We start from the raw sequence: 57,671 nt of genomic DNA, 5'->3' as shown, positions 1-57,671 counted from the left end.
TCATAAATCCTCCAGTCCGGGGCGTATGGTACGGGGTTTTCGGTTTTTGCGCTCTTCAAAACCCTGTGCGCTTTGACTATCATCGCCGCTTTCGTAACGTTTGGATGCTAATGAACCAGAACGTCTTTCGCCTGACACTGCCGATTCTGTTCGGCTACATTCCGCTGGGAATGGCCTTCGGGGTACTGTTTACCACCCAGCTGGACTATGCCTGGTGGATTGCTCCGCTGATGGGGCTGGTGATCTATGCCGGTTCCGGGCAGATCCTTGCTGTCAGCCTGCTGGCCGCCAACGCAGGGCTGCTTGAGGTGGCAGTTGCCATGTTTGTGTTGAACGCCCGGCACCTGTTTTACGGGTTGTCCCTGCTGGGTCGGTTCCGGGGCGCCGGCTGGCGTAAAGGCTACCTGATTTTCGGCCTCACAGACGAGACGTACTCCCTGCTCACCAGCCGTCCACTGTCCTCAGACAAACACCACGAGCAGGAAGTGGACTTCCGCATTACCGCGTTCAACCAGGCTTACTGGATTGCCGGTTGCGGAATTGGCGCACTGCTGGGAGAGATGGTGGCGTTCGACAGCACCGGTATTGAATTCGCGCTGGTCGCGCTGTTTATTGTATTGACGATTGAACAGATCAAAGCACTGGGCGACAGCTTCCCGCTCTGGGCCGGTGCCTTTGCCGCCGGGATCTCAATGGTGCTGGTCGGGCCATCTCATCAGCTGATCCTCGCGATCGCAATTGTCACCGGCATTCTTCTGATCCAGTATCGCCAGCTCAAGAACCGTCTGCCGGCAGCGGAGGCCAGCCATGACTGACACTTATTACCTGGCCGCGTTCATTGCCATTTCAGCGGCGGCAACCTTTGCCACCCGGGTGGTTCCCTTCCTGTTTTTTGAACGCCACACAGAACACCCGTTGCTACAGCATATTGGCCGGTTTCTGCCGGCCGCGGTTATGGCCCTGCTAGCCATCGTATTCCTGCAGCGTTCCGCGAACTGGAGCGCAAGCCTGCCGGGGCTGGACGCCATACTGCCGGGATTGCTGGTGGTAGCTGTACACCTGTGGCGGCGTAATGCCCTGCTCTCTATTGCGGTGGGTACCGTTGCCTATATGGCGATCCAGCAATCCGGCTGGCTGGCCTGATCAGGGCGCGCCTTCAACATTGGCCACCAGTCTGGAGTCTTCCAGCGCTGCGGTACGGTGCTTCACCACACCTTTATATTCAGGGCTTTCGATCATCGCCAGGAAGGCGTTGATGGAGGGGTAACGTACCAGCAATACCTGGTCCCAGGATTCGTCGGGCGGCGCAATCAGCGAACCCACACTGCGGCCGGACCAGATTACCTCTGCGCCAACCGAGCGCACGCATTCTGCCGCTTCGTCCATATAGCGCTTATAGGCATCCCGCCCCGAGCAGTTTTCTGTGTCGTCTTTGTAGGCCGCCTGGTCACGAAACCGAAGCAGATTCAGCATTACTACCGGCTGATCTTTTGGCGTCTCTTGCAAAACTTTCCTAAGCTCTTCCTGAGAAGGGTTGACGGTCGCCATAGGTGTCCCTGCTTTTCGTTATAAAGATGTTTGCTGACTTCCGGTTTGCATCTCAGACAGTAAACGAAATTCCCGGCGCATGCATCCTCGTATTAGCCTTTCGGATAAGTCCGCTTGCATTGTTGACCTTCGTCAAGCGAGAATTGCGCGCTTTGTGCAAGCTATATCGAAATAACTTTTAGTACTAAGTGCACATATATAAGAATAGAGAGGCTACCGACCGTGAGAAAAATTCCAATTACGCTGGCTGCATTCGGGCTGGCTGCCTATGCGGGCTTTGCGCTGGCTGCAACCGAAGGTGATGCTGAACGCGGCAAAGAAGTCGCCAACCTGTGTATTGCCTGCCACCAGGCCGACGGCAGCGGCATGCACATTGAAGGTGGAGAATCCTGGCCACGGCTGGCCGGTCTGAATGCCACTTACTTCGCCAAGCAGATTCACGACATCAAGACAGGCACTCGCGTAAACGCGACCATGACGCCGTTCGTGAACATGCTGGACGACCAGAAAATTGCCGATGTTGCTGCCTATTACAGCCAACTGGAACCCACGGCTGGCCAGGGTGGCGCAAACGCCGATGAGGCCACGCTGAAGCGCGGTCAGCAGCTGGCCGAACGCGGCGACTGGTCCCAGTACATTGTTTCCTGCAAAAGCTGCCATGGCCCTGGCAACCGCGGTGCCGGCGATGTATTCCCGGGTATTGCCGGCCAGCATGCCGGTTATATCGAAGCCCAGCTGAAAGCCTGGAAAGAAGGCACCCGCAAGAACGATCCGCAGGATCTAATGGGCTCCATCGCCCGACGCATGAGCGATGAAGACATTCACGCGGTAGCCGTATGGCTTGCCAACCAGAGCGCCAGCAGCAAATAAGGGGACACCTATCATGATGCGCAAACTGCTTACTGTCGCCCTGTCTGGAACCTTTGCGTTCTCGGCTAACCTGGCGGCCAATGAAGACACAACCCAGGCTTACATCGATCAGTTGACCTCTATGGGCTTTCCGGCCCCGAAGGAAAGCCAGCTGGTCCACATTCCGCCTACCATGGCAGACCTGGAAGAAGCGGACATCCATCCGGAACTGAAAAAGGTCATCCGCAAGGGCTACGACCTGTTCACCAACACCCAGCAACTACGTGGCGAGAATGTGTTCAACAACATGAACTGCTCCAGCTGCCACCTGGGTGAAGGCCGCATGCCGTTCAGCGCGCCGATCTGGCCAGCAGCCGTTACCCTGCCCGGTTACCGTGGCAAGAATGGCCATGTAAACAACCTGGAAGAACGTATTGCCGGTTGTTTTACTTACTCCATGAATGGCAAGCCGCTGGAATACGGCAGTGACAACATGCTGGCACTGTCTGCCTACCATCAATGGCTGGCCACCGGCGTGGAAATGTACCCGAAGCAGCCCATTTACGGCCGCGGCTTCCCGGCACCAGAGCGCCCGGCGGAACTCAGCTACGCTAACGGTGAAAAGCTGTACGAGGAAAACTGTGCCGTTTGCCACCAGGAAGATGGCTCTGGCCTGCGCGTAGATGGCCACACCGTATTTCCGGCACCCTGGGGCGATATGTCCAACAACTGGGGTGCAGGCATTGTGCGCCTGTTCACCGCAGCCGGCTTTATCAAGAACAACATGCCTCTGGGCCAGCCCAACTCCCTGAGTGACCAGGAAGCCTGGGACATCGCCTTCTATATGGACAGCCAGGAGCGCCCGCAAGATCCGCGCTACACCGGCGACGTGAAAGAAACCCTGGAGCAATTCGGGCCTACCTTCCACAAGCACTCCATGTACGGCCAGGTTCGCGAGCATGACGGCAAAGTACTGGCTGACCACGACAATACCGGCGAAAAGCCATTCCTGAAGCCTGATACCATCCGCTCAAGGAACTTCGACTGAAAGAACGGTTATAATGCCGACACAAGGCCTCCCTAGCGGAGGCCTTTTTCGTTGTTTGTTCCAGAGGAGTACGTTGTCCCTTGAGCGGTCTGTTAGCAACCTTCGCCCACACCCTTGAAACCACCCTGCCGGTTTTTGCCATGGTCTTTATCGGCATCGGCCTGCGCCGGATTGGCTGGATAGACCAGAACTTTGTCGGCACCGCTTCCGCCCTGGTGTTCAAGGCCACGCTGCCAACCCTGGTATTCCTCAGCATCATCCGGGCAGATCTGACGACGGCATTCAACATCAAACTGCTGCTGTTCTACCTGGCGGCCACACTGGCCAGCTTCGGCGCTGTCTGGTTCTGGGCAATCCGGCGGGTGACCAAAGATGACCGGGGCGTCTATGTGCAGGGTGCGTTCCGGGGTAATTGCGGGATTGTCGGCCTGGCCTTGGCGGCCAACCTTTATGGCGATTACGGCTTGTCTGCCGGCGGCATATTGCTGGGGCTGGTTATTATTTCCTACAACGTGCTTTCTGTCGTGGTATTGCTGGCGTATCAGCCGGGTAAAAGCATGAGCTTCTCGAATACCGTTAAAGACGTGGTTCGCAATCCGCTGATTATTGCCGTGGTTATCGCTATTCCCTTCGCCGCCTGGGAGGTCACCCTTCCACAATGGGTGATGACCAGCGGCAATTACTTTGCCTCTCTCACCCTGCCACTGGCCCTGCTCTGCATTGGCGCCACCGTTTCCCTGAAAGCCATCAGAACGGACAGCGGCCCGGCGCTGGGAGCCTCGGTGTGGAAAATGGTGAGTTTGCCGGCCCTGTGCACACTGGCGGCCTGGTTGGCGGGATTCGAAGGCCGGGAACTGGGCCTGATGTTCCTGTTCTTCGCCAGCCCGACGGCAGCGGCGAGTTTTGTCATGGTGAAGGCTTTGGGCGGGAACGACCGCATGGCGGCCAATATCATTGCACTGACCACCTTACTGGCCAGCGTAACGGTAACGGTGGGGGTCTTCATACTGCAGTCCACCGGGCTGGCGTAATGCCCTGCCCGGTTGACTGAGGTTTCAGGCGATCAGAACTTCAGGCGGCTGCCGATCATGGCGACGTTCACATCGTCATAGCCGCCGTTGTCAGCATCCAGCGCGAAGTTGTTGTAGGCGAAGTATACGTCCAGGCGCTTGATGGGCTGGTAGACGTAGGCGGCGCCGTAGATTTCTACGTCGGAGCCTGTTATTCCAACCGGGTTAAAGTCTTGACCTTGAGCCCGGTGGAGAGTGTAGGAGTGCTTGCCGGTTTTATAACCCAGCTTCACCATGTTGAAGGTGCTTTCTTTCTTGTCGCTGTCGTAGTCCCGGTAAGAGTAGACACCGGTGGCGTTAAAACCGCTCTCATGCAGCCAGGAGATGGAACCACCAACGGTGTCCTGAGCGACTGCGCCGCCAGTTTCACCATACTGAGCCGAGTAGCCCACTGCTGCGGAAATACGGCCAAGACCATCAACATTGGTGTTATAGGAAGCCGCGAACTCTGAAGTATCTGCGTTGCCGCCACCTTGTTCTTTGTAACCATGACTGACAGACACTTTTACCGGACCGAAGTTAGGAGCATCGTAGCGAATGCGGTCATAGCGGGCTTCAAAATCCTGACTCTGGAACGATTGTTTTACCTGCACATCACCAACACCGTCTTTGCCCGCAAATGGAAGGGCACCACCTACGAGCCTCAGGTCAGGGAAAGCAGCTACTTTAGTACCGGAGAGGTCCATTTCTGTTGCACCATCAGCCGCACCGGAGCCCTGACCTACGGAGATCATACCGTAGCGGCCTTTGGCAAACAGATTCACATGACGCTCATTCCACTCACCTTTTTCACTACGGTTTTGCTCGTTAACGACATTTGAATCGTTGTGCTGATACTCAAACTCAATATGAGCACCAACAGTCATCCCAAGCTCTTCTACATCAGTTGAGATGCGTGTACCTACACGACTGGAGGCATATTTGTTATCAACAATATACTGCTCTGAACCGTAGCCCGTATCGCCATGCATCACAGCCATGTTGATATGGCCATAGGCATCCACGTTAACCTTTGACAGGTCTACATTCTGAGCCATGGCGGCGGATGTCATCAGGCTGCCCAGGGCAACTGAAAGTGCAAGTTGGTGTTTTTTCATTCTGATGCTCCAGTTTTGGAAGATATTTCATTTCCATGGCATGGAGAGAAAATTAGGAAATTCAGGGGGGTGGCGATTTGACTGATGTCAGTTTTGTGGGGGTGTTTGGTGCGGGGTAGCGGTTAATGCTTACGGCTGGAGGGATTATTCAGCCCAATAAAAAACCCCGGCATGTCTGCCGGGGTTCTTTTATTGGCGGAGAGGGAGGGATTCGAACCCTCGATACGCTATTAACGTATACACACTTTCCAGGCGTGCGCCTTCAGCCACTCGGCCACCTCTCCAATAAACTGTTTCAAATCAGCTACGTTGTCGCTCATTTGAGGGCGCAAACTTTAATAGTTTTGCTGGCGTTTGGCAACCGCAATGAAGCGATTCCTTTAAAAAAATCCTGAAAATCCGTGTTGGCGGATTTCCGGCGACTAAATTGGCTATCCTTGTCATCAAACACCCACAATATCCGGAGCCTCTTTATGTTAATGAAAGCCGAACAGTCCACCCTGCTTCTTGTCGATGTACAGGCCAGGCTGATGCCTGCAATCAGTCAGGGAATGGAGGTGGTCGACCGCTGCACCCTGCTGGCGACAATTGCGGGCTTGCTGGAGGTGCCGGTCATCGCCACGGAGCAGGTTCCGGACAAGCTGGGGCCGAATGTGGAAAGTGTTCGGGAGCTTTGCCACCACACCGTCAGCAAATACCATTTCGATGCCTGTCCGGACGGGCTGATTGATGCCCTGCCGGAGGGCCGCCAGCATATTGTCATCGGAGGCTGCGAAACCCACGTATGTATGCTGCAAACGGCCCTGAGCCTTCTGGATGCCGGTTACAAGGTCTGGGTGGTAGCGGATGCAACCGGTTCCCGAAATGATTTCGACCGGGACGTAGCGCTGGACCGCCTGCACCAGAGTGGCGCCCGGATAGTTACCACAGAGATGGTAGCGTTCGAGTGGATGGTAGACTGTCGCCACCCCAGGTTCCGGGACGTTCAGGCACTGATCAAATAGCACATATTCGAGGTTTTTCATGCTGAATATGGATTTCTCCCAGCGAGTGGTTGTTCGGACCCGAGAACAGGAATGGCAACCCAGCCCGGCGGCGGGCGTGGAGCGCAAGCCGCTGGCACGGGAAGAGGCCGAACGGGGCCATGCCACCAGCATAGTTCGCTACAAACCCGGTTCTTCCTTCAAGCGGCATGAGCACCCACTGGGAGAGGAAATCCTGGTATTGGAGGGAGTGTTCTCCGACGAGACCGGCCATTACCCGGCCGGCACCTACCTCCGGAACCCACCCGGCACTGGACACGCGCCCTTCAGCGAAGAAGGTTGCACCCTGTTGGTGAAGCTGCATCAGTTTGATCCGAGGGACACCGCGACCGTTCGTGTCGATACCAATCAGGCTGAATGGTTGCCGGGCATTGGCGGGCTGCAGGTAATGCCCCTGCACGATTTCGAGCATGAGCATGTGGCCCTGGTGAAATGGCCGGCCAATGAGGTCTTCCAGCCCCACCGGCACTTTGGTGGCGAGGAAATCCTGGTGCTGACCGGCGAGTTCTGCGATGAACACGGCCGTTACGCGGAAGGCACCTGGATGCGCAGCCCGCACCTGAGCCAGCATCACCCGTTCGTAGACCAGGAAACCGTTATCTGGGTGAAGACCGGCCACCTGCCCCTGCCGGCTGGCGCCTGAGCAGCCAGGCTGCCATCAACAAAGCGTGCAGCACCAGCAGCGGCACGGCAACCATTAACAGCGAAGCCCAGCCCAGGGCAGTCAGCACGGCTCCGGCACTCAGCGCCGCCGTGGCCTGGGCGCTGAATACCATGATGTCATTGAGGCCCTGTACCCGGAATCGCTCTGAATCCCGATAGCCCTGAGGCAACAGGGTGGTGCCGCCAACAAACAGGAAGTTCCAGCCCACCCCGAGCAGGATCAGGGCCCATAAATAATGGTGGAAGCTGATGCCTGCCGCGGCCAACAGAATACACCCCAGATAGGCCAGCAAGCCGACAGTCATCATCAAGGGGATGCCCACCACCCGGATCAGCCATCCGGAGATAAGAGACGGCAGGTACATGGCCATGATGTGCAGCTGGATTACCCGCTTGGCGTCGTCAAAATCGTGCCCGGCCATTTCCGTCATACTCAGGGGCGTTGCAGTCATGATATAGCTCATCACCGCATAACCAATGGCTGCACCACTGATGGCGGTCCAGACCAAGGGATTGGCGAGAATCTCACGCATGGGGCGACCACCACCCACGACAATCTCGGCCACCCGTTCCCCGGAAGGCCGATAACCGACCGCCACCACAACCAGGGCCATGGCTTGCACCACCGCCAGTCCGGCCCAGCTTAGAAGAAATGGAAAACGTTCGTCTGTGCCACTACCCAGTCCGGCAACTTCCGGCCCGAGCCAGGCAGCTACCAGGCCACCAAGCAATACCCTGGCGGCCGCTGTACCCGCCATGTCCGAAGCTACCGACTCCATGGCCGCAAACCGGTATTGATGCACTACCGCCAACCCGGAGCCACCGATAACGGAGGCAAGGCACATGGTGACAAAGTCCGATTGCCAGGAGGCAAACATACCCAGACCGCCAGCGATCATGCCGGCCAGCGTGCCCAGCAACATCACCTGCTTGCGCCCTACCCGCTCCATCAGCCAGGTAGCCGGCTTGATAGCCAGAACTGTGCCGACCACCACCAGTCCTACCGGCAAGGTGGCCAGTTCCGGTGCCGGCGCCAGCAGCCGCCCCTGAATACTTCCGATAAATACGATAAAAGGAGCCGTGCACATGGCCAGCGCCTGAGCCGCTACCAGCACCCATACATTCAAAGGCATGAAACTGTCCCGTCAGAAATGCGAAAACGGCACTCTATCACTAAATGACAAGCTGGCAATTGCTGCTCAAAGCCGCAATGACGGCTAATGCAGGTGAATCGTCATCCGGGAATCCGAATGGAAACGGATATCCTGAATGCTGATATTGCCAATAGGCGGTGTCTGACTGTTGGTGACACGAATATTGTCGAGACGAACTTCCTCGATGCGCTCCGGCAGCAGCAACTGAAGTGCGCCGTCATCGCGGATACGGTATTGGGGTTCGCCTTCCCGGTAATGGACGCCGGAAATACTGAGGTCCGAATCGACGAAGCTCAACACCGGAGAGAATATGTGGGAGGCCAGTTTCAGGGTGTTAACCGGGTCCCGGGCGGTTTCCGGATCAGCGACGGTTTCAATACGCTCCAGAAGCCCAATCTCGCTCCCGGCAGTTACGCTGGCCATTTCCTCTTCGGTCATGGGCGCAAAGCCACCATACATCTCACCCGCCACCACCGGAGCGAGGGCGGCATTGGAGTTGCCTGAGGCAAAGGTGACCAGGGGCTGGAAAGGGACGGTGACCATGGCCACCAGTGCGGCGGCGTTGCGGTAACGGGCCTGGTGTTTGAGAACCCGGTGCAGTTCCCGCTCGGTAAGCCAACCGGCTTCTACCAGCACCTCACCCAGGCGTTGGCCGGTGTCATGCTGAATTTTCAGGCCGGCTTCCAGCTGGCCTTCCGAGATATAACCCCGGTTGATCAGCAACCGGCCAAGCCGGGACTTTTCCTCAAACCCTTTGTGTACTTTCACTGGCAAACGCTCCCGCTGGTACAGTTGCAACCGTACAACCCGGCCCGGCACGAACGAACCGCACCCGGCAGAGCATTACTCTCCCTGGATGCGGATTCTGGAATCCCGGTGAAAGCTTAGATCATAGAGGTTGATATCGCCTAGTGGCGGGCCGTCTCCGCCGCCTACGTTAAGATTTTCGATGGCGACCAGGTCCACGGTTTCCGGGAAGGCAACATGGATTGCGCCATCGCTGCCCAGCGTGACGACCTCTTCGCCCGGCCGGTATTTAATGCCGACAATCTTGAAGTCCATGTCCAGCAAATCGGGCAGCGACGCCAGCAGGTCTTCAAGGACATTGGCCACATCTGCACCGGCAGTGCCCAAGTCCGCAAGGCTGTCTCCGCTAACCTCACCGGATGGCGCATTCACACGGGTGACATAATCCGGGCTCTCAAGGTGGGCCGGCTGGGTGCCACCACCCGCTCGCAGCAACTCCTGCAAACGCACACTGCCGTGAGCGGAAACCGCAGACATACCGGCTTCTGATACCGGCAGAAACGCCGGTGTGTAGCTCCAGTTTTGCTGCTCGGAAGCCAAGGCCATTGGCGCGGAACCGGTAAAGACGGCGAAGGCAGACGCCACCGCACCAGCCTGCGTTAATAAACGGAATCTCACCAGACTTCTCCTGTATTCAAAGTGATTACCGTACAACCCGAATCGGCAACATGACTTTCAAGTCGACACATTTCAAGGATAACCCAGCTTATTCAACTGTCTACCATCGCGGGCATTCAATGGTTAAGTATCTGTTAGAATTGTGCACAGGTTACGATTTCAGACATTATGTCAGCCAAGCGATCCATTCCTGAAACCGCGAGTACTGTTGAAATGACAAATACCGTAAAAAGCCTGTTTAATGTGAAGCCCGTCCTGCTTGCCCTCGCACTGCCCCTGATGGCTGCCGCTCCGGTACAGGCAGAAGAGCCTGTAAACGAGCGTCCGGAAGTGCGGTTTGAAACCTCTCACGGTGCTTTTTCCCTGGAACTGCGCCCGGATGTCGCCCCGAAAACGGTCGAAAACTTCCTGGGCTATGTCGATAAAGGCTTCTACAACGGCACAATTTTCCACCGCGTAATCGCCGACTTCATGATTCAGGGCGGCGGATTTACTGAAGACATGTCCCGCAAGTCTACCGAAGAGACCATTGTTAACGAGGCCTCCGCCGAGCTGCCTAACGAGCGCGGCACCATTGCCATGGCCCGCACCAGCGCACCGGATTCCGCCACCTCCCAGTTCTTCATCAACCTGGTCGACAACCCCTACCTGAACAAGGGTGCTAACGGTGCCGGATATGCGGTATTTGGCAAAGTAACAGAAGGCATGGATGTGGTGGATGCCATTGCCGGCGTTAAAACGGCCCGTGTTCGTGGCATGGCCGATGTGCCCGTGCGCTCTGTGATCATCGAGCAGGTAACCCGGGCTGCTGCCGAAGACTGACTCTATGACCAACCCTGTTCTGCCGCCGGCCATGGAGCCGGCGGATCTTGTCTGGCGCGATGGTGTGCCGGAATCTGCACGCTTTGGTGATGTGTACTTCAGTCGCGACAACGGGCTGGAAGAAACCCGCTATGTATTCATCGGCCGCAACCGGCTCCGGGAGCGTTTTGCTGAGCTGGCCGATAACCGTCATTTTGTGGTTGCGGAAACCGGCTTTGGTACCGGGCTGAACTTCCTGGCCGCCTGGGCCGAGTGGCTCGACTGCCGGCCGAAAGATGATTCTGCCATTCTGCACTTTGTGTCTGTGGAGCGGTTTCCCCTGACCCGGAGTGACCTGGAAAAAGCCCTGTCTTTCTGGCCGGAGCTTGCCCCCCAGGCTGCCGAACTCATCGCCCATTACCCACCACTGATTCAGGGAACTCACCGGCTGGTACTGGCGGGCGGGCGAATCCGGCTGACGTTGTATTTCGGTGATGTTCTGGATGCCTGGCGAGACCTCTCCTTCCAGGCGGATGCCTGGTTCCTGGACGGCTTTGCCCCGTCGCTGAATCCGGAGATGTGGTTGGAAGACGCCATCGGCCAGATTCGCAACCACAGCAAACCCGGCACCACGCTGGCCACCTTCACCTCTGTGGGTCGGGTGCGCCGGGCACTGATCGATGCCGGGTTTTCCATGCAAAAGGTACCGGGCTTCGGTCGCAAGCGGGAAATGCTGACCGGCCAGCTTGAGGTTTTCGGGGCCGACTCCGGTGCATCAAACCGGTTACCGGTGGCGATCATCGGTGCCGGAATTGCCGGCACCACCCTCGCCCGCAACCTTGCGGAACGGGGGGTTCCCGTTGTGCTGATTGACCGGGCCGATCAGCCCGGCGCCGGTGCCTCCGGTAATGCTCAGGGCGCGCTCTATGTGAAGCTGGGCGTGGAATACAATGCCCAGACCGAACTGGCCGCAACCGCGTTGAGTTTCAGCCAGCGCTATTACCGGCGCTGGGCCGGACAGTTCTGGCACCCCACTGGCCTGCTGCAGTTGGCCTCCAACGAGCAGGAGCAGCATCGTCAGCAGAAGTTCCTTGAACGCTGCCAGTACCCGCCCGAACTGCTGGAACCGGTGGATGAAGAGCTAGGTTCGAAGCGCGCCGGCCTGAAGGTAACGGCCAGCGGCCTGTGGTTTCCCGGTTCTGGCTGGCTTGAGCCGGCAAAGGCCTGCGCTGCCCTTGCCGACCACCCGGGAATCCAACAGGTATTTGGTTTCAATGTACGCACGGTGAGGTCTGACGGCAAAGGCTGGACGATTGAAAGTCAGGAAGGCCAGCGGCTGAGCGCAGCGAGGCTGGTGATTGCAGGGGGTCACGAGTCCGCCAGCCTGAACCCGGCCAACGGTAAACTGCGGCTGAAGCCCATCCGGGGACAGGTCACCTGCTTGCCCGCAGAAAAATACAACCTGCCAGAGGCGGTCATCTGTGGAACCAAGTACCTGAACCCGGCCATGAGTGGAATCGCAGTAACCGGTGCGACCTTTGACCTGAGAGACAACAACCCGGACGTTACACTGGAAAGCCACCAGGAAAATATCGATCAACTGGCAGAGCTGCTGCCTGCCGTCATGGGCGACCATGGGCCTGATGCCAGCGAGCTTGCAGGTCGGGTTTCTTTCCGTTGCGCCAGCCATGATTATCAGCCGGTGGCGGACGAACTCAAGGATGAAAACGGGCAGGAAGTGCCGGGCGCCTACCTGCTGACCGGATACGGCAGCAAGGGCCTGACCTGGGCACCACTGATGGCAGAGTACCTGGCAGACCGGATAACCGGCCAGCCATTGAGCTTGCCGGAGCCGCTGATCCGCCGGGTGGAAAGCTCGAGGTTATACCCCAAGCCGGACTAAGTGCCGGCTCAGGGTCATTCCGGCACCCTTCAGGGATTGTCCGTTGTAGCGGGTGTCAGCAACCGGCCTTCCGGGCTGAACAGAAGAACCTGGTGTCCGGCATTGGAATCCACCAGCGCCACAATCTCATAATCCCGGTAGTTGCCGAGGCCCAGGAACTGCACACCCGGCTCCGCCAGTGCTTTTTGCCAGCTCTGATAAAGCTCCGGATCCTCCTGGGTGGTCACCCGTGCCAACAGGCCCTGACCTCCATCCAGCGTTCCGGCAGCAATCACATCACTTGCCAGTGCGACGCCCTTGTCCAGGGAGTTCACAGCAGCATCTGCAACGGAGGCAATGGTGAACGCAGCCTTGGGCACACCGGTGCTGGTAAAGCCCAGCACAAACCCGGCCGTTGCACCTGTTGTACGCTCCAGCTCGTTATCGCCCTCTTCCACTTCAACCAGACTGTAGCTCCAGGGGCCGTCACCGATCAGCCATGCGGTACTGTTTGCATACAAGCCGTGGCGGAGTTGTTCCGAGGCATCACCACCAATACCGTATACCGCGCCGTCTGCCGTGCCCGAATAGAAGAACGGACCCACAGCACCGTTGCCATCAACCACGCCGGGCGCATAGCCAAACAGCATAGGAGTTGAGAACTCGGTGCTGGCGCCGGCTACCCTGTCATTGCCGGTTGAGCCTTCCTGGTGGACTTCCTTAAGCTTGAGTTCCTCACCGATGGTTTCAACCACTGCCAGGAAGGTGTCGATGCCACCGGAATTGCTCTGTCCACCCCAGGCGCCGTCGGATTCACCGGCAACCACCAGGTCGCCATTGGTGCCCTGATAGCCCACTCGTTTGACGGCATCGTTACCGGAGGAGCCAAACGCCAGCCTGTATTTGTCGAATACCGGTCCGTAGGCACCGGTGTCCCCGTCTTTGCGGTATAACTCCACAACAGCCTGACCAGCGTCAGAATAAGCCACCACCAACTCTTCGTAGGTTGTACTGCGACCGTCAACCCGCTCGGTTCGCTTACCCAGGGCCAGGTACACCTCCGTGGCCGCTGCCGTTGCGCCGGCATTCAATTCAAGCGTGGAGCCCGACTGCGCGCCTTTCTGGTCGTAGATCCGCACCTGCAATACATCATCGGAGCCACGACCCGCCACATACAGTTCACCTTGCGAGCCAGTGGCCATGTCTGTGGGCACAAATCCATCCGTCCAGGTCAACGGCGTTATCTGTCGGTTAAAGCTCAGGGTCATCAGCTCGTCGCTCTCGCCCCGGGCAAAGTTCTCGAGGCCGGCCTGACCCTTAACATCAACAACCAGGATCGCGAGGCGGTCATGCAGGCTTTCGGCGGTGTCTGCGTAGTCCTTCGCGGTAATACTGAACTGCACCTCGTTCACGCCTGCCGGGAACACCAGTTCATTAGTCCCGGGCTCAGGATCCAGCGTAAGGCCCTGAAGAGTCTCGGGGGCCTGGACAATCACAAAATCTCCGGTTCCGACGGTAGAACCCTGTTCGCTAACCGTCAGTTTTACATTTACCTGCCCTTCCCGCTCGCCAGTCAGGATGGCAGCGTAAACCTGCTCCTCGTTGTAACCCGCAGAGGTTACATCGGTCACCTCCGGGTCAACATTCAGCGTGTCCCTGGTGCCGCCGTTCAGGGTTCGCAGGGCAACCATCGGTTCGTTATCGGCAATGGCCAGGTTGGTGCTGATACCGGCGTTATTATTGCCAAGAGACGCCAGGCCCTCGCGAACCTCCGTCAGGGCCAGTCGAGCCTGCTCGGTGGGTTCCGCCACCTTGTCATCAATCACTTCCAGCGGGATATAGCATTCACTGACACCAGGCTCCAGGGTAACGACACCCCGGTCGTAGAAGCCTTCGGGGCCTTCCTGGTACGTTACATAGCCCAGCTCATTGCCCTCTTCATCAACCGGGTGGTCCGAGCCGCTGCCAAGAGCCACAATGTCCTGCCCGATAATCGCGCGGCCCATATTGCTGTCGGCGGAATGGCATTCCCGGGAAATAGCTCCAACGGGATCTTCACAGGTGAAATCCGACTCCAGCTGGAAGGCAATGGAAACTCGGGTAACAGATGGCCGTTCAAGCCGGACTTTGGCATACACCCGGCGGGTTGGCTGGGCAGCCGTTTCGGAAACACTGTGGGCGCCTTCCGGCTCAAGCTCCGGCAATGCACAGTGTTCACCCCTGGGAGCACTGATCTCCGGTGATTCACCTTCGGTAAACTCCGGCGCCTCCACTGAAACCAGGTTGTGCTTCACTTCGATATCAAACGGCTGGAACCCGGCCATGCGACCATCAGTGGTCACGATATCGATATCTTCAGTTTTGCCAAGGTCGTCCAGGCCGCGCTCGCCGCCGGTCAGCCCCGGCACACCGCGCATGATGACGCCCTGCCGGGCCTTGTTGCTGGTATCTTCCAGGGCCAGCCAGGCCGGTGCATTGGTGAGGGAATAATCGAGGATGCCTTCGCCGCCGTAGGCACCCCAGTTGTAGTAGTACTCAACGCCGATGTATGCCGTGGTAGGCGGTGCGCCCAGCAATGTGGGGTCGTCCGGATCCTTTTCGGTTTTACAGCCGGCCGCGGCCAGGGCAACCAGAGCCAGGCCCGCAAGCCGGCCCGTCGAAAAAGTGCGGGAGAACAAATCGGCGCGCATGCAAAAATCCGTTTCAAGACGTTGTTGTTATGGCGGTGTCCGGTTGCGTACAGCCAACCGGTTTACACACCGTTACAGGTCAACGCCATGGTAGCCAATTTGTTCTCCGGGGGATCTGCGCGAGTTCTCAGATTCACCGGCCAGCGGTCTTCAGGCCTCTAAGCCGTGCTCCTTGAGCAGGGCCAGCAATCCATCTTCGTCCAGCACCGGCACACCCAGTTGCTCGGCTTTTGCGAGCTTGGAGCCGGCCGCTTCTCCCGCCACCACGCAAGCGGTCTTTTTCGAGACGCTGCCAGCTACCTTGGCACCCAGGCGCTCCAGCTTTTCCTTGGCCTGGTCACGGGTCATTTGCGACAAGGTGCCGGTGAGCACCCAGGTTTCACCCGCCAGCGGCTGTTCTTCAGCAGCTACTACTTGCTCTTCCTGCCAGGTAACACCGGCGTCTTTAAGCGCTTGCAGGGTTTCCTGGTTGTGGGATTGATCAAAGAAGCTGCGGATATGGCCGGCCACGATGGGGCCGACATCCTGAACCAGTTGCAGGGCGTCCTCATCTGCCCCGGCAATGGCCTCCAGGGTTCCGAAATGAGACGCCAGGGACTTGGCCGTGGCCTCCCCCACTTCCCGGATGCCCAGCGCATACAGGAAGCGCCAGAGCACCGGGTTACGGGAACGGTCGATAGCCGCCACCAGGTTGCCGGCAGACTTGTCGCCCATGCGCTCAAGGCTGGCCAGCTGGAATTTGGTCAGCCGGTACAGATCCGCCACCGTACTCACCATGCCTTCATCTACCAGCACTTCGATCAGCCGGTCGCCAAGACCTTCAATATCCATCGCCTTGCGGGACGCATAATGGCGGATGGCTTCTTTGCGCTGAGCCGGGCAATACAGGCCGCCGGAACAGCGTGCTACCGCCTCACCCTCAATCTGGACAATGTCGGAACCGCAAACCGGGCAATGCGCCGGCATTTCAACAGAAGGTGCGTTAGCCGGGCGTTTTTCCGGCACCACCTTCACCACCTGCGGAATAACATCGCCTGCCCGGCGAATGAACACGGTATCACCGATGTGCACATCCAGACGGCGGATTTCATCCATGTTGTGCAGGGTCGCGTTGGAAACCGTGACACCGCCGACAAACACCGGTTTCAGGCGTGCAACCGGAGTAACAGCGCCAGTACGGCCCACCTGGAATTCCACGTCTTCAATGACCGTCAGCTCTTCCTGGGCCGGGAACTTGTGGGCAATGGCCCAGCGCGGTGCCCTGGAGACAAACCCGAGCTGTTGCTGGAGATCCAGGCGGTTCACCTTGAACACGATGCCGTCGATTTCATAGGGCAGGCTGTCACGCTTTTCCATCAGCTCGTTGTAGGCCTGCAAGCAGGCTTCCGCACCCTCGGCCTTGCGCATTTCCGGGTTGATCCGGAAACCCCAGTCGCTCACCAGCTGAAGGCTGTCCCAGTGGGTGCCAGGAAGCACGCTTTCGTCCGTTACTGCCATGCTGTAGGCGCAGAACTCCAGCGGGCGCCTGGCGGTGACGGTAGATTTCTTCTGGCGCAGGCTGCCGGCGGCGGCATTACGCGGGTTAACAAAGGTCTTCTCGTCCTGCTCTGCCAGCCGCTGGTTCAGTTTCTCGAACCCGGCTTTGGGCATGTACACCTCGCCACGCACCTCTACCAGCTCCGGATAGCCGCTGCCCCGAAGCTTTAGCGGTACAGACGGAATTGTTCGGATGTTGGCGGTGATGTCTTCCCCGGTGTAGCCATCGCCCCGGGTGGCAGCGCGGGTCAGAAGTCCGTTCTCGTAATGCAGGCTCACCGCAAGGCCATCGAGCTTGGGTTCGCAGACGTACTCAATGGAGTCTTCGGTGTGCAGACGGTCGCGGATCCGGCGGTCGAAGTCCCGCAGTTCGTCTTCGCTGAAAGCGTTGTCCAGCGACAGCATCGGCAGCCGGTGGGTCACTTCGGCGAAGCTGGTGTCGCGGGTGCTGCCTACCCTGCGGGTGGGCGAGTCGTCAGAGGCCAGCTCCGGATGTTCCCGCTCCAGTTGCTGGAGCTCCCGGAACAGCCGGTCGTATTCCGCATCGGGGATTCTGGGCTCGTCCAGAACGTAGTAGTAGTAATTGTGGTCTTCAAGATTCGCGCGTAGCTCGGCTACGCGCTGCTGGATTTCTGCAGAAGCTTTGGTCATCAGGTCGGGAGTCCTGGCTGGGTGTTAGGCCCGATGGGAACGTTGTTTACGCTCGAATTCACGGATGCGCTGGCGGCAATGCTCGATGGTTTGCGGTGTCATCACACTGCGGCGCTCGTCTTTCAGCTCGCCACCCATGTTGCGGACCACCGTCTGGGCAGTTTCCAGCATGAATTCGAATGCCTGCATGGCATTTGACGGCCCGGGCAGGCTCATGAAAAAGCTGATACCCGGCGTTTTCATCCCGGGCATGTCCTGCGGCCGGAAGGTACCCGGCTCTACCGCGTTCGCCACACTGAACTGCACCGGCGTGGTGGTATCGGAGCCTTCGTGGCGATGGTAAATATCGATGTCGCCGTGCTCCAGGCCACAGGCTTCAAACAGCTTTTTCAGGACCGGGCCCGAAAATTCCTCGCCACTGCGGGACAACACGTTGATGACCAGTACTTCGCGGGCTTCCGGGCGGTTGGCGCCGGCCAGCGGCTGATTACCACGGGGTTTCACAGGGTCCCGGCGAGCGGTATCTTCTTCCACCTCGGAGGTGACAACCGGAGGCTCCTGCTCCTTAACCGGCCGTGACGGCTGGCGCACTTCCGGTTGTGGCTCAGGAGCGGGTTCAGGTTCGGGCTCCGGCTCAACCATCGGCTCCGGCTCCGCAAACTCCCGGGGCTGTTCCGGCCGGGACTGCACACGTGTCTGAACAGGTTCTTCGGGCTCATCATCAATGGCACCCCAGCCTGTTTCAGGTTCCACGTCATCGTCATAACCGTCCGGTTCGGAGGTGTCGCAGGTGACATAGCCCCGCTCTTCCAGGTTACCCCGGGAAACTATGCGGGCTCCGCCATTCGGCAGTTCCGGGTTGTATTCGTCATCCAGCGGGGACTCTTTAAGTTCATCGGCACCCATGCCAGAAGAAATCGCCATGGATTCCTTGCGGGCTCGATGCATGCGACGGATACCGTCGACCACGATTACAATAATTACCAGGGTACCTATGGCGATTAACCATTCCCTAAGTGACATAAGCTGCTGTCCTGTTTGCAGTTCGGAACGTTGCTACTCTAAGAAAAGCCCGTAATGAATACAACGCACACCGGGCCCAGATGGCGTTATTGTCATGGTTGGCGGCTTTTTCGCCAACCCGTCAGGCTTCGGCCAGGGCCGCTGCCTCGTCTACGTCTACCGATACCAGTCGCGAACAGCCCGGTTCGTGCATGGTCACCCCCATCAACTGGTCAGCCAGCTCCATGGCGATCTTGTTATGGGTAATGTAGATGAACTGTACCTGTTTGGACATCTCTTTGACCATATTGGCATACCGGCCAACGTTGGCATCATCCAGCGGGGCATCGACCTCATCCAGCATACAGAAAGGCGCCGGGTTGAGCTGGAAAATGGAAAATACCAGGGCAATGGCCGTCAGGGCCTTTTCACCACCGGACAACAGGTGAATGGTACTGTTCTTCTTGCCCGGGGGCCGGGCCATGATGGCGACGCCGGTTTCCAGGAGGTCTTCCCCGGTCAGCTCCAGGTAGGCATTACCTCCCCCGAACACTTTCGGGAACAACGCCTGCAAGCCACCGTTCACCTGGTCAAAAGTTTCCTTGAAACGCTGACGGGTTTCCCGGTCGATCTTGCGGATCGCATTATCCAGGGTTTCCAGCGCTTCCATCAGATCATTGTGCTGCTCATCCAGGTAGTTCTTGCGCTCACCCTGAACCTGATACTCCTCGATGGCAGCCAGGTTGATGGCCCCGAGCCGCTGGATGCGATTGCCGATCTTTTCCAGCTCTTCGGCCCAGACTTTTTCCTCGGCGTCCTCTGGCAATTGCTCAAGTACCACCTGAAGTTTAACGTCTAACTCTCTGAGTTGTTCAATATAATTTCCAGCGCGAATCTCCAGCGCCTGGGATTCCATCTTTAGCTTTTCGAGCTGTGCACGGACGTCCTGCACCACGTGTTCGGTACGGCTGCGGCCCTGCTCCCGATCCCGCACTTCCCTGTCAATATCTTCCAGGGCATCCCGGGCGGCACCCAGCTTTTCTTCTTCCGCCAGCCGCCGCTCCAGCAGGCCTTCGAGTTGCATTTGCAGGTCTTCCACAGGCTCTTCGGCGGTTTCCCGGGCCTCCCGGAGCACGTCCAGCCGCTCTTCCAGGCGCTCTTTCTGGAGCTGCATCCGGTCGATGGTCTGTTTCAGGCCGTCACGCTGGCTTTGCAGGGTCTGCAGTTGCAGCTGCAGCTGGTGGGTGTGGTCACGATCGTGGCGGGCATCCTGGCGCAGGCGGTCAAGGTTCTCCCTAAGGCTATCCCGCTGTTCCAGCAGGCGTTCTTTTTCTTCATCGGAGTCTTCGCTGGAGGCCAGCGCAATATCCCATTCCTCCCGGGCTTCCAGCAGACTTTCCTGCTGGCCTTCCAGGCTCGCGGTCACTTCTTCAATATCGTCGCGAATGCGGGACAGCCGGGCATCAATCTGCTCTGCCCGGGCTTTCAGGCCGCTGGCGCGGGATGCCAGCGCTGCCAGATCGCGCTCGGTTTCGCTGATTCTGGCCTGGGCTTCTTCCCGGGCGGTCTCTGCCCGTTCGCCCTGCTCCTGCAAAAGTTCCAGTTGTTCATTAGCAGCTTCAAGCTGTTCTTCGGCTTCCGCCAGCAAGGCTTCAAGCTCGGTGACCTTTTTCTGGCGCTCGATCACGCCCACCTGGCCGGCGTCGGAGTCCGGCATCAGTACCCAGTCCCGGGCAACCCAGATCCCTTCACGGGTAATCAGGCTGGCGGCCGGCGCCAGTTGCTCACGGCGCGCGAGTGCGTCAGCGGCAGATTCCGCCACATCAATGTTTGCCAGCATGGCATCCAGCGCCGGGACGCCAGATACCTTGGCGGCAAGCCCGGAGCTTTCCGGGCTGCCATTTCCATTTTCCGAAACGACCGCCAGGCCTCTGGGAGCCTGTTCCAGCGCGCCCGTCAGCTGATCAAAGCCGGGCAACGAAAGGCCCTGGGTGAACCGGCCTATTACCTGCTCAACCGCAAACTCCCAGCCGTCTTCGATCGCCAGGCGGGTCGCCAGCCGGGGCGCATCGGAAAGGCCGTTATCTGAAAGCCATTGTTGCAGCGCATCGTCCTGGCTGCCCATCTGTTCGTCCAGCAGGGATTGCTGGGACTCCAGGGAAGCCCGCAGGCTTTGCACCCGCTGGCGATGCTCCTGTACCTGCTGTTCGGCATCGCGGAGTTTCTGGCGGGCGTTATAAACGTCATCCTGCAGAGACTGAATACGCTCCTGCGCTTCTTCCCGCTGGAGCTCCAGGGTTTCCTGCTGTTCCAGCAGGTCTTCCAGCTCTGCCCGGTCCAGCTGGCCTTCCAGCAGTTCGTTTTCGTCGTGAAGTTTCTGTTTGCGGTTGCGCAGCTGCTCGATGGCGTCTTCCAGCGAACGGATGCGGGACTGGGCAAGTTCTGCCTGGCGGCGAGCGTCGGCGGATCGGGTACTGAATTCATCCCAGCGATGCTGCCAGTCGCTCATGGCATCCTCGGCCTGCTGGAGCTTCTCGCCGGATTCCTCGGCCCGGATGGCCAGGCTCTCCTGCTCGGGCTCCAGCATATCCAGTTCTTCCTGGATGCCCGCCAGCTTGTCTTCGTCCTGTTCCAGCTCCCGGGCCAGTTCCCGCTGGTTGGCCATGGCCTGGTCCAGCTCGGCAGCGGTCTGGCGGCTGCGTTCCCGTTGGTGTTCGATGCTCTGCTCAATACGGGCAATATCCGCGCCGGCTTCGTAGTAGCGGGCCTGGGCTCGGTTAAAGTGTTCGGTGCGTTCGTGGTGGGCTTCCCGCAGGGATTCCAGGGAGGTTTCCAGGTTCACCCGCTCGGTCAGGAGTTTTTCAAGCTCCAGCTCGGTATCGCGGATCTTGCCACGCGAGGTTTGCAGGTCGTTATCCAGGGCCTTCCAGCGCAGTACGGTAAGTTCCGCTTTTTTCTGGCGCTCTTCCTGCTTGTAGGTTTTGTACTTTTCCGCTGCAGCCGCCTGTCGCTCCAGGTGCTGCAATTGCCGGCCCAGTTCTTCCCGCAGGTCGGTCAGGCGATCAAGGTTTTCCTGGGTACGCTTGATGCGGTTTTCGGTTTCCCGGCGGCGTTCCTTGTACTTGGAAATGCCGGCCGCTTCTTCGATGTAGACACGCAATTCCTCCGGCTTGGCTTCGATCAACCGGGAAATCATACCCTGTTCGATGATGGCGTAGCTTCGCGGCCCCAGGCCGGTGCCCAGAAACAGGTCTGTAATGTCTCGACGGCGGCACTTGGAGCCATTGAGAAAGTATTCGGACTGGCCTTCCCGGGATACCCGTCGTTTTACCGAAATTTCGTTGAATTTAACGAACTCGCCCGGCGCCTTACCTTCGGTGTTATCAAACACCAGTTCGATGGAAGCCTGCCCCACCGGCTTGCGGGCGCTGGAGCCGTTGAAGATAACGTCTGTCATGGATTCGCCCCGCAGGTACTTTGCGGAGCTCTCGCCCATTACCCAGCGAACGGCGTCAATGATGTTGGATTTGCCACAACCGTTCGGCCCCACTACCGCCGTCATATTCGACGGGAACGGTACGGTGGTTGGATCAACAAAGGATTTGAAACCGGCCAGTTTAATGGACTTGAGCCGCATGTCAGGCGTTCTCCTCCGTGAGAATGCTCAGTACCTGTTGGCGCTGGTGTTCACCAAAGTCCTGGATAACCTTCTCTAGGCGCTCGGCATCGCCGGCGACGGCCGCATCGGCCAGGTTTCGGAAGAAGGTACCGGTTTCGGCAATTTCACTGCGGAAATGATCCAGCGCCACGTAGTAGGTACGGCTGATGGCGGGCCGGAAGTTTTCCAGGGTTTCTTCCAGAAACGGGTTTTCAACCAGGCTGTAGGCGTAGCGCATGACGCCAAAACCAGCCTCGATCACCCGTTCGGCGGCGTCTGGCGCCTGGGAGTTCAGGGCGTCGATGACTGCCTGCATCTCCCGCACCTGGCTCATGACGCCGCCAAGCTCGTCGCCGGACCAGCGTTCCAGTACCTTGCGCCCGAGCATGCACAGCAGGTCGATGTAGATGTCGTAGAGGGCATTCACAGAGGCCGGAGTCAGGTCAGACACCACGGCACCACGGCGCGGGTAGATTTCCACCAGGTGCCGGCGCTCGAGAATCAGCAGCGCCTCACGCACGGAGCCACGGCTGACGTTCAGCTCTCCGGCTACCTTGAGCTCCTGAATGCGCTCGCCGGGCTTGAGATCCCGGATAACGATTCTCTGGCCAATATGCTGGGCGATCTGTTCGGAAAGACTTTCCGGTGCCTGAAATCTCATAGACCTGATGCTCACCTCTGCCAACGCGGGACAATCAAACGCAGGAGTTTATCACAGGCTTTTGCCGGCCCCACCCCCTTGTCGGACATTTTGATTGCCGGCAGACAGGGGCGGGACCGTTGAGGGATCAGCTACGAGGTTTGCGTTGGGGACGGGCCGGGGCGGAATCAGAGACCTGCCAGCTGCCTTTGCGGGCACGCTGCAGCGATTTACCCGGGCTCTTGCGGCGTCTCCGATCGTGTTCAGCCTGTTCCCCAGGCGTTTTCTGGGGAATGCTCACCGGTGCCAGGTCGACCGTGCGACTCAGGGTATCGACCGCTTTCTGGTCCAGCTCTTCCCATTTGCCCAGGGTCAGACGGCTTGGCAGGAAGATCGGCCCGTAACGGACACGCTTCAGGCGGCTTACCCGCACACCCTGAGATTCCCACAGGCGGCGCACTTCCCGATTGCGTCCTTCCAGCAGGGTTACGTGGAACCAGCGGTTCATGCCGCTGCCGCCAGCGGGCGCGATATCGGAGAACTTGGCCATGCCATCTTCCAGCAACACACCTTCCCGCAAGCGCTCCAGCATGGCGTCGTCTACTTCGCCAAACACCCGCACCGCGTATTCACGGTCAATCTGGCGGGACGGATGCATCAGCCGGTTGGCCAGTTCGCCGTCGGTGGTGAACAGCACCAGTCCGGTGGTGTTGATATCCAGGCGACCAATCGAAATCCAGCGCTGATCTTTCAGCCGTGGCAGCCGGTCAAATACCGTCGGGCGGCCTTCCGGATCTTTACGGCTGGTCACTTCGCCTTCGGGCTTGTTGTAGATCAGCACACGGCGAACCACCTGGGCGGCCGAGCTTACGTCCAGAACCTTGCCGTCCAGTTCGAAGGAGTCGTCAATGGTGGCTTTCTGCCCGGGCTGCGCCGGCTGGCCGTTGACCAGCAGGCGGCCGGACTCCATCCAGCCCTCGATTTCCCGGCGTGATCCGGCACCGGCACGGGCCAGGAGTTTCTGAATGCGCTCCGGGCCTTCACTCAGGGCCTGGTCGCCGCGGGCCGGTTTCTTTGCTGCGCCTGGTTTTCCGGGGCTAGATGCCGCCATGTATTACATCCTTACTGAATAGCTGATGCCGGTGGCATCAGTGAAGTGTCTGGTCGGGCGCATCGAGTTCGATTTCGCCCTGCATATTGCGTTCTATCTCCCGACCGATCTCTTCGAGATCCCGCACTTCCGACAACGGAGGCAACTCATCGAGCCCGGTCAGGTTGAAATAATCAAGAAATTGTCGGGTGGTGGCATACATGGCCGGCCTGCCCGGCACATCGCGATGGCCCACTACCCGCACCCACTCTCGCTCAAGCAGGGTACGAATGATATTGCTGCTTACCGTAACGCCACGGATTTCTTCAATCTCGCCCCGGGTAATCGGTTGCCGGTAGGCAATCAGTGCCAGGGTTTCCAGCAACGCCCGGGAATACCGCTGCGGCTTTTCCTCGAACAGCCGGCCAACCCAGGGCGCGAACTCTTCCCTAACCTGCAACCGGTAACCGCTGGCAACTTTCTTCAACTCGAATCCGCGGCCTTCACAGGACTGTTCCAGCAGAACCAGCACGTGCTCCATAACCTGCCGGGCCGGGCGATCGCCTTCGTCGAACAGCTCCCGGAGCTGATCCAGCGACAGGGGCTTTCCGGCGGCCAGCAGGGCGGCCTCGGTGATACAACGAATGCGGTCCAACTGTTCTTCGTTCATGGCTCCAGATTTCCGTTAGCTGGCAGCACGGGCGCGCACGTGAATGGACCCGAGAACCTCTGCCTGCACAATTTCAATCAGCTGTTCCTTGACCAGTTCCAGCGTTGCCAGAAAGGTTACCACCACACCAAGCCGGCCTTCTTCGATGGTGAACAGGCTTTCGAAGGTCACGAACCGGTCTCCCTGAAGGCTGGCCAGGATATGGGACATGCGTTCCCGGGTAGACAGCCGTTCTCTCTCCACATGGTGGCTGGTAAACAGGTCGGCCCGTTGCAGTACACCACGCAGTGCCAGCAGAAGCTCCCTCATATCGACATCCGGGTGCGGCTGGGACGACGGCAGCTTCGGCAGTGCGGCAGAACCGGCAAAGGTGTCCCGCTCCATGCGGGGCATTTCGTCGATATCTTCTGCCGCCTGCTTGAACCGCTCGTATTGCTGCAGCCTGCGGATCAGCTCTGCCCTGGGATCGATATCATCCTCATCGTCAGTTTCCTGGCGAGGAAGCAGCATCCGGGACTTGATCTCCGCCAGGGTGGCGGCCATCACCAGGTACTCCGCCGCCAGTTCGAAGCGCATGGCTTCCACGGCACCGATGTAATCCATGTACTGCCGGGTGATTTCGCTGACGTCGATATCCAGAATGTTCATGTTCTGGCGGCGAATCAGGTACAACAGTAAATCCAGGGGCCCCTCAAAGGCCTCCAGGAAAACTGCCAGTGCATCCGGTGGAATGTAGAGATCTTTCGGCAGGTCGACCAGGGGCTTGCCAGACACCCGTGCAAGGGGTTCCTGCACCGGGGTATCCGCCGGGGCGTCAGCTACTTCCGTGCTTTCGTCCGTCATACCTTTTCACCTCTGGTCGGGGTTGCCCGGCCTGGCTCAGCGGTAACTGAGCCCCATGGCCGCGCGGACTTCCTCAAGGGTATCGCGGGCCGCATCACGGGCCTGCTCACGCCCTTCTTCAAGGATGGAGCGAACCAGGTCCGGGTTGCCCTCATACTCCCTGGCCCGCTCGTGCAGCGGTTTCTGCTCTTCGATAATGGAATCGATCAGCGGTTTCTTGCAATCCAGGCAGCCAATACCGGCACTGCGGCAGCCTTCCTGTACCCACTGGCAGGTCTTCTCGTCTGAGTACACCTTGTGCATGCCCCAAACCGGGCACTTCTCCGGTTCGCCAGGGTCGGTACGGCGCACCCGCTGCGGGTCGGTCTGCATGGTGCGAATTTTCTGCGCCACGCTGTCCGGCTCTTCCCGCAGGCCGATGTAGTTGTTGTAGGACTTGGACATCTTCTGTCCGTCCAGCCCCGGCATCTTGGATTCCGGGGTCAGCAGCGGCTGGGGCTCAGGCAGAATCACCTTGCCGCCGCCTTCGATGTAGCCATAAAGCCGCTCGCGATCGCCCAGGGAAATATTCTGCTGCTCTTTCAACAGTGCCCGGGCCGTTTCCAGGGCTTCCACATCGCCCTCTTCCTGGTAACGTTTCTTCAGGTTGCGGTAAAGCTTGGCGTTCTTCTTGCCCATCTTGACGATGGCCGCTTCCGAAAGCTCTTCGAAGTTGGGCTCCCGACCGTAGATATGGTTAAAGCGACGGGCGATTTCCCGGGTAATCTCCACATGGGAAACCTGGTCTGCGCCGACTGGCACTTTACCGGCACGATACATCAGGATATCCGCTGTCTGCAGCAGTGGGTAACCCAGAAAACCATAGGTGGCGAGATCCTTTTCCTTGAGCTTTTCCTGCTGGTCTTTGTAGGTTGGAATACGCTCGAGCCAGCCCAGCGGCGTGATCATCGACAACAGGAGGTGCAACTCAGCGTGTTCCGGCACCTGGGACTGAATGAACATGGTTGAGGAACCCGGGTTCACGCCGGCGGCCAGCCAGTCGATGACCATGTCCCAAACGCTTTGTTCGATGCCGGAGGTGTCGTCGTACTGGGTGGTCAAAGCATGCCAGTCTGCGACGAAGAAGAAGCACTCATACTCGTGCTGGAGCTTGACCCAGTTTTTCAGCACACCGTGGTAGTGGCCGAGGTGCAGCTTGCCGGTCGGACGCATGCCGGACAACACTCTTTGCTGGGAATCGACAGAACTCAAAGCACGAACTCCTTCTTTCTGTTTATAAAGTGCCCGTTTCGGCCAGAATACATACGGCCACGGAAAACGGGCTGACCGGGCATTATAGACGCAACACTGCCCTGCGTTAAGCAAAGCGAATCAAAAGCCTGGCAACATAACGCAAAACCCCCGGAATTCTCGCGAATCCGGGGGTTTTGTTAAAGGCTTGAAACCGGACTGATTACCAGCCAGTCACTTCCTTCAGGGCCTTGCCGATTTCGGCCAGGCTGCGCACGGTTTTAACGCCGGCGTCTTCCAGGGCGGCAAACTTCTCGTCTGCAGTACCCTTACCACCAGAGATGATGGCGCCCGCGTGACCCATACGCTTGCCTGGAGGTGCAGTAACACCGGCAATGTAGGAAACCACCGGCTTGGTTACGTTCTCTTTGATGAACGCAGCCGCTTCTTCTTCGGCAGTACCACCGATCTCACCGATCATTACGATAGCTTCGGTTTCCGGATCTTCCTGCAGCAGGGCCAGAATATCGATGAAGTTGGAGCCAGGAATCGGGTCACCACCGATACCGATACAGGTAGACTGGCCAAAGCCATAGTCAGTCGTCTGCTTCACGGCTTCGTAAGTCAGGGTGCCGGAGCGGGATACGATGCCAACCTTACCCTTCTTGTGGATATGGCCAGGCATGATGCCGATCTTGCACTCGTCCGGAGTGATTACACCCGGGCAGTTCGGACCAATCATGCGAACGCCGGCACGATCAACGTATTCCTTGGCGTACAGCATGTCGATGGTCGGGATGCCTTCAGTGATACATACGATCAGCTTGATGCCGGCATCGGCTGCTTCAATGATGGCGTCTTTACAGAACGGAGCCGGTACGTAGATAACGGTGGCTTCTGCACCGGTCTTTTCTACGGCGTCACGAACGGTGTTGAACACCGGCAGACCCAGGTGCTCGGTACCGCCCTTACCCGGGCTTACACCGCCAACCATCTTGGTGCCGTAGGCAATGGCTTGCTCAGAGTGGAAAGTACCCTGTGCGCCGGTAAAGCCCTGGCAGATAACCTTGGTGTCTTTGTTGATCAGGATGCTCATTATTTACCCCCTGCGGCTTTAACGACTTGCTCTGCGGCATCCGCCAGGCTGGTGGCGGCGATGATGTTCAGGCCACTTTCGGCCAGAACCTTGGCGCCCAGGTCAGCGTTGTTGCCTTCCAGACGAACCACAACCGGCACTTTAACGCCTACTTCTTTAACGGCACCGATGATGCCTTCAGCGATCATGTCGCAGCGAACGATACCACCGAAGATGTTAACCAGAACGGCTTGCACTGCCTCGTCAGACAGGATGATCTTGAACGCTTCAGTAACGCGCTCTTTGGTCGCGCCGCCACCTACGTCCAGGAAGTTGGCAGGCTGGCCGCCGGCGAGTTTGATGATGTCCATGGTACCCATGGCCAGGCCCGCACCGTTAACCATACAACCGATGTTGCCTTCCAGGGCTACGTAGTTCAGTTCCCACTTGGCCGCTTCGGCTTCACGGGCGTCTTCCTGGGAAGGATCGCGCATGTCGTGGATTTTCTTCTGACGGTACAGGGCGTTGCCGTCTACACCGAGCTTGGCGTCCAGGCAGTGCAGGTCGCCAGCCGGAGTGATAACCAGCGGGTTGATCTCAACCAGAGCCAGGTCACACTCTTCAAACAGCTTGGCCAGGCCCAGGAAAATCTTGGTGAACTGACCGATCTGCTTGCCTTCCAGACCCAGTTTGAATGCCAGCTCGCGGCCCTGGTAAGGCTGAGCGCCTACCAGCGGATCGATTTCGGCCTTCAGGATCTTTTCAGGAGTTTCTTCGGCAACTTTCTCGATTTCCACGCCGCCTTCAGTAGAGGCCATGAAAACGATACGACGGGTGCCACGGTCAACAACCGCGCCCAGGTACAGCTCCTGGTCGATGTCGGTGAGGGATTCAACCAGAATCTTGCTGACCGGCTGGCCGTTTTCGTCAGTCTGGTAAGTTACCAGGTTTTTGCCCAGCCAGTTCTGTGCGAAGGCACGGATTTCTTCTTTGTCTTTAACCAGCTTTACACCGCCGGCCTTACCACGGCCACCAGCGTGAACCTGTGCTTTGACAACCCATGCGTCACCGCCAATTTCAGTGGCAGCGTCAACAGCTTCTTGAGGAGTATCGCAGGCGATGCCCTGGGATACCGGCAGGCCATATTCAGCGAAAAGCTGTTTGCCCTGATATTCGTGCAAATTCATAGTTAATGTCCCGTCTTTAGATGGATGATAACCACGTACGGAGAGTAACCGGCAGCGGGGCGCCAAAAGGCGCCCCGCTCAATCCGATAACGAATTACTTCTTCTTGCGACGGTTGGCGACGTGAATCGCTCCACCGGCAACGGCCAGGGCCGCTTCATGCACTGACTCGGACAGAGTCGGGTGCGCGAAACAGGTCAGGGCCAGATCTTCGGCACTGGAACCGAATTCCATGGCGATCACGCCCTGGGCAACGATTTCAGAAGCCTGGGGGCCAACTACGTGGAAGCCCAGAATGCGGTCGGTCTTCGCGTCTGCGATGATCTTGACCATACCACCCGTGGCGTTTGCCGCCATGGCACGACCGTTGGCCGCAAACGGGAAAGTACCCACGTTGTATTCTTCACCTTCGGCTTTCAGCTGCTCTTCGGTCTTGCCAACCCAGGCAACTTCCGGCGCGGTGTAGATTACGTTGGGGATGCAGTCGTAATTGACCTGCGGCTTGTGGCCTGCGATACGCTCGGCAACCATAACGCCTTCTTCAGACGCTTTGTGTGCCAGCATCGGACCACGAACGATGTCACCTACGGCCCATACGCCCGGTGCTTCGGTTTTGCAGTTGTCGTCTACAAAGATGAAGCCGCGCTCATCCATGGTTACGCCGGAATCTTCAGCCAGCGCACCATCGGTGTACGGGCGACGGCCAACAGCGACAATCAGTTTGTCGAACTTGGCTTCCTGCTTGCCCTTGGAGTCTTCGTAGTTCACGTAAACCAGCTTGCGCTTCACTTCAGCACCGGTCATGCGGGCACCGGTGATGATGTTCAGGCCCTGCTTCTTGAACTGCTTCAGAGCATCCTTGGCAACCTGCTGGTCAACAACCGGCAGGAAAGTATCCTGGGCTTCGATCACGGTAACTTCGGCACCCAGGCGAGCCCAGACGCTACCCAGCTCCAGACCGATTACGCCAGCACCGATGATGCCCAGACGCTTGGGAACTTCGGTAAATTCCAGCGCGCCTTCGGAATCGACGATGTAATCACCGTCAAACGGAGCCGGCGGGATTTCGATCGGCTTGGAGCCGGTCGCCAGGATCACGTTGTCGGCTTCGTAGGTCTTGGTGTTGCCGTCTTTATCGGTCACTTCAACCTTGCGGCCGGCAAGCAGCTTGCCGTGGCCGTGGATCGGGGTTACACCGTTAGCCTTGAACAGACCGGCGATACCACCGGTCAGCTGCTTAACGATGCCATCCTTACGCTCCATCATCTTGGCAACGTCAATATCAACGCTCTTGGCCAGGATACCCATGGACTCGTAGTCGTGGCTTGCTTCCTCGAACTTGTGAGTCACTTCCAGCAGTGCCTTGGACGGGATACAGCCCACGTTCAGGCAGGTGCCGCCCAGAACCTGGCTTTTGCCGTCTTTGCCGGTCCAGGATTCTACACAGGCAGTCTTCAGACCCAGCTGAGCAGCCTTGATGGCGGCCACATAACCGCCGGGGCCTGCGCCAATGACAATAACGTCGAATTTATCGGACATAATCTTTCCTGTTATCGAATTCGTTGAGTGTCAGCTTACACGTCCAGCAGGATACGGGCCGGGTCTTCCAGCATTTCCTTGATCGCAACCAGGAACTGCACCGCTTCCTTACCGTCGATCATACGGTGGTCGTATGACAGCGCGAGGTACATCATCGGCAGGATTTCAACCTTGCCGTTCACCGCCATCGGGCGCTCCTGGATCTTGTGCATGCCCAGAATCGCAGTCTGCGGCGGGTTCAGGATCGGTGTGGAGATCAGGGAACCGAAAATACCACCGTTGGTGATGGTGAAGGTGCCGCCGGTCATCTCTTCGATGCCCAGCTTGCCGTCTTTCGCCTTGGTGCCGTACTCGACAATCTTCTTCTCGATGTCGGCCAGGCCCATGGCGTCGGTGTCACGCAGAACCGGTACAACCAGGCCACGGTCAGTAGATACGGCTACGCCTACGTCCTGGTAACCGTGGTAAACCATGTCGTTACCATCGATGGACGCGTTAACAGCCGGGAAGCGCTTCAGGGCTTCGGTCGCTGCCTTGGTGAAGAAAGACATGAAGCCAAGCTTGATGCCGTGGCGCTTCACAAAGCTTTCCTGGTACTGCTTGCGCAGTTCCATGATCGGAGCCATGTTCACTTCGTTGAACGTGGTCAGCATAGCGGCGGTCTGCTGGGCATCCACCAGGCGCTTGGCGATGCTGGCACGCAGGCGGGTCATCGGAACGCGCTTCTCGGCGCGCTCGCCCTGGGCAACGTCCAGCGCCGGAGCAGCGGCCGGCTTGGCAGCGGCAGCACCGGAAGATTTGTTGCTGTCTACGTGGTTCTGAACGTCTTCCTTGGTAACACGACCGTCTTTACCGGTGCCCTTTACAGCAGCCGGATCAACGTTGTTCTCTTCGGCCAGCTTGCGGGCAGCCGGGCTCAGGATAGCGTCGCCGGAGGAAGCAGCGGCTTCTTCCTTGGGCGCTTCGGCCTTGGCTTCCGGCTTGCTTTCAGCAGGCTTGGACTCGCCTGCGGCGCCTTCCTTGAATCGGCCGATCACTTCACCGCTTTCGCAGGTGTCGCCTTCGCCTTTCACAATTTCTTCAATCACACCATCAGCCGGTGCAACCACTTCAAGCACAACCTTGTCGGTTTCAATATCGACAATCAGCTCGTCACGGGAACAGGCTTCGCCGGGCTGCTTGTGCCAGGTCGCGACGGTGCCTTCGGCAACCGACTCAGGGAAAACGGGGGCTTTAATCTCAGTTGACATTACAAATCCTTAGTTCGGTAGCTCGTCAGATTCCAAACGCGTCGTTAACCAGTTTCTTCTGCTCTTCGATGTGAACAGACATGTGTCCACAGGCAGGAGCAGCAGAAGCATCACGACCGGCGTACTCAAGGTGCAGTTTCGGGTTCAGGCGCTGCAGTGCGTGCCGCATGTGGTGCTGACTGCAGTACCAGGCGCCCTGGTTCATAGGCTCTTCCTGACACCAGACCGCGCTCTTGAGCTTGGTGTACTGGCCCAGAATTTCGTCCAGATCGTCTGCCGGGAACGGATACAACTGCTCGAGGCGAACGATGGCCACATCGTCACGCTCGTCCGCTTTCTTCTTCTCCAGAAGATCATAGTAGACTTTGCCGCTACACATGATCACACGGGTGACTTTCTTCGGATCAGAAGGTTCTTTCTCGGGCAGTACTGTCTGGAAGGTACCTGAGGTCAGGTCATCCAGGCCGGAGATCGCCTCTTTGTGACGCAGCAGGCTCTTCGGTGTAATCGCAACCAGCGGCTTACGCAGCGGGCGCTTCACCTGGCGGCGCAGCATGTGGAATACCTGGGACGGCGTGGTGGGCACGCAGACCTGGATATTGTGCTCGGCACAAAGCTGCAGGAAACGCTCCAGGCGCGCAGAGCTGTGCTCCGGCCCCTGCCCTTCGTAGCCATGCGGCAGCAGCAGGGTCAGGCCACACAGACGGCCCCACTTGTGCTCGCCACTGGTCAGGAACTGGTCAATTACCACCTGGGCACCGTTGGCGAAGTCACCGAACTGGGCTTCCCAAACAATCAGTGCGTTTGGCGTGGTGGTGCTGTAGCCGTATTCGAAGGCCATAACCGCTTCTTCAGACAGCAGCGAGTCATAGATTTCGAACTTTGGCTGGTCTTCGGCCAGCTCTTTCAGCGCAACGTGGGTAGAGCCATCCTTCTGATTGTGCAGTACCGCGTGGCGGTGCGAGAAGGTACCACGGCCAACGTCCTGGCCGGTCAGACGGATCGGGTGACCTTCGTTCAGCAAAGTGGCGTAAGCCATCATCTCGCCATAGCCCCAGTTCATGGACAGGGCACCGGCAGTCATCTTTTCCCGATCGTTAACGATCTTGGAAACCTGGCGCTGGATGCTGAAGCCTTCCGGAACCTGGGTCAGCTTCTTGCCCAGTTTCTGGACGGTTTTCAGGGCAACGCTGGTCTTGCACTTGGCCGTCCACTCGTGGCCCAAGTACGGAGTCCAGTCAACGTAGAGCTCTTTGTTGGGCTCTTTGACCAGTGACTTGACCACGTGCTCACCCTTGTCGAGTGCGTCACGGTAGTCGTTCTCCATCTGCTTGGCTTCGTCTTCGCTGATCACACCGGCTTCAACCAGCTGGTCCGCATACAGGGCGCGGGTGGTTTTCAGCTTACGAATCTTGTCGTACATCAGCGGCTGGGTTGCTGCCGGCTCGTCGGCCTCGTTGTGGCCGCGACGACGGTAGCAAACCAGATCGATAACCACGTCCCGCTTGAACTCGTTGCGGTAGTCCATGGCCATCTGGGTTACAAACAGCACGGCTTCTGGGTCGTCTGCATTCACGTGCAGAATCGGCGCCTGAACCATTTTCGCCACATCGGTACAGTACTCGGTAGAACGGGCGTCTTCCTGCTTGCTGGTGGTAAAGCCAACCTGGTTGTTGATGACGATGTGGATGGTACCACCTACACCGAAGCCCCGGGTCTGGGACATCTGGAAGGTTTCCATCACAACGCCCTGCCCGGCAAAGGCCGCGTCGCCGTGCATAACGATCGGAAGCACAGTGCTGCCGTCGGTATCGCCACGACGATCCTGGCGGGCACGGACAGAACCCTCAACCACCGGAGATACGATTTCCAGGTGTGACGGGTTGAATGCCATTGCCAGGTGCACTTCGCCGCCCGGAGTCATCACGTTGGAGGAGAAGCCCTGGTGGTATTTCACGTCACCGGAGCCGGAATCCGCGAGCTTCTTGCCCTCGAACTCGTCAAACAGTTCCTTCGGATTCTTGCCCAGGGTGTTTATCAACACGTTCAGACGGCCACGGTGTGCCATGCCCAGCACGATTTCCTTGGCACCGTAAGAGCCGGCACGCTGAATCAGTTCGTCCAGGCACGGAATCAGGCTCTCGCCGCCTTCCAGGCCAAAACGCTTGACGCCCGGATAACGGGAGCCCAGATATTTTTCCAGGCCTTCGGCAGCGGTGAGACGCTCGAGCACGTGCTTGCGGGTTTCCGCTTCGTACTCAGGGCGGGAGCGTACTGGCTCCATCCGCTGCTGGAACCAACGCTTGATGCGGGTATCCACCACGTGCATATATTCGGCGCCAATGCTTTCGCAATAGGTCTGGCGCAAGCCTTGCACGATGTCTCCGAGCTTCATGGTCTCGGAGCCGAAATTCAGTGAACCTGTCTGGAACTCGAGATCCAGGTCAGACTCGCCCAGTTCGTGGAACGAGGGTTCGAGATCTTCAACAGGCTGACGCTGCCAGACTCCCAGCGGATCGAGCTTTGATTCCTGGTGACCACGGAAACGGTACGCATTAATCAGCTGCAGAACACGGATCTGCTTCTTGTCAGCATCTGACGTGGCGCTTGCAGGCACACCACTGCTGGCAAGAAAACGCTGATTGCGTGAGATATGCTCGAACTGTTCGCGGATGGTCGAGTGAACGATGTCGCGGCCTTTATAGCCATCAACACTCGGAAGCTTGTCGAAGTAGCTTCTCCACTCTTCGGGAACTGAATTGGGGTCTGTCAGGTAGGTCTCAAAAAGCTGTTCAACGTAGGCCAGATTTCCACCTTGCAGGTGGGAAGTCTGCCATAACTGCTCCATGATGCTTTCGTGCATTTTGAATAGCTCACCTTGGGCTGGTGCGGGGGAGCGAGTATGGTCGGCCAGGGGTAAATCTCAGTCAATACGGGTTATTACGGCATGACTTTTGGCCACCACACCCTGCAAGGATGTTTTCCGTCCCCAGTGATTTTTATACTCAGCTGCGCCATCAGCCAGACTGGATAAGCCCAAGCAGACAGCGCGCATAAGTTTGCACCCCGATAAGACTTTTGACTATAAGCCTTTGGTTGAAGGCCCCGCATATAGCGAGGCCTTCGAGGGTACTAACTGGTGTCAGAGCACCAGTATAGCTGATGCTGCAAATTTTGCCGGTCAGGTGGCTCGCTGCAGCAACAGGTTCCGGATATGGCCAATCGCCTTTGTGGGGTTCAGGCCTTTCGGACAAACACTTACGCAGTTCATGATGCCGCGGCAGCGGAAGACGCTGAACGGGTCATCCAGGTTCGCCAGTCGCTCTGCCTGGGCAGTGTCGCGGCTGTCCGCCAGGAAGCGGTAGGCCTGCAGCAAGCCAGACGGACCAATGAACTTGTCAGGGTTCCACCAGAACGACGGACAAGCGGTGGAGCAGCATGCACACAGAATACACTCGTACAGGCCGTCCAGCTTTTCACGATCTTCCGGCGACTGCAGGCGCTCAATGGCCGGAGCCGGGTTGTCGTTTACAAGGTACGGCATCACTTTCTCGTACTGCTTGTAAAACAGACTCATATCCACGACCAGGTCACGGATAACGGGCAGGCCCGGCAGCGGGCGCAGAACCAGCTTGTTGTTCTTGACCACATCCGACACCGGAGTGATACAAGCCAGGCCGTTCTTGCCGTTCATGTTCATGCCATCAGAGCCGCAAACACCCTCACGGCAGGAACGACGATAGCTCATGGAAGGATCTTTTTCCTTCACCAGGTTCAGAACATCCAGAACCATGAGATCTTTGCCCGCAGGAAGCTCGATTTCGACATCCTGCATGTAAGGGGCATTATCGGTTTCCGGATTATAGCGATACAGGCTTACCAACATATTCAGGTTACCCCCTTAGTAGGTCCGGACTTTCGGCTGGAAAGTCGGAACCGTTTTCGGTGCAAAGTTCACATCACGCTTGCCAACACGCTTGTCCAGCGGGAAGTACATGGAGTGCTTCAGCCAGTTCTCGTCGTCACGCTCGGTGAAGTCGTTACGGGCGTGTGCACCACGGCTTTCTTTACGCTCGATCGCAGACTTCGCTGTTGCGTAGGCAACTTCGTACAGGTTATCCAGCTCCAGCGCTTCGATACGGGCAGTGTTGAACGCCTTGCTGGTATCGGCCAGCTTGGTCTTGCGAACACGCTCGCCAATCTCTTCCAGCAGCTTGATACCCTTCTCCATGCTCTCGCCGTCACGGAATACGCCGAAGTACAGCTGCATGCAGTTCTGCAGATCCTTACGAACCTTGGCTACATCCTCACCTTCAGAGGCACTGTCCAGACGCTCCAGGCGAGCCATGGCACGCTTGATATCTTCTTCGCTGGCGCCATCAACCTCGAAGCCGCCACGCAGCTGCTCTTCAATGTGCAGGCCAGCTGCACGACCGAAGACCACCAGGTCCAGCAGGGAGTTACCACCCAGACGGTTAGCGCCGTGTACAGATACACAAGCCGCTTCACCACAGGCAAACAGGCCGGGAATAGGCTTGTCGTTGCCGTTTTCATCCTGGGTCAGGGCCTGGCCACCTACGTTGGTGGGAACACCGCCCATCATGTAGTGACAGGTCGGAACAACCGGGATCGGCTCTTTAACCGGGTCAACGTGCGCAAAGGTACGGGACAACTCGCAGATGCCAGGCAGGCGCAGGTTCAGGGTTTCTTCACCCAGGTGGTCCAGCTTCAGCAGCACGTGGTCCTTGTCGGGACCACAACCGCGACCTTCCAGGATTTCCAGAACCATGGAGCGGGCCACAACGTCACGGCCAGCCAGGTCTTTCGCGTTCGGAGCATAGCGCTCCATGAAACGCTCACCTTCGGAGTTGATCAGGTAACCCCCCTCACCCCGACAACCTTCTGTAACCAGGGTGCCAGCACCGTGAATACCGGTCGGGTGGAACTGCCACATTTCCATATCCTGCACCGGGAACCCGGCACGCAGCGCCATGCCGATACCGTCGCCGGTGTTGATCATGGCGTTAGTGGTAGAGGCGTAGATACGGCCAGCACCACCGGTAGCGAGAACGGTGGCCTTGGACTTGATGTAAGCCACTTCACCGGATTCGATCTCGATGGCTACAACACCAACCACTTCGTCTTTGCTGTTCTTGACTAGGTCTACGGCATACCACTCGTTCAGGAAGGTAGTGCCGCCCTTCAGGTTGGCCTGGTACAGGGTGTGCAGCAAGGCGTGACCGGTACGGTCAGCGGCGGCACAGGTACGGGCTGCCTGGGTGGGGTTGTCCGGACCCTTGGACTGGCCACCGAACGGACGCTGATAGATACGGCCCTGCTCGGTACGGGAGAACGGCAAGCCCATGTGCTCCAGCTCGAACACAGCCTGGGGGCCTACAGAACACATGTACTCGATAGCGTCCTGGTCACCGATATAGTCGGAGCCCTTGACGGTATCGTACATGTGCCAGCGCCAGTCATCATTGGGATCAGCGCTTGCGATCGCACAGGTAATGCCGCCCTGGGCAGACACTGTGTGCGAACGGGTCGGAAAGACCTTGGTGATACACGCGGTGTTGATACCGGCTTCTGTCAGCTGCAGGGCGGCACGCATACCGGCCCCGCCGCCACCGATAACAATCGCGTCGTAAGACATGGTTTTGATGTTAGCCATCGATTAAAGCCCCCACAGAATCTGAATGCCCCACACGACATATACGAACATCACCAGAATGCAGGCTGCCTGCAGCAGGAAGCGCGGCATTGCTGCCTTGATGTAGTCGGTGGATACGGTCCACAAGCCTACCCATGCGTGCCCGGCAATGGACAACAGCGCCAGCAGGCTGAAAATCTTGAACCAACCCTGGCTGTACAGGGAAGACCACGCCTGGTAGTCCACGTCTGTAGTTACGAAGAAACCAAGGAGAAACAGCGTGTACAGAGCCAATACGTAGGCAGTAACCCGCTGGATGATCCAGTCCTGAATCCCATTACGACCAATATTCGTTACACTGTTCATGCCCATACCCAGACTCCAGCCAGAATGATGAGAACAATGGAAACCACAAGCGTGATTTTGGCGGCAAGGCGGCCACTTTCCAGCTCTTCAGCAATACCCGCATCCATCAGCAGGTGCTTGATACCTGCAACAAGGTGGTAAAGCAGAGCAGACAGGATGCCCCAGATAATCAGCTTTGCCAGGAAGCTGTCCAGCAGTTCGTTAACCCGGTTGAAGCCATCTTCCCCGGACAGGGAAAGATCCAGGCCGTACATCAGGAATGCAACACCAACAAAAATGATGATGCCGCTGATACGATGCAGGATCGAAGTAATGGCTGGCAGCGGGAAATGGAACTTGCCGAGATCGAGATTTACTGGTCGTTTGCTATTCACAGCGCTCTCACACTCTCTCTTGGTACCGCGAAACCGGAAAAACCGGCGGCGGTGGGTTGGTATGTTAGGTCCGGAGAATCAGTACGATACCGGTAACCGATTGGTTCAGGAGGGCGGATGACAACCCGGTAGCTTGCTACGCTGAAGCATGCAAGAAAACGGTGCATCCCCGATTCCGGGCTACGGATTATAAGGAGACACCCCGGTAATTACAAACTTGCAACAACCGCCAAAGCCTTGCGAGGCGCTGCCCTGCCCCATCTATAAGGATTATTGACAAACCGGAATTCAGGGCAAAAGCGCCGTCATTCGGGATATCCCTCATTTACACCGGATGTTAATTTGGTGCTTTTCGCACCCAGCTCATTGACAAAAAAAGCTGACGCCCTATATTTTGCGCCCAGTTTTGCGATAATACGCGCTTTCTGGCGCATCTACACATGCAAATCAGCTGTCACAGCTAATCAAACGGGAGAGCACCATGACCGACAGGAAAGCCACGCTCTCGGTGGGAGACAAGTCCATTGAGCTACCGGTTTACTCCGGCACCGTCGGCCCTGACGTTATAGACGTACGCGGCCTCGTCCAGGAAGGCGTATTCACTTACGACCCGGGTTTTGTATCTACCGCAGCCTGCGAATCTGCCATCACCTACATCGATGGTGCCAAAGGCGTCCTGCTGCACCGGGGTTACCCGATCGACCAGCTGGCCGAGCATTCCGACTTCCTCGAGGTATGCTACCTGCTCCTGAACGGTGAACTGCCGAGCGCTGAAGAGAACAAGCAGTTCCACGACACCATCAAAAACCACACCATGCTGCACGACCAGATGCGCAACTTCTTCAACGGCTTCCGCCGTGATGCGCACCCCATGGCCATTATGTGCGGCGTTGTGGGTGCCCTGTCTGCGTTCTACCACGACCAGATGGATGTGGCTGATCCCAAGCAGCGCGAGATTACCGGCCATCGCCTGATCGCCAAGATGCCGACCATCGCCGCATGGTGCTACAAGTACTCCATGGGCCAGCCGTTCATGTATCCGCGTAACGACCTGTCCTACGCCGAGAACTTCCTGTACATGATGTTCGGCACCCCTTGCGAGGACTACAAGCCGAACCCGGTTCTGGCCAACGCGATGGACAAGATCTTTATCCTCCACGCTGACCACGAGCAGAACGCCTCTACCTCCACCGTACGCCTGGCGGGCTCCACCGGCGCCAACCCGTACGCGTGTATCGCCTCCGGCATCGCCGCCCTTTGGGGCCCGGCGCACGGCGGTGCAAACGAAGCGGTTCTGGACATGCTGGCTGAAATCGGCGACGAGTCCAACATCGAGAAATTCATCGCCAAGGCCAAGGACAAAGACGATCCTTTCCGCCTGATGGGCTTTGGTCACCGGGTTTACAAGAACTTTGACCCGCGCGCCAAGGTAATGGCACAGACCGCCCACGAAGTGCTGAGCGAGCTGGGCCTGGAAAACGATCCGCTGCTGAAGATTGCCCAGCGCCTGGAAAAAATTGCCCTGGAAGACGAATACTTCGTTCAGCGCCAGCTGTACCCGAACGTCGACTTCTACTCCGGCATCATTCTGAAGGCCATCGGTATTCCGACTTCCATGTTTACCGTGATCTTCGCCATGTCCCGCACCATCGGCTGGTTCTCTCACTGGAACGAAATGGTCAGCGGTGCCAACCGCATCGGCCGTCCGCGCCAGCTGTACACCGGCTCGCCGAAGCGCGACTACCCGAAGAAGTAAGCTGCAAGCTTGGTTCACCCAGAAAAAAGCCGCTGAATCCAGCGGCTTTTTTCGTATCATGGCACGACAAATTCGACTAATCCGACAACAACCAGGAGCAGATCATGGCAACTATCGCGTTTATCGGGCTCGGGGTAATGGGCCACCCGATGGCAGGCCACCTTGCCCGGGCCGGCTATGACGTCAGCGTTTGGAACCGCACCAGCGAAAAGGCCCGTCAGTGGGCCGAACAGTATCCGGGCAAAGCCTGTGACAGCATTGCAGATGCGGTCGCCAACGCAGACGTGGTACTGACCTGCGTGGGCGCCGATAAAGACCTGGAAGAAGTCTACACGGCCCCCGATGGCATCATCAGCAACGCCCCGGCCACAGCCACCCTGGTAGACCACACCACTGCATCTGCCGGCATTGCCGAGACACTGGCACAGGCGGCCCGTGCACGGGGCCAGGGCTTTATCGACGCCCCGGTTTCCGGCGGCCAGCAAGGTGCCGAAAACGGCCAACTGACGATTATGTGCGGCGGCAGCCCCGAGGATTTCAGCAAGGTTAAGCCAGTACTCGAATGCTACGCCCGGGCCCTGAACCTGATGGGCCCTGTGGGCAGCGGCCAGAAGACCAAGATGGTTAACCAGATTGCCATTGCCGGGCTGGTACAGGGGCTGTCAGAAGCCCTGCACTTTGCCGAACAGGCAGAGCTGGACGTGCGCAAGGTGGTGGACGTGATTTCCAAGGGCGCGGCCCAGTCCTGGCAGATGGAAAACCGCTCCGGAACCATGATCGACGGCGAATTCAACCACGGCTTTGCGGTGGACTGGATGCGCAAGGACCTGGGCATCTGCCTTGAAGAAGCCCGCAAAAACGGCTCCAGACTGCCGGTAACGGCGCTGGTGGACCAGTTCTACGGAGATGTGCAGGAGATGGGCGGAAACCGCTGGGATACGTCTTCGCTGATTCAGAGGCTTCGTAAGAAGTAATCATTTGCCACGAAATCCACTAAAGAACACGAAAGTGAAGAAAAGATAACTGATTTTTTTTGCCACGGACACTCACGGACTCTCACGGACAGTAAAAAAACAGTTTTCTCTTTTGTCCGTGTGGGTCCGTGAGTGTCCGTGGCTAATCAGTTTTCTTTTTTCGTGTTTTTTAGTGGATTTCGTGGCAAAAAAGAATCACTTCTTCTTGTCCCGAGGCACCCAGCGGCCGTTTTCGTACCAGGCGGACCAGCCGGTGGCTTTGCCATCCTGCTCCGACATAACGTACTGCTCTTTCGACTTCCGGCTGTAGCGGATCACCGTCGGGTTACCCTCGGGGTCTTTCTCCGGGGCGTCCATCAGGTAATCGTATTTCGGGTCGATTTCCTTGCGGTGTGGTTTGATTTCCATCACCAGCGGTGGCCGGGTTTCCCGGTTTTTCGGGAATTTGCTGGCCGCCAGGAACAGGCCGGAGGCACCGTCACGCAGCACGTAGGTGTCGTCTACCTTCTGGCACTGCAGCTCCGGCATGGGCACCGGGTCCATTTTGGGGGGCGCAGGCTCGCCGTTCTTCAGCAGTTTGCGGGTGTTCTTGCACTCGCTGTTGGTGCAGCCGAAGTACTTGCCGAAGCGGCCGGTTTTCAGCTGCATTTCGGAACCACACTTGTCGCATTCCAGCGTAGGGCCGTCGTAGCCCTTGATGCGGAAACTGCCCTCTTCCACTTCGTAGCCGGAGCAGTCGGGGTTGTTACCGCACACGTGCAGCTTGCGCTTTTCATCAATCAGGTAGCTGTCCATGGCCGTGCCGCATTTCGGACAGCGGCGCTTCATACGCAGCAGGCGGGTTTCGCCTTCACCTTCCACATCTTCATCGGCACTGACCACTTCGTCGCCAGACACCAGGTTAATGGTGGTCTTGCAACGCTCCTTGGGCGGCAATGAATAGCCGGAACAACCCAGGAATACCCCGGTACTGGCCACGCGAATCTGCATGTTACGGCCACAGCTGGGGCAAGGAATATCGGTTTCTGTGGGTGTGTTGGCCCGCATACCGCCGTCGGTCTTTTCCGCACTTTCGAGCTGGTTACGGAACTTGGCGTAGAAGTCGTTCAGCACCTTCTTCCACTGAACGTCGCCTTCGGCAATCTCGTCCAGCTCGCCTTCCAGGCGCGCGGTAAAATCGTAATCCATCAGGTTCGGGAAAGATTCTGCCAGCCGTTCGGTAACAATCTCGCCCATCTTCTCGGCGTAAAAACGGCGGTTCTGAAGCCGCACGTATCCACGATCCTGGATGGTGGAAATAATGGATGCGTAGGTGGAAGGGCGACCAATGCCCTGCTTCTCAAGCTCTTTGACCAGGCTGGCTTCGGTATAACGCGGCGAAGGCTTGGTGAAGTGCTGGGTCGGGTCCAGCTTCTTCAGGTCCAGGGGCTGGTCTACCTTGATGTCCGGCAGCGCCACGTCTTCGTCTTTCTTGGCTGACTGGGGCGCAGCTTTCAGGAAACCTTCGAACTTGACGATGCGACCACGGGTACGCAGTTCGTAGTCACCATTGGCCACAACGATAGACGTGCTCAGGAATTCGGCATCTGCCATCTGGCAGGCGATAAACTGGCGCCAGATCAGGTCGTAAAGCTTCTCCGCATCCTTTTCCAGGCCACTGATATCGGTAGGCCGGCGGGACACATCGGTAGGCCGGATGGCCTCGTGGGCCTCCTGGGCGCCTTCCTTGCTACCGTACACCCGGGGCTTCTCGGGCAGGTAGCGATCACCAAACTGCTTCTGGATAAACTCGCGACAGCCGGTTACGGCATCCTGGCTCAGGTTGGTGGAGTCTGTACGCATGTAGGTGATGTAGCCCGCCTCGTACAGGCGCTGGGCCAGCATCATAGTTTTCTTGACACTGAAGCCCATGCGGTTGCTCGCCGCCTGCTGCAGTGTCGAGGTAATAAAGGGAGCAGAGGGCCGCGAACGGGTTGGTTTGTCTTCCCGCTTGGCCACCTTGAAGCTACCGGCTTTCAGGCGATCAACGTGCTCTTTGCTCTGAACATCGTTAACCGGACGGTAGGGTTTGTCGTTGTAGCGGGTAACCTCGAACCGAACCGGGTCGGTGGTGCCTTCTGCGGTCAGGTCTGCGTGCAGCTGCCAGAACTCTTCCGGCACGAATTTGCGGATTTCCCGCTCACGCTCGACAATCAGGCGCACGGCAACCGACTGAACCCGGCCAGCTGACAGGCCCCGGGCAATCTTGGCCCACAGCAATGGCGAAACCATGTAACCCACCACGCGATCCAGGAAACGGCGCGCCTGTTGGGCATTTACCCGGTTGTTATCCAGCTCCCCGGGGTCCTTGAACGCTTCCTGGATGGCCCGCTTGGTAATTTCGTTGAACACCACGCGGCGATACTTTTCCGGCTCGCCGCCAATAGTCTCCTGAAGGTGCCAGGCGATGGCTTCCCCTTCCCTGTCCAAATCCGTTGCCAGATAGATGTGGTCGGCATTCTTGGCCAGGCGCTTGAGCTCGCTGACGACCTTTTCCTTACCGGGCAGGATCTCGTAACGGGCGCTCCAGTCGTTATCGGGATTCACCCCCATGCGGGCAACCAGCTGTTCACGGGCCTTACGCTTCTTGTGCTCGGCTTTTTCGTCCGGGCTCATCTTGCGGGTGGCAGCGGCCTGCCTGGCGCGCTCTTTCGGGTCTGACTGGCTACCACTGCCACTGACTGGCAGGTCACGAATGTGGCCAACACTGGACTTAACAATAAAATCCGAGCCCAGGTACTTGTTGATGGTCTTCGCTTTCGCTGGAGACTCGACAATAACGAGACTTTTACCCATATCGGAGATCTGTATCCTTGGCGATCAATCGGTCAAGTTCTGGACAGAACCGTAAACTCGCATAAAAATCAGGCAACTGGAAAACACATGGGCTGCCATTGTGTATAGGCTCACTGTTTTACAGGGTCAAGAATGGCAAAACAACCCATTCTTTGATTTCAGTCACCGTTTTTTGGGATTTCCGGGCCGTTTTACAATCCCTGAAACAGGAAGGCCCGGCAAATTGCCGGGCCTCCTGATTGAGCGTTACTGATCCGGAATAACCGGTCAGAGGCGCTCCCACACAGTGGCAATGCCCTGACCCAGGCCGATACACATGGTGGATACACCAAGCTTACCGCCTTTGGCCTGCATGATATTCAGCAGTGTGGTGGAGATACGGGCACCGGAGCAGCCCAGCGGATGGCCAAGGGCAATCGCGCCGCCGTTCAGGTTAACCTTCTCTTCCATAACACCCAGCAGTTTCAGGTCTTTCAGGACCGGCAGGGACTGGCCTGCGAAGGCTTCGTTCAGTTCCCAGAAGTCGATATCTTCAACTTTCAGGCCTGCACGCTTCAGTGCCTTCTTGGTGGCCGGAACCGGGCCGTAGCCCATGATTGCGGGATCACAGCCAGCAACAGCCATGCTGCGGATCTTGGCAATCGGGGTCAGACCCAGTGCTTCTGCCCGCTCAGCGGACATCAGTACCATGGCAGCCGCGCCATCGGTCAGCTGGGAAGACGTACCTGCAGTTACGGTACCGTTCTTCGGATCAAACGCCGGACGCAGCTGGCCCAGGGACTCAGCGGTTGTTTCCGGACGAATGGTCTCGTCTTCTTCGATCAGCTTCACAAAGCCGTTTTCGTCGTGGCCTTCAATCGGAACGATTTCGTTCTTGAAGCGGCCTTCAACAGTCGCTTCGTGGGCCAGGCGATGGGAACGGGCACCGAACTCATCCTGCTGCTCGCGGGTAATACCGTGCATTTTCGCCAGCATTTCTGCAGTCAGGCCCATCATGTTGGACGCTTTTGCAGAGTACTTGGACGCAGCCGGGTTGTGGTCGAAGCCGGCAGTCATGGGTACGTGGCCCATGTGCTCGACACCGCCTACCATGAACACGTCACCGTTACCGGTCTGAATCGCCTGGGCGGCAGTGTGGATGGCGCTCATGGCGGAACCACACAGACGGTTAACGGTCTGGGCAGCAGACTCGTGCGGGATACGGGTCAGCAGGGAAATCTGCCGCGCCACGTTAAAGCCCTGCTCTTTAGTCTGGTTTACACAGCCCCAGATTACGTCTTCTACTTCTTTCGGATCGAGCTTCGGGTTGCGCTCAAACAGTGCTTCAATCAGCGCAGCAGACAGAGTCTCGGCGCGAACGTTGCGGAAACAGCCGTTTTTGGCACGACCCATCGGAGTCCGCACGCAATCGACGACGACAACGTCTCTCGGATTAAGGCTCATAGATCTTTCTCCGTTCGGAAATCTCGTAAGGGTTAGCCAAAGAACTTCTTGCCAGTCTTGGCCATTTCACGCAGCTTCTCGGTCGGCGCGTACAGCGGGCCGAGATCTGCATATTTGTCTGCCAGTTCGACGAACTTGTCGACGCCCATGTCGTCGATGTAGCGCAGGGCACCACCACGGAACGGAGGGAAACCGATACCGTAGATCAGGCCCATGTCTGCATCGGCCGGGTCTTCAACAATGTTGTCTTCCAGGCAGCGAACGGTTTCCAGGCACAGAGGAATCATCATACGGGCGATGATGTCTTCTTCGTCGAAGTCCTTGCTGCCGTTAACCACAGGCTCGATCAGCTTGTAGGTTTCTTCGTCGACAACTTTCTTCGGCTTGCCCTTCTTGTCTTCTTCGTACTTGTAGAAGCCCTTGTCGTTCTTCTGACCGTAACGGTTATTCTCGAACATCACGTCGATGGCGGACTTGAAATCGGCCTTCATGCGATCCGGGAAGCCGTCTGCCATCACTTCGTTGGCGTGCTTGGCAGTGTCCATGCCGACAACATCCAGCAGGTAAGCCGGGCCCATGGGCCAGCCGAACCTTTCCATCACCTTGTCGATCTTCTGGAAATCGGCACCGTCACGCACCAGCGCGGCAAAGCCGCCGAAGTACGGGAACAGAACACGGTTAACCAGGAAGCCCGGGCAATCGTTAACCACGATCGGGGTCTTGCCCATGGCCTTGGCGTAGGCAACGGTGGTCGCGATAGCGCGGTCACTGGTCTTCTCGCCGCGGATAACCTCAACCAGCGGCATCATGTGTACCGGGTTGAAGAAGTGCATACCGCAGAAGTTCTCCGGACGCTTCAGGTTCTTGGCCAGAAGGTTGATGGAGATGGTAGAGGTGTTGGACGTCAGGATGGCGTCTTCGCGAACCGCGTCTTCGGTCTCGCGCAGAACGGCATCTTTCACCTTCGGGTTTTCAACAACCGCTTCAACAACCAGGTCTACGTTCTTGAAATCACCGTAGTTCAGGGTCGGCGTGATGTTGTTCAGAACGTCGCCCATCTGGCCAGCGTCCATCTTGCCCTTGGCGACACGCTTGGACAGCAGCTTCTTGGCTTCACTCAGGCCCAGCTTGATGCCGTCCTGGTTGATGTCCTTCATAACAATCGGGGTGCCTTTCAGCGCCGACTGGAAGGCTACACCGCCACCCATGATACCGGCGCCCAGTACGGCAGCCAGGTTCACATCAGAGGCTTCTTTTTCCCAGGCACTGGCTTTCTTCTTCAGGGCCTGGTCGTTCAGGAACAGACCAACCAGACACGCGGCAACGTTGGTCTTGGCCATCTTGGCGAAGCCCTTGGCTTCTACTTCGATCGCCTTGTCGCGGGTCATGCCGGCATGCTTCTGCATGGTCTTGATGGCTTCCACCGGCGCCGGATAGTTCTTGCCAGCCTTGCCGGCCACGAACGCCTTGGAAATCTCGAACGCCATCATGCTTTCCATGGCATTGAGCTTGATCTTGCCTTTCTTCTCTTCACGGCGCGCCAGATTGTCCAGCTTGCCTTCGTTGCACTGGTTGATAATGGCAACGGCTGCGTCGACCAGTTTGTCGGCTTCAACCACGGCATCAACAGCGCCCATTTTCAGAGCAGCATCAGCGCGGTTTTCAGTACCACCGGCAATCCACTCAACCGCGTTATCCACACCCACCAGGCGGGACAGGCGAACAGTACCGCCGAAGCCCGGGAAGATACCCAGCTTCACTTCCGGCAGACCTACCTTGGCCTTGGGAGCCATAACCCGGTAGTCGGTGGAAAGGCACATTTCGAAGCCACCACCCAGAGCGATACCGTTAATAGCGGTAACGGTCGGGAACGGCAGGTCTTCAATGGCGTTGAATACTTCGTTGGCCTTCATGCTGTTGGCCACGAGAGCTTCTTCGGAACCTGCAAACAGCTCGGTAAACTCGGTGATATCGGCACCGACAATAAAGCTGTCCTTGGAACTGGTAACCACCAGGCCCTTGAGGTTTTTCTGGGATTTGAGTGCTTCAGCTGCGGCGCCCAGCTCTTCGATGGTGAGACGGTTGAACTTGTTGACTGACTCGCCCTGCAAGTCAAAGTTCAACTGAGCGATCCCGCCTTCGATCTCTTTAACCGTGATGGCTTTACCTTCGTAAATCATCAACTGATCTCCAGTCTGTGTTTGGAACTGCTGACAACCGGCTGACAATAACTGCCGGGCCGGCTGTTTGTGCAGCGAGATTTCGGTCACTGCCCGATCTTCCGATCCAAAATTCATACAGTCGTTTGAATCGTGAGGTTACACGATGGAAAAAAACGGAGCGTTTGTCAATTTGTTTCTGCAGGGAACCCGGAGAAACTCATGATAAAAAAGTGAAGTGGTACCGGTAACCGCCGGAAATTAGTTGATTGGGCTGCTTAGTTACTTTAACTTCGAGCTGAGACTTTAGTCCACAATAATAAAACGGCATTACGGAGACTGATCCGATGAAAGACGCCCACCTGCGAATCCGCTCACTTCTGGCTGCCCTGATCCTGTTATCCTTTACCGCATTCGGCGCCAAGGCACAGGAATCCGGTAACGAGTTCCTCGCAGACCTTCATGATTTCCGCATCAACAACTACCTGGCGCTGGACGCCTTCTACGCCTTCAGCGCAACCTCCGACACCGAATTGCTCAACCGTGTCGTGGTTGGAATCAATAGCGCCAACGACGCCATGAACTCTGTGGTCGGCAGCAACAGTGGCGTGCTTTCAGACGAACAGGTCGAGGAACTGAACCGGTCCTTCGACAGCTTCAAGGACCTGATGCGCAGCAACATCAACGAAGTACGGGATCGCGGTTACCCTGACCTGCGCCTGATGGCCGAGCTCGCCAATCAGGGGCAGTCGATGAACGATACCGCTACGGAATTGTATGACCTCGCCAGGGAAAGCAGCGGAACCGAAACCAGTGCCCAGGTCGAATCGGCGCGCTCAGCGTCTGTCCTGATGGCCCAGATGATGGCCCGCTATGCGGCCCGTACCCACTCTTCCGTATCCCAGACGTTCCAGGGTGCCGCCAACGAAGTATCGCTTGACCAGCAGGCGCTGATGTTCGATGAACTCCTGGCTCAGGCCCGTTCCGGCTCAGCGAGCGGCGAGCTGAAAACTGCCCTCGATGATGTGGCCGCCAAGTGGCAGTTCATCCGCGGCTCCTACATCAACTACAACGATAACAACGTCAGCTTTATTATCGACCGTTACTCAAAAGGCATTATCCAGGGCCTGGACGACGCCATCGTAATGCTCCGCAATAACTCCTGATTACTGCCTGGCCGGCCGGGTTAACTCATTGCCCGCCGGCCAAAAACTTCCCTTTCCGCTTGATGCCGGTCAGAATGGCTATACACTTGATTGGTATACAATCCAGAGTCATTCAGGATTATTTCCCAGCGCGAAGGAGCAAGACCCCATGTCCACCTACAAGAAAGTTCTGGTTGCCATCGACCTGACCGAAGAAGCACCGCAGGTCCTTAACAAAGCCAAGTCCATTGCCGAGTCACAGGCGGCGGAGCTGTTGCTGGTTCACGTAGTGGAGCCTGTCGGCTATGCCTATGGCGGCGACATCCCCATGGATCTTTCTGAATTGCAGGATCAGCTGGACAAGGCCGCCCATGACCAGCTTGGGCAATATGGCGAGCAATACGGCGTGGCCAAGGACAGCCAGATTGTGACGGTTGGCCGTCCGGAATCTGAAATTCACCGGCTGGTGAAGGAACAGGGAGTGGACCTGGTGATTGTTGGCAGCCACGGACGCAAAGGTTTCCAGCTGCTGTTGGGCTCTACCGCCAATGGTGTGCTGCACGGCACAGAATGTGACGTCCTAGCAGTGCGCATTCACTGATAAAGGCGATGGCGGGGCTGCTACTGCCCCGCCTGCTCTTCCAGCTCCATCCAGCGCTCGATGACCTGCTCAAGGCGGGCTTCTGCATCAGACAACTGCTCCAGTGTCTTCGAAACCTTCTCCGGATCTCCGGAATAAAAATCCGGCGCGGAGATCGCTTGCTGAAACTCCGCCACTTCCTGCTCCAAAGCCTCGATTTTACCCGGTAACTGCTCCAGTTCGAGCTTGAGCTTGTAACTCAGTTTCGCCGGTTTCGACTTTGCTGCCGGAGCTGCGGAAGCCTCAGGCTTCTTTGTCGTTGCCTCTGTCTTTTCCCGCTTATCCTGTTTGTCCGGCCGACTGCCGGAAGACTCCGCCGGAAACACCCCGCCTTGCCGGCGCCAATCGCTGTAACCGCCAACGAACTCGCGTACCCGCCCGGAGCCATCCAGGAAGATCGTGTCGGTGACCACATTATCCAGGAATTCCCGGTCGTGACTGATCACAATCACCGTACCCTTGAACTCGGAGAGCTGTTCTTCAAGCAGTTCCAGGGTTTCCACATCCAGGTCGTTGGTTGGTTCGTCCAGAACCAGAATGTTGGCAGGCTTGCTGAACAGCTTGGCCAGCAACAGACGGGCTCGCTCACCACCCGAGAAAACACTGACCGGCGAACGGGCACGTTCCGGGGTGAACAGGAATTCCTGCAGGTAACCCAGAACGTGTTTGCTTTGGCCGTTGATATCGATAAATTCCCGGCCCTCGGCCAGGTTATCCAGAGCGTTGCTTTCCAGGTCCAGCTCACCCCGCAGCTGATCGAAGTACGCCACCTGCAGATTGGTACCCAGCCGGATGCTACCCTCGGTAGGCTCAAGCTCACCCAGCAGCAATCGCACCAGCGTGGTCTTGCCGGTTCCGTTCTCCCCTACCAGGCCGATCTTGTCGCCCCGCAGAATGGTCAGCGTCATATCCCGGATAACAGGCTCACTGCCCGGGTAGGCAAAGCCTGCCCGCCGGGCTTCGGCCACCAGCTTGCCGGAACGGGCCGCCTCTTCAACGGAGAAATTGGCGGTGCCACCGCGAACCCGGCGCTGACGATGCTCTTCTCGCATGGCCCTGAGCGCCCTTACACGGCCCATATTGCGGGTTCTGCGGGCCTTGATGCCCTGCCGGATCCACGCCTCTTCCTGTTTCAGGCGCTTGTCGAACAAGGCGTTCTGGCGCTCTTCATCTTCCAGCGCCTTTTCTTTCAGCTCCAGGTACTTGTCATAGTTGGCCGCAAAACTGATCAACTGCCCCCGGTCCAGCTCGACTACCCGGGTCGCCATGCGTCGGATAAAGGCCCGGTCATGGCTGACAAACAGCATGGCACCCCGAAACTGGCCCAGAGCCTCTTCCAGCCAGGCAATCGCGGGCACATCAAGATGGTTGGTTGGCTCATCCAGTAACAGGATGTCCGGCTCTGCCACCAACGCCCTGGCCAGCAAAACCCGGCGCTGCCAGCCGCCAGACAAGGTATTCAGCGTACGGTCCGGATCTACGCCGTACTGGGCCAGGATCGTGGTGACCTTCTGGTCCAGGCGCCAGCCATCCAGGCTTTCGAGGCGCTCCTGAACCTTCATCATCCGGTCCAGGCTGGCTTCATCTGCCTGCTGGGACAAGCGGTGAAACTCCGCCAGCAACTCGCCGGTTTCCGGAAACGCCGAAGCCACCACATCGTAGGCGGTGCGGGTGTCGCCAGACGGCAGGTTCTGGGGCAATACCGCCAGCACCGAGCCCTCTTCCAGGCGAACAATGCCTCCATCAGGAGTAACATCACCGCTGACGATTTTCAGGAGCGTCGATTTACCTTCGCCGTTTCTCCCTAACAGACACACCCGCTCACCCGGTTCAATGGTCAGCGAGGCCTCATCCAGCAAGGGATGCATGCCGAAAGAAAGGGAAATTTTATCCAGGTTCAGTAAGGGCACCTTGTTCACGACTCCTGTTGGGAAATGGCAACACTGTCTCCAACCGAGATTCTGCCACTACTCAAATGAATGGCATTCTGGCCGAAGATTACGCCATCAGGCGTTTTACGATAGGTAGAAAGCGTTTTCAGGGGTTCGGTTCCGGCATCTTTGATGCCCGTTTCGGGATCTACGGTTGTCAGAACGCATCGGGAACAGGGTTTGACGACCTGAAATCCTACAGTCCCGATCACCAGCGATCGCCAGTTATCCTCGGCCCATGCCGGCACGCCCTGTATAACAATATTGGGCCGGAAACGAGTCATGGATACTGGCTGCGTCAGACGGGTGTTCAACTCATCCAGTGACGCCTGATTGGTGAGCAGAAACGGAAAGCCGTCGGCAAAGCCCACACGCCGGTTATCGGCGACCCGCTCCGGATCGACCCGGCGAAAACTGGAATCGGGCATATACACAAAGCGAAGCGGGACACCACAGAACTCACTTAACGCCGCACTTGCTGCAGGGTCACCCATCAGGGCATCGGCGGTATCACGCCAGACCACGACCCGAACCTGTTCCTCCTGCGGAACCAGGGGAAAGCGCCCCTGATCCGGAATCTGCACCTCTACCCCGTCATCGCTCATCACCGCACTGACCAGGGCAAGTCTGGGCATCTGGCGCTGGGTTACAAACCGGTTCTGATCGTCCACGATCATCCAGCGGCGATCCCCTTTCGGGCCGAAATCGTCCAGCTCAAAGCCTGGAACTTCAACACCTGCCAGGGATTTTACGGGATACAGGTAAAGTGACTGCACCTTCATCTTGAGCGCTCGCACAGATCAGTTTAAAAATGAGGATGCCGAGTATAGCTGACACAGACAATAGAAAGGGGAGTTATCCGGAGCCTGAAAGCAAAAAACCCGACACTGGGGTCGGGTTTTTTGGAATCTGGAGCGGGAAACGAGATTCGAACTCGCGACCCCAACCTTGGCAAGGTTGTGCTCTACCAACTGAGCTATTCCCGCAGATCTTTGTGAGGGCGTTGCCTCTCAACGGCTGCGTATTCTACTGATCGATCGCAGCGCGTCAACAGTTTTTTTAAGAAATTATGAAAGCGGATTATTGGCCAAACCTCCGCCCTCCCTCCAGATATTCCAGCTCCTGCTCCGTAGACTTACGCCCGAGGGCACGGTTACGGTGGGGAAAGCGGCCAAACCGGGCAATGATGTCGTGATGGTCCCGGGCTGACTGCAGGAAGCTCTCAAGAAAATCTCCCAGCAAGCCGTTGTGGCTTGCCGCCAACTGCCGATAGCACTCCACCGACAATTCCTGGTCCTTGATCTTCTCGGAGTGCTGTAACGGCATATACAGAAAGGCGCGTTGAACCGCCGGTAACTGAACATCCTGGCCCTGGTCCATCGCCCGCCGGCACAATTGTCTGGCCAGGCGATCGTGCTCGAAAGCCAGCGCAGCGCCCCGGAAGATATTCCGGGTAAACTGGTCCAGCAACAGGATTTCCGCCAGGGCTCCGCCGGCAGCTGTACGCCAGTGCTCCAGCCCCTCCTCGGAGGCAAACAAAACCAGGGACAAAAAGCGTCGGCGAATCTCCTGGTCGAACTTTCTGTCAGACCGGAACCAGCGGTTACGATGAAATGCATCCGGCAGGCCCTGCTCATCCAGGGGGCCAAACCAGTAATCCAAAAGCTCTTTCCAATCGAACATTTAACCACTCCCTGATACATTTAGGGCAACAGCATCGTATAACTTTGCAGTCATTACGTATCAGCCAATCCATCTGATCATTCCGGAGACCTCATGGCAAATCCTCACCGCATTATTCTGCTGGCTCACGGCAGCAGCGACCAGCGCTGGTGCGATACCTTTGAGCAACTGGCCAAGCCTACCCTCGAGTCAGTCGAAGACTCGTCCATTGCCTATATGGAGCTGGCCGAGCCTTCCCTGGAGACGATTGTTGCCCGGGGCAAGGAAAGCGGCGCCACCAGCTTTACCATCGTTCCGTTGTTCCTGGCTGCGGGCCGGCATTTACGCAAAGACGTCCCGGCCATGATTGAAGAGCTCGAGAAACAGCATGGTGTAGAGATCCGGCTGGCAGACCCTATTGGACAGAACCCGCATCTGGGTGAAGCCATCCGGGATGTTGTCCAGGACGAACTGGGCCGCGCTGCAGTCTGACCACCCGGTTTGCATGGAGGGAAGCAGACATGGAAAAGCGAATTCTGATAACCGGCGGTACCGGCTTCATTGGCCAGGTTCTTTGCCAGGAACTGGCCAGCCGGGGCTGGTCACTGACAGTGCTGAGCCGACAGGCGCCCAACATCGTCAAGGAACTTTGTGGCCCCGTTCAGGTAATTGGCGACCTTGGGCAGACCTCCGGTGGCGCCGGCTTTGATGCGGTCATCAACCTGGCCGGCGAAGGCATTGCAGACAAGCGCTGGTCTGATAAACGAAAACAAGCCCTCAGGGACAGCCGCATCGCACTGACCCATGATCTGGTCAGCGCCATGGAAAGCTGGGCGACCAAACCCGGGGTACTCGTATCCGGCTCTGCTGTAGGTGTGTACGGAAACCAGGGCGATCAATTAGTTACCGAAGAGACCTCACCCAATATCGAGTTTACCCACGAGCTTTGCCGCGATTGGGAGCAGGCAGCTCTGGAGGCGGAGAAACTCGGTGTACGGGTATGCCTGTCCCGTACAGGCGTGGTAGCGGGCTCCGGTGGAGGTTTTCTGCAGCGAATGCTGCTGCCCTTCAAACTGGGGCTGGGCGGCAAGCTTGGAAGTGGTCGCCAGTATATGCCCTGGGTGCACAGAGACGACGTTGTCGCCGCCCTGACCTGGATGCTGGAAAACGAACAGGCTCGCGGCCCCTATAATGTCGTCAGCCCCGCACCGGTAACAAATGCTGAATTTACCATGGCGCTGGCACGTGTGCTGAGCCGGCCCGCGATACTGCCTGCGCCTGCATTCGCATTACAGTTGATGCTGGGGGAAATGGCCCGGCTGTTGCTCACCGGCCAACGAGCGGTTCCGGCAAGACTGGAAAAAGAAGGATTCCGGTTCAAGTACCCGGAGTTAGCGGATGCCCTGCAAGACAGCGTGAAGTGAATTTTTTTGAAAAAAAGCGTTGACAGGCCCAAGGCCCTTACTTAATATACGCGCCACCTCGACGAGGCAAGCTTTTGAAAACGTTGCGTCCCCTTCGTCTAGTGGCCTAGGACTCCGCCCTTTCACGGCGGCAACAGGGGTTCGAACCCCCTAGGGGACGCCAATTTTTCCCAAGCTTTGATAGCACCCGAAGATGCTATCCGCCATGGCTTCCACGATGATGCTTGGCGCCACCCTTCGCACCGTGGTGCTTCTGATCTTTCACGATGAAGACACCAACGCCTACGAAAAATCCGATCATCAGCAACACTGTTACAATACCTGCGATTACCACAGCGTCCATATACATGGCCGTTCTCCTGTTTGATTCCGAACTTGACTAAGCTCAGGTTACGCCCGTACCGCCCACACCATCTTGACCTGAATCAAGCCCGAGACACCGTTGCAATAAGTGTCAAACTGAGACTTCTTCCGGCAATTCTTCCGATTTATCCTGAGTTTGCAGGGCAGTTGTCATAAACTGTTGCTATAGTCGTTTGCAGGGAAGCTGGGTTAACGCCCAAATCACAACACGGTTTGCAGCGCCTGGTTATGTCAGATACTTCACAAGGTGGCCTGGTCACTGAAATGCCAGACATTACGACACGTCTGAAACGTATTCGTACGGCCTCTCCTCTCTCTATCAGGCTCCTGGCATGGATCCTTCTATTCAGCTCGGCCTTTACTTTGCTGGCCTCCTGCATACAGATCTATTCGGACTACCGCCAGGACCTGAACAAAATCCAGCAAAGGCTCGATGTGATCGAAGCAGGCTACTCGTCCAGCCTTGCCCGCAGCCTATGGGCCCTCGACCAGAAATCCCTGCAAACCCAGATGGAAGGCATTCTCAGCCTGCCCGATATCGACCACCTGCGCCTGCGCATAGAGCCGGATTCCGAACTGGTCATGGGGCAAAGCCCCCGGGGCGACGTGCTCAGCCACAGCTTTGACCTGGTTTACCGGGATGACGAACCCTTCAACCTTGGCCGAATTACCATCACCGCCGGACTGGAGCGGGTCTATCAGGATCTCAGGCACCGGGTGGGCGTCATCATTGCCACCCAGTTCTTCACCATTTTCTTTATTTCCATCCTGATTCTCTGGATTTTCCGCCACCTGGTTACCCGGCACCTGACCGCCATGGCCGGTTACACCCGCGATCTTTCCCTGAAAACCCTGTCGCGGCCGCTCAAACTGGAACGTCCGGACACCCCGGGCAATCGCCGGGACGAACTGGGCCTGGTAACAGACGCCATCAACGAGATGCGTGAGCGGCTGAACGAAGATGTGGCACGCCGTGAGCGGGACGCTGCCGATATCCTGAAGTTCTCCCAGGCCATCGAACAGAGCCCCTCTTCTGTGCTGATCTGCGACCGGCAGTGGCACATCGAATACGCCAACCAGAAATTCAGCCAGCTCACCGGCTACACCCAGGACGACATCATCGGCAAACACCCGTCCGCACTGGTGGACCAATCCATGAACAGCCGGGAAGCCTGGCATCTGTGGCAGGCAATACGGCTGCAGGTGAAGCGGGTTGGCGTCTGGCAGGGTGAAGTGAACAGCGTAAGGCGTAATGGTGAGCGTTACTGGGAACAGCTGGTGGTGACACCCATCAAGGATTCCAACAGCGATACCACCGGCTACCTGATTCTCGGTGAAGATATCAGCATCCGTAAACGTTACGAACAACAACTGTTGCGCCAGGCCAACTACGATGTACTTACCGGGTTGCCGAACCGCATGCTGGCACTGGATCGCCTCAAGCTGGCCATTGCCCAGGCCCGCCGGGATGAAACCCAGGTTGGTGTTATGTTCCTCGACCTGGACAACTTCAAACACATTAACGACACCCTTGGCCACGATGCCGGGGACACCCTGCTGATTGAAGCCTCCAAACGGGTCTCCAGCTGCCTTCGCGGCACCAGTACCGTCGCCCGCCTGGGCGGCGATGAATTCCTGGTGGTCCTGCCCGGCCTGAGTGGCCCCGATGCCGCCTGCCAGGTAGCTGATCGCATCCTCAAAACCTTCTCGACACCGTTCATGCTGGGCGGCCAGGAAGTGTTCGTTACCACCAGTATTGGTATCGCCACCTTCCCACAGGACTCCGATAACAGTGGCACCCTGCTCCAGCACGCCGATGCCGCCATGTACGAAGCCAAGCACAAGGGCAAGAGCGCCTATTCCCGCTTCACACCGGAAATGACCGAGATCTCCCACGAGCGGCTGCAGATGGAATCCTACATGCGCAAGGCCATGGAGCTCGGCGAGTTCGAACTCTATTTCCAGCCAATCATCGATACCCACTCCGGCAAGCTGGTGTCTGCCGAAGCCCTGCTGCGCTGGAACAACCTTGCCCTGGGTATGGTGATGCCGGATCGTTTCATTCCGCTGGCCGAGGAAACCGGGCTGATCATTCCGATTGGCGAGTGGGTTATCCAGGAAGCCTGCAAAGCCGCCCGCAACTGGCAAACCCTGACCGGAAACCCGATCGGTGTGGCGGTGAATGTGTCACCGCGCCAATTCAGGGATCCGGGCTTTACCGATGCCGTCATGCGGGCGCTCGACGCCAGCGGGCTGAGCGCGGAGCTGCTGGAGCTGGAAATCACCGAACGGCTGATTCTGGACAACTCCATTGAAACCGCTGATATCCTTCGCAAGCTTGACCGTTCCGGAATCCGCCTGACGGTAGACGATTTCGGTACCGGCTACTCAGCTCTGAGCTACCTCAAGAGCTACCCCTTTGATACCCTGAAAATCGACAAGTCCTTCATCCAGGACGTGCTGACCGAAAACGACGATGCCTCGCTTGTTCGCGCCATCATCACCATGGCCCACAGCCTTGGCCTGAAAGTGGTGGCAGAGGGCGTCGAAGCCGAAGCCCAGACCCACTTCCTGAAGGAAGAACATTGCGATTACTCACAGGGCTACTTCTACAGCACTCCGCTCCCGGAACAGGATTTCATCCAATGGCTCGACACCAACGAGCGGGCCAGCACCTAGAACCAACACGGCGAGAACATGGAAGAATCAATACTGGTTGTGAACTGCGGCAGTTCCTCCCTGAAACTTGCACTTTTTGATCAGAAGAACCGGAAAATCGCTTCGGCGCTGGCCGAGAAGCTGAACAACAGCGATGCCTTTGCACGAATCTCCGGTGACGATAATCCGGTGGAATTGCCGGCCGGAGCCAGTCACGAACAGGCCCTGCAGGCGCTGGTGAACGAATTCCGGAACCGGCAATTGCTGACCGGCACACCCAAGGCTATCGGCCATCGGGTTGTACATGGTGGCGAAACCTTCCGTGAAGCCGTCCTGGTGGATGATGCCACCGAGCAGGCCATCGAAGCCTGTGCTGAACTGGCCCCCTTGCACAACCCGGTCAACCTCGCCGGTATCCGTGCCATGCGGGCCCTGTTCCCGGACCGCCCCCACGCCGCCGTCTTCGATACCGCCTACCACCACACCCTGCCGGAGCGGGCTTATCGCTATGCGCTACCCGAGCATTGCTATACCCAATGGGGCATCCGGCGCTATGGCTTTCACGGCACCAGTCATTACTTTATGGCCCGGGAGGCCGCACGGCTACTGGGTAAAACACCGGCGACCACATCGATTATCTCGGCACACC

At 57.7% G+C, this 57,671-nt stretch carries 48 protein-coding genes and 3 tRNA genes (2 of these 51 cut by a window edge); 18 read left to right on the top strand and 33 right to left on the bottom strand.

What is annotated here, in order from left to right:
- Positions 1-4, bottom strand: partial view of a YheU family protein gene (locus B9Q17_RS09855; RefSeq protein WP_022988955.1) — the 5' portion only. Its footprint begins 248 nt before the window's first position; only the first 4 of its 252 coding nucleotides appear in the window; it begins with the start codon at positions 2-4; its stop codon lies off the left edge, out of view.
- A gap of 106 nt (positions 5-110) precedes the next feature.
- Between B9Q17_RS09855 and B9Q17_RS09850 the strand changes: the two genes are divergently transcribed.
- Positions 111-815, top strand: coding sequence for an AzlC family ABC transporter permease (locus B9Q17_RS09850; RefSeq protein WP_094625087.1), 705 nt, complete (start codon positions 111-113; stop codon positions 813-815).
- On the top strand, positions 808-1,143 hold the full coding sequence (locus tag B9Q17_RS09845; protein WP_022988953.1) for a branched-chain amino acid transport AzlD family protein: 336 nt from the start codon (positions 808-810) through the stop codon (positions 1,141-1,143). The genes B9Q17_RS09850 and B9Q17_RS09845 overlap by 8 nt, the downstream gene beginning before the upstream one ends.
- On the opposite strand, the gene B9Q17_RS09840 is transcribed toward B9Q17_RS09845, so the two are convergent.
- Positions 1,144-1,548: a DUF1330 domain-containing protein gene (locus B9Q17_RS09840; RefSeq protein ID WP_036219418.1), complete on the bottom strand. Its 405-nt coding sequence runs from the start codon at positions 1,546-1,548 to the stop codon at positions 1,144-1,146.
- Positions 1,549-1,770: 222 nt separating this feature from the next.
- Here B9Q17_RS09840 and B9Q17_RS09835 point away from each other — a divergent pair, with 222 nt between their 5' ends.
- The 3 genes from B9Q17_RS09835 to B9Q17_RS09825 all read left to right on the top strand — a co-directional run bounded on the left by B9Q17_RS09835 (position 1,771) and on the right by B9Q17_RS09825 (position 4,476).
- Positions 1,771-2,418, top strand: a complete 648-nt coding sequence (locus tag B9Q17_RS09835; protein WP_094625086.1) for a c-type cytochrome — start codon at positions 1,771-1,773, stop codon at positions 2,416-2,418.
- 13 nt (positions 2,419-2,431) lie between these two features.
- Positions 2,432-3,445: a c-type cytochrome gene (locus tag B9Q17_RS09830; RefSeq protein ID WP_094625085.1), complete on the top strand. Its 1,014-nt coding sequence runs from the start codon at positions 2,432-2,434 to the stop codon at positions 3,443-3,445.
- A gap of 89 nt (positions 3,446-3,534) precedes the next feature.
- A complete protein-coding gene (locus tag B9Q17_RS09825; protein WP_425268615.1) occupies positions 3,535-4,476 on the top strand; it encodes an AEC family transporter in 942 nt (313 codons plus the stop codon).
- 32 nt (positions 4,477-4,508) lie between these two features.
- Here the strand turns inward: B9Q17_RS09825 and B9Q17_RS09820 are convergent, their stop codons facing one another.
- Both B9Q17_RS09820 and B9Q17_RS09815 read right to left on the bottom strand, forming a co-directional pair.
- A complete protein-coding gene (locus B9Q17_RS09820) occupies positions 4,509-5,612 on the bottom strand; it encodes a porin (RefSeq protein ID WP_094625083.1) in 1,104 nt (367 codons plus the stop codon).
- A gap of 193 nt (positions 5,613-5,805) precedes the next feature.
- A tRNA-Ser gene (locus B9Q17_RS09815) sits at positions 5,806-5,896 on the bottom strand.
- A gap of 189 nt (positions 5,897-6,085) precedes the next feature.
- Between B9Q17_RS09815 and B9Q17_RS09810 the strand changes: the two genes are divergently transcribed.
- Both B9Q17_RS09810 and B9Q17_RS09805 read left to right on the top strand, forming a co-directional pair.
- Entirely contained in the window at positions 6,086-6,616 is a 531-nt protein-coding gene (locus B9Q17_RS09810; RefSeq protein WP_022989254.1) for an isochorismatase family protein, read from the top strand.
- Between the two features lie 19 nt (positions 6,617-6,635).
- Positions 6,636-7,298, top strand: a complete 663-nt coding sequence (locus B9Q17_RS09805) for a cupin domain-containing protein (RefSeq protein WP_094625082.1) — start codon at positions 6,636-6,638, stop codon at positions 7,296-7,298.
- On the opposite strand, the gene B9Q17_RS09800 is transcribed toward B9Q17_RS09805, so the two are convergent.
- From B9Q17_RS09800 to B9Q17_RS09790, 3 genes are all read right to left on the bottom strand, one after another.
- On the bottom strand, positions 7,252-8,451 hold the full coding sequence (locus tag B9Q17_RS09800; protein ID WP_094625081.1) for an MFS transporter: 1,200 nt from the start codon (positions 8,449-8,451) through the stop codon (positions 7,252-7,254). The two genes, B9Q17_RS09805 and B9Q17_RS09800, sit on opposite strands and share 47 nt — an antisense overlap.
- A gap of 84 nt (positions 8,452-8,535) precedes the next feature.
- The gene (locus B9Q17_RS09795) at positions 8,536-9,240 is read right to left on the bottom strand and encodes a cyclic di-GMP-binding domain-containing protein, MshE-related (RefSeq protein ID WP_094625142.1); all 705 of its coding nucleotides are present in this window, start codon (positions 9,238-9,240) and stop codon (positions 8,536-8,538) included.
- A gap of 75 nt (positions 9,241-9,315) precedes the next feature.
- Positions 9,316-9,897 carry a hypothetical protein gene (locus tag B9Q17_RS09790; RefSeq protein WP_152521771.1) on the bottom strand — a complete coding sequence of 194 codons (582 nt, stop codon included), beginning with the start codon at positions 9,895-9,897 and terminating at the stop codon, positions 9,316-9,318.
- A 213-nt stretch (positions 9,898-10,110) separates the two neighbouring features.
- Here B9Q17_RS09790 and B9Q17_RS09785 point away from each other — a divergent pair, with 213 nt between their 5' ends.
- The gene (locus B9Q17_RS09785) at positions 10,111-10,719 is read left to right on the top strand and encodes a peptidylprolyl isomerase (protein ID WP_094625141.1); all 609 of its coding nucleotides are present in this window, start codon (positions 10,111-10,113) and stop codon (positions 10,717-10,719) included.
- Between the two features lie 4 nt (positions 10,720-10,723).
- A complete protein-coding gene (gene mnmC, locus B9Q17_RS09780) occupies positions 10,724-12,601 on the top strand; it encodes a bifunctional tRNA (5-methylaminomethyl-2-thiouridine)(34)-methyltransferase MnmC2/FAD-dependent 5-carboxymethylaminomethyl-2-thiouridine(34) oxidoreductase MnmC1 (RefSeq protein ID WP_094625080.1) in 1,878 nt (625 codons plus the stop codon).
- 29 nt (positions 12,602-12,630) lie between these two features.
- On the opposite strand, the gene B9Q17_RS09775 is transcribed toward mnmC, so the two are convergent.
- The 18 genes from B9Q17_RS09775 to sdhC all read right to left on the bottom strand — a co-directional run bounded on the left by B9Q17_RS09775 (position 12,631) and on the right by sdhC (position 38,032).
- Entirely contained in the window at positions 12,631-15,270 is a 2,640-nt protein-coding gene (locus tag B9Q17_RS09775) for a hypothetical protein (protein ID WP_094625079.1), read from the bottom strand.
- Positions 15,271-15,420: 150 nt separating this feature from the next.
- Positions 15,421-17,457 carry an NAD-dependent DNA ligase LigA gene (gene ligA, locus B9Q17_RS09770; protein ID WP_094625078.1) on the bottom strand — a complete coding sequence of 679 codons (2,037 nt, stop codon included), beginning with the start codon at positions 17,455-17,457 and terminating at the stop codon, positions 15,421-15,423.
- Positions 17,458-17,481: 24 nt separating this feature from the next.
- A complete protein-coding gene (gene zipA, locus B9Q17_RS09765) occupies positions 17,482-18,480 on the bottom strand; it encodes a cell division protein ZipA (RefSeq protein WP_094625077.1) in 999 nt (332 codons plus the stop codon).
- 121 nt (positions 18,481-18,601) lie between these two features.
- Positions 18,602-22,096, bottom strand: a complete 3,495-nt coding sequence (smc, locus tag B9Q17_RS09760) for a chromosome segregation protein SMC (protein WP_094625076.1) — start codon at positions 22,094-22,096, stop codon at positions 18,602-18,604.
- Position 22,097: 1 nt separating this feature from the next.
- Entirely contained in the window at positions 22,098-22,778 is a 681-nt protein-coding gene (locus B9Q17_RS09755; RefSeq protein WP_094625075.1) for a GntR family transcriptional regulator, read from the bottom strand.
- Positions 22,779-22,905: 127 nt separating this feature from the next.
- Complete coding sequence (gene rluB, locus B9Q17_RS09750; RefSeq protein WP_058340555.1) at positions 22,906-23,868, bottom strand: 23S rRNA pseudouridine(2605) synthase RluB; 963 nt, start codon at positions 23,866-23,868, stop codon at positions 22,906-22,908.
- A 37-nt stretch (positions 23,869-23,905) separates the two neighbouring features.
- On the bottom strand, positions 23,906-24,517 hold the full coding sequence (gene scpB / locus B9Q17_RS09745; RefSeq protein WP_094625074.1) for an SMC-Scp complex subunit ScpB: 612 nt from the start codon (positions 24,515-24,517) through the stop codon (positions 23,906-23,908).
- 15 nt (positions 24,518-24,532) lie between these two features.
- Positions 24,533-25,360, bottom strand: coding sequence for a segregation and condensation protein A (locus B9Q17_RS09740; protein WP_094625073.1), 828 nt, complete (start codon positions 25,358-25,360; stop codon positions 24,533-24,535).
- Between the two features lie 36 nt (positions 25,361-25,396).
- Positions 25,397-26,611 (bottom strand): tryptophan--tRNA ligase, encoded by a 1,215-nt coding sequence (locus B9Q17_RS09735; protein ID WP_094625072.1) that lies wholly within the window; start codon positions 26,609-26,611, stop codon positions 25,397-25,399.
- 202 nt (positions 26,612-26,813) lie between these two features.
- Positions 26,814-27,686, bottom strand: coding sequence for a succinate--CoA ligase subunit alpha (gene sucD / locus B9Q17_RS09730; RefSeq protein ID WP_058340552.1), 873 nt, complete (start codon positions 27,684-27,686; stop codon positions 26,814-26,816).
- Positions 27,686-28,852, bottom strand: coding sequence for an ADP-forming succinate--CoA ligase subunit beta (sucC, locus tag B9Q17_RS09725; protein ID WP_094625071.1), 1,167 nt, complete (start codon positions 28,850-28,852; stop codon positions 27,686-27,688). The genes sucD and sucC overlap by 1 nt, the downstream gene beginning before the upstream one ends.
- Before the next feature lie 94 nt (positions 28,853-28,946).
- Complete coding sequence (lpdA, locus tag B9Q17_RS09720; RefSeq protein ID WP_058340550.1) at positions 28,947-30,389, bottom strand: dihydrolipoyl dehydrogenase; 1,443 nt, start codon at positions 30,387-30,389, stop codon at positions 28,947-28,949.
- A gap of 35 nt (positions 30,390-30,424) precedes the next feature.
- Positions 30,425-31,639, bottom strand: a complete 1,215-nt coding sequence (gene odhB / locus B9Q17_RS09715) for a 2-oxoglutarate dehydrogenase complex dihydrolipoyllysine-residue succinyltransferase (RefSeq protein ID WP_094625070.1) — start codon at positions 31,637-31,639, stop codon at positions 30,425-30,427.
- 25 nt (positions 31,640-31,664) lie between these two features.
- Positions 31,665-34,502 carry a 2-oxoglutarate dehydrogenase E1 component gene (locus B9Q17_RS09710; protein ID WP_094625069.1) on the bottom strand — a complete coding sequence of 946 codons (2,838 nt, stop codon included), beginning with the start codon at positions 34,500-34,502 and terminating at the stop codon, positions 31,665-31,667.
- Between the two features lie 318 nt (positions 34,503-34,820).
- Positions 34,821-35,525 carry a succinate dehydrogenase iron-sulfur subunit gene (locus B9Q17_RS09705; protein ID WP_094625068.1) on the bottom strand — a complete coding sequence of 235 codons (705 nt, stop codon included), beginning with the start codon at positions 35,523-35,525 and terminating at the stop codon, positions 34,821-34,823.
- A 15-nt stretch (positions 35,526-35,540) separates the two neighbouring features.
- Positions 35,541-37,313 (bottom strand): succinate dehydrogenase flavoprotein subunit, encoded by a 1,773-nt coding sequence (gene sdhA, locus B9Q17_RS09700; RefSeq protein ID WP_094625067.1) that lies wholly within the window; start codon positions 37,311-37,313, stop codon positions 35,541-35,543.
- 3 nt (positions 37,314-37,316) lie between these two features.
- Complete coding sequence (gene sdhD, locus B9Q17_RS09695; RefSeq protein ID WP_081697577.1) at positions 37,317-37,658, bottom strand: succinate dehydrogenase, hydrophobic membrane anchor protein; 342 nt, start codon at positions 37,656-37,658, stop codon at positions 37,317-37,319.
- On the bottom strand, positions 37,655-38,032 hold the full coding sequence (sdhC, locus tag B9Q17_RS09690) for a succinate dehydrogenase, cytochrome b556 subunit (RefSeq protein ID WP_058340544.1): 378 nt from the start codon (positions 38,030-38,032) through the stop codon (positions 37,655-37,657). The genes sdhD and sdhC overlap by 4 nt, the downstream gene beginning before the upstream one ends.
- 481 nt (positions 38,033-38,513) lie before the next feature.
- Between sdhC and gltA the strand changes: the two genes are divergently transcribed.
- Positions 38,514-39,788: a citrate synthase gene (gene gltA / locus B9Q17_RS09685; protein WP_058340543.1), complete on the top strand. Its 1,275-nt coding sequence runs from the start codon at positions 38,514-38,516 to the stop codon at positions 39,786-39,788.
- Between the two features lie 104 nt (positions 39,789-39,892).
- Positions 39,893-40,762 (top strand): NAD(P)-dependent oxidoreductase, encoded by an 870-nt coding sequence (locus B9Q17_RS09680; RefSeq protein ID WP_208618773.1) that lies wholly within the window; start codon positions 39,893-39,895, stop codon positions 40,760-40,762.
- 195 nt (positions 40,763-40,957) lie between these two features.
- Here B9Q17_RS09680 and topA read toward each other — a convergent pair whose 3' ends face one another.
- The 3 genes from topA to fadB form a co-directional block, all read right to left on the bottom strand.
- Positions 40,958-43,597, bottom strand: coding sequence for a type I DNA topoisomerase (gene topA, locus B9Q17_RS09675; RefSeq protein WP_094625065.1), 2,640 nt, complete (start codon positions 43,595-43,597; stop codon positions 40,958-40,960).
- 267 nt (positions 43,598-43,864) lie between these two features.
- Positions 43,865-45,040, bottom strand: a complete 1,176-nt coding sequence (gene fadA, locus B9Q17_RS09670; protein WP_036219550.1) for an acetyl-CoA C-acyltransferase FadA — start codon at positions 45,038-45,040, stop codon at positions 43,865-43,867.
- A gap of 32 nt (positions 45,041-45,072) precedes the next feature.
- Positions 45,073-47,220, bottom strand: coding sequence for a fatty acid oxidation complex subunit alpha FadB (fadB, locus tag B9Q17_RS09665; RefSeq protein WP_094625064.1), 2,148 nt, complete (start codon positions 47,218-47,220; stop codon positions 45,073-45,075).
- 326 nt (positions 47,221-47,546) lie between these two features.
- Between fadB and B9Q17_RS09660 the strand changes: the two genes are divergently transcribed.
- Both B9Q17_RS09660 and B9Q17_RS09655 read left to right on the top strand, forming a co-directional pair.
- Positions 47,547-48,365, top strand: coding sequence for a hypothetical protein (locus tag B9Q17_RS09660; protein WP_094625063.1), 819 nt, complete (start codon positions 47,547-47,549; stop codon positions 48,363-48,365).
- A 148-nt stretch (positions 48,366-48,513) separates the two neighbouring features.
- The gene (locus B9Q17_RS09655) at positions 48,514-48,945 is read left to right on the top strand and encodes a universal stress protein (protein WP_022989223.1); all 432 of its coding nucleotides are present in this window, start codon (positions 48,514-48,516) and stop codon (positions 48,943-48,945) included.
- Positions 48,946-48,965: 20 nt separating this feature from the next.
- Here B9Q17_RS09655 and B9Q17_RS09650 read toward each other — a convergent pair whose 3' ends face one another.
- From B9Q17_RS09650 to B9Q17_RS09635, 4 genes are all read right to left on the bottom strand, one after another.
- On the bottom strand, positions 48,966-50,894 hold the full coding sequence (locus B9Q17_RS09650) for an ATP-binding cassette domain-containing protein (protein WP_094625140.1): 1,929 nt from the start codon (positions 50,892-50,894) through the stop codon (positions 48,966-48,968).
- A 5-nt stretch (positions 50,895-50,899) separates the two neighbouring features.
- Positions 50,900-51,697, bottom strand: coding sequence for an MOSC domain-containing protein (locus B9Q17_RS09645; protein ID WP_094625062.1), 798 nt, complete (start codon positions 51,695-51,697; stop codon positions 50,900-50,902).
- A gap of 128 nt (positions 51,698-51,825) precedes the next feature.
- Positions 51,826-51,901 (bottom strand) — tRNA-Gly (locus tag B9Q17_RS09640).
- 94 nt (positions 51,902-51,995) lie between these two features.
- Positions 51,996-52,598: a DUF924 family protein gene (locus B9Q17_RS09635; RefSeq protein ID WP_094625061.1), complete on the bottom strand. Its 603-nt coding sequence runs from the start codon at positions 52,596-52,598 to the stop codon at positions 51,996-51,998.
- Positions 52,599-52,691: 93 nt separating this feature from the next.
- Between B9Q17_RS09635 and B9Q17_RS09630 the strand changes: the two genes are divergently transcribed.
- The 3 genes from B9Q17_RS09630 to B9Q17_RS09620 all read left to right on the top strand — a co-directional run bounded on the left by B9Q17_RS09630 (position 52,692) and on the right by B9Q17_RS09620 (position 54,164).
- Positions 52,692-53,069, top strand: a complete 378-nt coding sequence (locus tag B9Q17_RS09630; RefSeq protein WP_094625060.1) for a sirohydrochlorin chelatase — start codon at positions 52,692-52,694, stop codon at positions 53,067-53,069.
- A gap of 29 nt (positions 53,070-53,098) precedes the next feature.
- Entirely contained in the window at positions 53,099-54,001 is a 903-nt protein-coding gene (locus B9Q17_RS09625; RefSeq protein WP_094625059.1) for a TIGR01777 family oxidoreductase, read from the top strand.
- An 87-nt stretch (positions 54,002-54,088) separates the two neighbouring features.
- A tRNA-Glu gene (locus tag B9Q17_RS09620) sits at positions 54,089-54,164 on the top strand.
- A gap of 33 nt (positions 54,165-54,197) precedes the next feature.
- On the opposite strand, the gene ccoM is transcribed toward B9Q17_RS09620, so the two are convergent.
- Positions 54,198-54,344 carry a cytochrome c oxidase subunit CcoM gene (gene ccoM / locus B9Q17_RS18565; protein WP_167373022.1) on the bottom strand — a complete coding sequence of 49 codons (147 nt, stop codon included), beginning with the start codon at positions 54,342-54,344 and terminating at the stop codon, positions 54,198-54,200.
- A 248-nt stretch (positions 54,345-54,592) separates the two neighbouring features.
- Between ccoM and B9Q17_RS09615 the strand changes: the two genes are divergently transcribed.
- Complete coding sequence (locus B9Q17_RS09615) at positions 54,593-57,043, top strand: bifunctional diguanylate cyclase/phosphodiesterase (RefSeq protein ID WP_094625139.1); 2,451 nt, start codon at positions 54,593-54,595, stop codon at positions 57,041-57,043.
- A gap of 18 nt (positions 57,044-57,061) precedes the next feature.
- Positions 57,062-57,671: the 5' portion of an acetate/propionate family kinase gene (locus B9Q17_RS09610; protein ID WP_094625058.1), read on the top strand. 575 nt of this gene lie beyond the right edge of the window; the window shows 610 of its 1,185 coding nt (coding positions 1-610); it begins with the start codon at positions 57,062-57,064; the stop codon falls past the right edge of the window.

This window comes from Marinobacter vinifirmus (assembly GCF_002258215.1).
In the GTDB taxonomy this organism is placed as follows: domain Bacteria; phylum Pseudomonadota; class Gammaproteobacteria; order Pseudomonadales; family Oleiphilaceae; genus Marinobacter; species Marinobacter vinifirmus.
The sequence above is the reverse complement of the archived record's forward strand: the minus strand, read 5'-3'. Positions and strand labels throughout refer to the sequence as shown.

Coding starts and splice junctions, on each gene's coding strand:
- B9Q17_RS09850 (WP_094625087.1), top strand. CDS start 111: ATGAACCAGAACGTCTTTCGCCTGACACTGCCGATTCTGTTCGGCTAC.
- B9Q17_RS09845 (WP_022988953.1), top strand. CDS start 808: ATGACTGACACTTATTACCTGGCCGCGTTCATTGCCATTTCAGCGGCG.
- B9Q17_RS09840 (WP_036219418.1), bottom strand. CDS start 1,548: ATGGCGACCGTCAACCCTTCTCAGGAAGAGCTTAGGAAAGTTTTGCAA.
- B9Q17_RS09830 (WP_094625085.1), top strand. CDS start 2,432: ATGATGCGCAAACTGCTTACTGTCGCCCTGTCTGGAACCTTTGCGTTC.
- B9Q17_RS09820 (WP_094625083.1), bottom strand. CDS start 5,612: ATGAAAAAACACCAACTTGCACTTTCAGTTGCCCTGGGCAGCCTGATG.
- B9Q17_RS09810 (WP_022989254.1), top strand. CDS start 6,086: ATGTTAATGAAAGCCGAACAGTCCACCCTGCTTCTTGTCGATGTACAG.
- B9Q17_RS09805 (WP_094625082.1), top strand. CDS start 6,636: ATGCTGAATATGGATTTCTCCCAGCGAGTGGTTGTTCGGACCCGAGAA.
- B9Q17_RS09800 (WP_094625081.1), bottom strand. CDS start 8,451: ATGCCTTTGAATGTATGGGTGCTGGTAGCGGCTCAGGCGCTGGCCATG.
- B9Q17_RS09785 (WP_094625141.1), top strand. CDS start 10,111: ATGACAAATACCGTAAAAAGCCTGTTTAATGTGAAGCCCGTCCTGCTT.
- mnmC (WP_094625080.1), top strand. CDS start 10,724: ATGACCAACCCTGTTCTGCCGCCGGCCATGGAGCCGGCGGATCTTGTC.
- B9Q17_RS09775 (WP_094625079.1), bottom strand. CDS start 15,270: ATGCGCGCCGATTTGTTCTCCCGCACTTTTTCGACGGGCCGGCTTGCG.
- ligA (WP_094625078.1), bottom strand. CDS start 17,457: ATGACCAAAGCTTCTGCAGAAATCCAGCAGCGCGTAGCCGAGCTACGC.
- zipA (WP_094625077.1), bottom strand. CDS start 18,480: ATGTCACTTAGGGAATGGTTAATCGCCATAGGTACCCTGGTAATTATT.
- smc (WP_094625076.1), bottom strand. CDS start 22,096: ATGCGGCTCAAGTCCATTAAACTGGCCGGTTTCAAATCCTTTGTTGAT.
- B9Q17_RS09755 (WP_094625075.1), bottom strand. CDS start 22,778: ATGAGATTTCAGGCACCGGAAAGTCTTTCCGAACAGATCGCCCAGCAT.
- rluB (WP_058340555.1), bottom strand. CDS start 23,868: ATGGCGGCATCTAGCCCCGGAAAACCAGGCGCAGCAAAGAAACCGGCC.
- scpB (WP_094625074.1), bottom strand. CDS start 24,517: ATGAACGAAGAACAGTTGGACCGCATTCGTTGTATCACCGAGGCCGCC.
- B9Q17_RS09740 (WP_094625073.1), bottom strand. CDS start 25,360: ATGACGGACGAAAGCACGGAAGTAGCTGACGCCCCGGCGGATACCCCG.
- sucD (WP_058340552.1), bottom strand. CDS start 27,686: ATGAGCATCCTGATCAACAAAGACACCAAGGTTATCTGCCAGGGCTTT.
- sucC (WP_094625071.1), bottom strand. CDS start 28,852: ATGAATTTGCACGAATATCAGGGCAAACAGCTTTTCGCTGAATATGGC.
- lpdA (WP_058340550.1), bottom strand. CDS start 30,389: ATGTCCGATAAATTCGACGTTATTGTCATTGGCGCAGGCCCCGGCGGT.
- odhB (WP_094625070.1), bottom strand. CDS start 31,639: ATGTCAACTGAGATTAAAGCCCCCGTTTTCCCTGAGTCGGTTGCCGAA.
- B9Q17_RS09710 (WP_094625069.1), bottom strand. CDS start 34,502: ATGCACGAAAGCATCATGGAGCAGTTATGGCAGACTTCCCACCTGCAA.
- B9Q17_RS09705 (WP_094625068.1), bottom strand. CDS start 35,525: ATGTTGGTAAGCCTGTATCGCTATAATCCGGAAACCGATAATGCCCCT.
- sdhA (WP_094625067.1), bottom strand. CDS start 37,313: ATGGCTAACATCAAAACCATGTCTTACGACGCGATTGTTATCGGTGGC.
- sdhD (WP_081697577.1), bottom strand. CDS start 37,658: ATGAACAGTGTAACGAATATTGGTCGTAATGGGATTCAGGACTGGATC.
- gltA (WP_058340543.1), top strand. CDS start 38,514: ATGACCGACAGGAAAGCCACGCTCTCGGTGGGAGACAAGTCCATTGAG.
- B9Q17_RS09680 (WP_208618773.1), top strand. CDS start 39,893: ATGGCAACTATCGCGTTTATCGGGCTCGGGGTAATGGGCCACCCGATG.
- topA (WP_094625065.1), bottom strand. CDS start 43,597: ATGGGTAAAAGTCTCGTTATTGTCGAGTCTCCAGCGAAAGCGAAGACC.
- fadA (WP_036219550.1), bottom strand. CDS start 45,040: ATGAGCCTTAATCCGAGAGACGTTGTCGTCGTCGATTGCGTGCGGACT.
- fadB (WP_094625064.1), bottom strand. CDS start 47,220: ATGATTTACGAAGGTAAAGCCATCACGGTTAAAGAGATCGAAGGCGGG.
- B9Q17_RS09660 (WP_094625063.1), top strand. CDS start 47,547: ATGAAAGACGCCCACCTGCGAATCCGCTCACTTCTGGCTGCCCTGATC.
- B9Q17_RS09655 (WP_022989223.1), top strand. CDS start 48,514: ATGTCCACCTACAAGAAAGTTCTGGTTGCCATCGACCTGACCGAAGAA.
- B9Q17_RS09645 (WP_094625062.1), bottom strand. CDS start 51,697: ATGAAGGTGCAGTCACTTTACCTGTATCCCGTAAAATCCCTGGCAGGT.
- B9Q17_RS09635 (WP_094625061.1), bottom strand. CDS start 52,598: ATGTTCGATTGGAAAGAGCTTTTGGATTACTGGTTTGGCCCCCTGGAT.
- B9Q17_RS09630 (WP_094625060.1), top strand. CDS start 52,692: ATGGCAAATCCTCACCGCATTATTCTGCTGGCTCACGGCAGCAGCGAC.
- B9Q17_RS09625 (WP_094625059.1), top strand. CDS start 53,099: ATGGAAAAGCGAATTCTGATAACCGGCGGTACCGGCTTCATTGGCCAG.
- ccoM (WP_167373022.1), bottom strand. CDS start 54,344: ATGGACGCTGTGGTAATCGCAGGTATTGTAACAGTGTTGCTGATGATC.
- B9Q17_RS09615 (WP_094625139.1), top strand. CDS start 54,593: ATGTCAGATACTTCACAAGGTGGCCTGGTCACTGAAATGCCAGACATT.